Source organism: Streptomyces sp. NPDC058877 (assembly GCF_042742855.1).
GTDB lineage: Bacteria > Actinomycetota > Actinomycetes > Streptomycetales > Streptomycetaceae > Streptomyces.
The window spans coordinates 1-46,430 of the sequence record NZ_JBHYMF010000045.1 but is presented as its reverse complement, the minus strand read 5'-3'; the positions used below and the strand labels follow the sequence as shown (position 1 = coordinate 46,430).

The window sequence follows — 46,430 nt, the reverse complement described above, 5'->3', positions numbered from 1 at the left end:
GTTGCTCTCCCGTGCGGGCGGACCCGGACGGGAGAGCAACCGGAGGGCGCCCTGAACTGCTGCTCGGACCACGGACCGTCCCCTACCGGTCACCGGCCGGCCGTCCCGGGAAGCGGGGGCGTCGCCCAACGGATCGCCGCCGTGACGGCCAGGCCGCCGGGGCGGGCGAAACGGAGGAGCAACCGGACGCGTCGCGGCACCGGAAGGAGTTCCCGGGCCCACCGCGGCAGCAGGTCCACGGCCGCCGTCGCCAGCAGGAGATAGGGGAGGCGCGCCGGCAGCGGCAGGGGAGGGGAGACCAAGAGATACCGGGCCGTCGCCGCCGATTCGACCGTCGTCCCCAGCTCGCGGCGGCGGCTCCTGAGCGAGGCGACCAGGGCGTCGAGGGTCAGGGGCGGGTCCTCGACGCCCAGCCGCACGGCGACCGATGCCATGTCCGCGACGTACGCGTCCGCCTGGCGGCCGGTCAGCGGGGACCGGCCGTAGCGCTGGTGTGCCTCCAGGAAGCAGTAGGTCTCGGCGATGTGGACCCAGGAGAGCAACGAGGGGTCGGAAGCGCGGTAGGGCACCCCGCCGGAGGTCTGCCCGACCACCCGCTCGTGGACCCGCCGCACCCGCTCCACCGCCCGCTCGGCATCGTGGGCCGTCCCGAAGGTGGTCTCCGCCAGGAAGGTGCTCGTCCGCTGGAGACGGCCCCATGGATCGCCGCGGAAGCCCGAGTGCGCCCAGACGGCGGCCATCGCGACGGGGTGCAGCGACTGCAGCAGGAGGGCGGCGAGCCCCCCGACGTACATGGAAGCGTCGGCGTGCACGATCCGCACCGGCCGGTCCGGAGCGAACCAGCGGGGCCCCGGGGTCCCGTGGATCCGGGCCCGCTTCCGATGGGCCGTCGGGCCGGCCACGCGCCGCAGCAGCGCGTCACCTGCCTTCGTCCGCAGCCTCCTGATCAGGGGCACGGGGCGGAACTCCTTTCGTGGGCCGATCGGACGGGACGCGGTCGGGCCCTACCCGGGGAAGCGGCCCGTGCTGCGGAGCAGCCAACGCCGTTCCGCATAGGCGAGGTCGTCCCGCCACAGGCGTCCGGCCGCGGACCGCATCGCGGGCCGGAGCAACGGGGCGAGGAACCGGGCCGCTGCGAACCCGGGACGGTCCGACGCCGCCACCACGGCCTCCACCACGGCGGTGCGCGGGCGGGCGGAGCCGGCGGGAACGAGCGGTGTGGCATGGGTCTCCACGACGGATCCGGTTCCTTCCCCTTCCACGATGCGCATCGTGACCGTCCGCGGTTCCGGTGCGGTGAAGACCGCGGTCACCGGCACCACCGCGCGGCCCGCGACCTTGAACGACACCCGGACGAGCAGGGCGTCCTCCTCGTCCCCGACCGCGCCCGCGGAGTCGTCGAGGACCTTGAGGTCCACGAAGGAATAGGGGTGCAGCCAGGCCCCGTGCCAGGGATCGAGGCGGTTGGCCACGACGTCCTGGGGCTCGCAGGTCCCCACCCCGGTGTAGACGGCGGAGACCGCGCCCGCAGCAGACGGTCGTGGTGGCACCACGGGGCGCTCGGTCGGTTCCTCCCCACCGACCTGGTCCAGCCGGACCCAGACCAGCACACCGTCGTCGAAGGCCGGCCAGGGCTCCCATCCGGCGAAGGCGGAACCGTCCAGGGCCAGGCCGTGCCAATGGCAGATCAGGGTTCCGCACCGCACCGCACCGTCCTTCAGCGGCGCCCCCAGGTGGGGACAGACGCCCGACCCCGCACGGACCCCGCCCCGCCCGTCGCGCCAGAGCACCACCTCCGTGCCCGCCACGGTCCGGCCCGTCGGCAGGTCGGGTCGGACCTCCCGGCTCGCCCCGACGACGAACCAGTTTCCCGAGCGCCGTGCCGTGGCACGCTCCAGCGCGCCCGCGATGGCCGCGGGGCGGGCCTGCCGCCACGTCGACCGTTGGTGTTCCCAGGCCACGGCGTGACGCCGCATCCGCAAGGGCAAGCGGGAACGGTTCGCCCCCGAGCGGTCCCCGCTCACCTGACGTCACCCCTCGTGCGGTCGCCGTTGTTCCTCCTCCGCCCGGGGCCCGCCGGACGGAGCCCGGCCGCAGGAGCGGTGCCGTCCGGGGCGGGCCCCCCGCGCGGACCCCGCCGCTTCGTGCGCGCCGTCCAGGCGTGGGTGAGGCCGAGCAGGGCGAGGGCCGCCCGGCGGCGCTTGCCGACGACGGCCCGCCGGTGCACGACGGCGAAGCCCTGTTCCTCGATGACGTCCAGGATCTCCCGGTACAACAAGAAGGCCGTCCGCACACAGGGCGCCGACACGGGGTCCAGCAGGGCGATCCCGGGCTCGGCCTCCCGGTACACGTCCCGGGTGAGGGCACCCGCGGCCCGCAGGGCCGTCGTGATGCGCCGGTCACGGCATCCGGTCAACCTGCTCCACTGCAGCAGCTCCCGGTCCACGCCCGAGGCCGCGAGCAGCTCGGCCGGCAGATAGATCCTGCCGCGGTCCAGGTCCTCTCCCACGTCGCGGATGAAGTTCGTCAGTTGGAAGGCGATCCCGAGCGCGGCAGCGTACGGTTCGGCCTCCTCCCGTGGCACGACGGTCCCCAGGACCGGCACCATCTGCAGTCCGATGACGGCCGCTGAGCCGTGCATGTACCCGCACAGGTCGCCGTACGTCGCGTAGTCCCGCACGAAGAGGTCACTGCGCATGGAGCCCAGGAAGTCGTCGAAGTGCCGCGGCGCAATGGCGTACCGGGCCCGGGCGTCCGCCGCTGCCGCCACGGAGGGTTCGGTCACCGGCTCCCCGCGCAGCGCGCCGTGCCACTGGGCCTCCAGCGCGTCCAGTGCGCGCGCCCGCTCGGTCGGGGAGGCGTCGCCCAGGTCGTCGACGATGTCGTCCGCGTGCCGGGCGAACCCGTACAGGGCGTGGACCGCACTGCGCCGGTCGAGCGGAAGGAGCCGGGTCGCCAGGAAGTACGTCCTGCCGTGGCGCGCGTTGAGCCTGCGGCACGTTTCGTACGCCCTCCGGAGCGAGGGGTCGGACACGCCCGCCGCGTCGAGCTCGCGCGCCGTCATCGGGCACCCCGCCGGAGGGCGACCGTTCCGGTGAACTGTCCGTCCCCGCCGGAGGCCCGGCGTGCGGATCCGGCCGGTGGACCGGTGATGCGGTGCGCCGCCAGTTTCCCGGAGATCAGCACCGGAGGGACGCCGACCCCCGGAGTGGTTCCACAGCCTGCGAGCACGGCGTTCTCGGTGCCCCGGACGAGGTTGCGCGGTCGGAACGGGCCCGTTTGGGCGAACGTGTGGGACACCGAGAAGGGCGTGCCCACGCTGTGCCCCCGGGCCGTCCAGTCCGCCGGAGTCACCAGGGTCTCCTCGTCGATCGCCCCTCCGAACCCGTGCAGCCCCCTCCGTTCGAGCTCGTCCACCAGGACGTCCCGGTAGGCCGGCCCCAGTTCGCCCCAGTGCGTCGGGCCGGGACCGATCGCGGTGTTCGGGCACGGTGCGAGGACGTAGTGGAGGTGCCGGCCGGCCGGAGCGAGCGAAGGGTCGGTCGCCGTGGGCCGGGTGATGAGGAGCGACGGATCGCTCATCAGCTCACCCGTCCTGGTGATCTCGTCGAACGTCCGTGACCAGGCGGCGCCGAACGAGATGGTGTGGTGTCCGAGCACCGGCCAGGTGCGATCCGTGCCCGCGTGCAGGATCACGGCGCTGGGGGAGTGCCGCATCCTGCCGGGGCGACGGGGGGCGCGCCCCAAGAGCCGATAGGAGAAGGGGAGCTCCGGGGTGAGCACGACGGCGTCGCACGGGATCCGCCCGTGCTCCGTCAGCACCGCGGTGATGCGGGCGCCCGACCGTTCCAGTCCGCTGACCCGCTCCGAACAGCGCAGGCTGGCTCCGGCGCGCTCGGCCGCGGCGGCCATGGCCGCCGGTACCGAGTGCATCCCGCCACGGGGGAAGTACACCCCGGCGACCGTGTCCATGTAGGCGATCACCGCGTATGCCGCCAGCGCCCGCGAGGGCGGCACACCGGCGTACAGGGACTGGAAGGAGAAGACGCGCCGCAGCCGCTCGTCCGTCAGGAACTCCCCGATGGCCCGGTCGAGGCGGCCCAACCCGCCGAGCGCGGCGAGCCGGGCCAGGTCCGGGTGGACCAACTGCGCCGGGGAATCGAAGTTCGCGTCGATGAACCGCCGCTTCTGGACCGCGTACAGCTTGCTCAGCCAGTCCCGCATCCTGAGGTACCCCTGGGCTTCCCGCGCCCCGGCGAACCGCTCCACCTCGTCGGCCATGGCATCGCGGTCCGTGTGGACGTCGACGCGGCTCCCGTCCCAGAACAGCGCGCGGTACGCCGGGTGCAGCGGAACGAGTTCCACCCGGTCGCGCAACGACTCGCCCACGGCGTGGAACGCCTCGTCCAGGATGTCGGGCATCGTCAGGACGGTGGGCCCCGTGTCCAAGCGGTACCCACCGAGGTCCAAGCGCCCGGCCCGGCCGCCGGGGCGGGCGTCCCGCTCGACGAGCGTCACCCTCCGCCCCGCGCCCAACAGGTGCAGGGCCGCCGACAGGCCGGCCAAACCGGCCCCCACGACGACCACGTGGTCCGTCCTGCCCGGAACCCTCCTCATCGGACGCCCCCCGTCACCGCGGGAACGCGTCGGCGGGGCCCCGCCCGGTGCCCGGAGTCCGTACCGGCGACCGGCGCGACCCCTCCGGCATCGAGGAGCAGCCGCGTCATCCGCTCGGTCGGTTCCGGGGCCAGCGCCGCGGCCCGGAGCGTGCTCACCGCACGCCCGCACAAGTCCTCCACCCGGGCCGTGACGTACGCCCGGGCCCCGTGATCGGCGAGCAGGTCGACCACCCGGTGCAGCTCCTCGTCCGTCGCGTCCGGGGAACCGACGACGGACTCCAGCAGGCGGAGCCCCTCGGAGTCGCCCCGCCGGACGCACAGCGCGCGCCCCACGGCCATGAGGTACGTCGCCTTGCCCTCCCTGAGGTCCTCACCGGCCGGTTTGCCGGTCTTCCGCGGATCGCCGAAGACGCCCTGCACGTCGTCGTGGAGCTGGAAGGCGAGGCCCGCGCACAGCCCGGCCCGTCGCAGCGCCCCGACCGTCCGCTCATCCGCCCCGGCGAGCCGCGCCCCGAGGACGAGCGGGTGCACCGCGGAATACTGCGCCGTCTTCAGGACCGCGGTCCGCACCGCACGCCTGCGCGACCTGGCGTCGATGGCCTGGGCGTGCAGGTCCAGGTACTGCCCGGCCACCATCTCGGTCCGCAGGGCGCGCCACTGGTCCCCGAGTTCGGCCGCGTGCGGGGTCCTGAGCAACGCCTCCGTGAACGCATCGTCCGCCCAGGCCAGCGCCAGGTCCCCGGCCAGGATCGCGGCGGACCCGCCGAAGGTCCCGAAGGGACGGGGGCGCCCGCCCGTCCCGTACTGGCGGTCGAGCGCCACGTGGACGGCCGGACCGCCCCTGCGGAACGAGGACCCGTCCATGACGTCGTCCTGGATGAGGGCACAGGTCTGGATCAGTTCGACGGCGGCCCCGGCCCGGAGTGCGGCCCCGGTCTCGTCCGCACCTCCGCCGCAGGCCCGCATGGACCACCACAGCAACTGCGACCTGCGGCGCCGGCCCCCGGTCGCGGTGAAGGCCGCCACGCGCCGGGCGATGTCCGCGGCAAAGGTTCCTTCCACGGCCCGGGCCTCGTCGAGGCGCCGCCCAAGCACGTCGTCGAGGACGAGGTCCAGGGCCGCCGGGACGTCCCGGTCGACGGTCGGCGGATCGAGAGTGTGCATGTGTGTTCCCTTGCTGCCGAGCGCGGGCAGTACGGTCGTCACTTCATTCGGTACCGCTCCGGCCCGTGGATGCAGCCTTCCTTGAGCCGTTCGTGCGACGGCCGCACCGGAGCGGGGCGACCTGCCGTCGGTCCCCCTCGCCACGGCCGGCGGAGTGCGGGAGGCTGAGGAGGGGTTCCCGACGAAGGGGTGCACATGGACCTGTTGCGTGACGCCGACCTCGCCGCCGCGTTCGACCACGCGTCGGGGACGTACGACCACATGACGTCCACCAGCCCGGGGTACTACGCCCACCTGGTCCGGTCGGCCCGGCGCCTGGGCCTTCCCGGACGGGGAGCAGGACTGTCCCTATTGGACCTGGGCTGCGGCACCGGCACCTCCACGGCAGCACTGCTGCAGGCCGCGCCCCTGGCGACCGTCACCGGTGTCGACGCCTCGGCCGGGATGCTCGCACGGGCCCTGAGCAAGACCTGGCCGGAGCGGGTCTCCTTCGTGCACGCACCGGTCGAGCGGATGGACGAGGTCGCGGCGAGGGGCCCTTACGATGCGGTCCTCGCCGCCTACCTCCTGCGCAACGTGGCGGATCCCGACGCCGTGTTGCGGGACGTCCACCGACTGCTCCGCCCCGGGGGGCGCCTCGCCGTCCACGAGTACAGCCTCAGCGGCCGGGCCGCGCACCGCTTCCTCTGGACGGCGGTCATGAACGGGTTCGTACGGCCCTGGGCGCGCCTGCACGGGGACGCGGCCCTCTACGCGCACCTGCACCGCAGCGTCCTGGACTTCGACACCGCGGACGCCTTCACCGACAGGCTGTACCGCGCCGGATTCGTCGCCGTGCGCCGTCTGCCCCTGCCCGGGTGGCAGACCGGCATCACCCACACCTTCGTCGCGGTGCGCCCTTGACGGACGCGGCTCCGATCCCGCGGTCGCGTCCTCTTCGGCGCGCCGCACCCCGCTCCGGGCACCGACCCCCTAGCCTCCGGACCGGAGCGAGCAGCACCTCCTCATGACCGACCGCGGAGCGGAGGGAAGGCCATGCGTCGACGGAGCGGAACGCTCCTCGGGCTGATGGGCCTGCTGGCCCTGCCCCTGACGGCGATGACGACGGCACACGCCGGCAACGGCGCGAGGGGCCCGGCCGTTCCCTTCGGCAGCCGCCTCAAGCCCTATGCCGCCGGCGTGCTGACGCCTTCCGGCAGCCGGGCCGCGCTCGACCGGAAGGTCATCGACCACTACGAGGACTGGAAGGCCGCCTTCGTCCGACAGAACTGCGGCAACGGCTGGTACCAGGTCATCTCCCCCGACGCCGACCACCCGTACGTGGCCGAGGCACAGGGCTACGGCATGGTCATCACCGCCACCATGGCGGGCGCCGACCCCGATGCCAGGAAGGTCTTCGACGGACTCGTCCGATGGGTGACCGCCCACCCCTCCTCGATCAACCCCGACCTCCTCGCGGCCGAGCAGGACGACGACTGCACGAGCGTCAACGGCGGAGACAGCGCCACCGACGGGGACCTGGACGTCGCCTACGGCCTGCTCCTCGCCGATGCGCAGTGGGGCAGCGACGGCATCCACGACTACAAGGGCCTGGCGCTCAAGCACATCGCCGCCGTCAAGAAGGACGAACTCGACCCGAGGACCCTGCTCCTGAAACCGGGCGACTGGGCCGGCCGGGACGGCCCGTACTCCTCCCTCTCCCGGACCTCGGACTGGATGATCGACCACTTCCGCGCCTTCCGGACGGCCACGGGCGACGCCACCTGGGACTCCGTGCGTCGCGCGCACCAGACGCAGCTCTCCCGGCTCCAGTCCACCTACGCCGCCGACACCGGACTCCTTCCCGACTTCGTCGTCGACACCGCCACGGAACCGAAACCGGCCCCCGGCCGGGTGCTGGAGGACGCCCGCGACGGCTCCTTCTGGTGGAACGCCTGCCGCACGCCGTGGCGCATCGGCGCCGACGCGGTGACCAGCGGAGACCCCCGGTCCCTTGCCGCCGCGCGGAAGCTGAGCCGCTGGATCGTCTCCGAGACCGGCGGGAACCCGGACCGGATCGCCACCGGCTACGAGCTCGACGGCACGCCGATCTCCAGCGCGAGCCACGCCGCCTTCTTCGCCCCGTTCGCCGTGGCGGCGATGACCGACCCCGACGGTCAGGCGTGGCTGGACGCCCTCTGGAAGAAGATGCTGGCCACCCCGGTCGACCCGAGCGGCTACTTCTCGGCGAGCATCCAGCTCCAGGCCATGATCACGGTCTCAGGCAACCACTGGGTGCCGTAGCCGCACGGACAGCGCGCCCAGGTAGTCGCCCAGGGCGGTGGCCGTGGCGCCGAGGGGGAACCGGGCCCCGAGTTGCCCGTCGGGCCGGACGACGAATCCGGTCGCGTCGTCGGGGAGGTAGAGCCGGGCGAACTCCCCGGCGGAGTCCCGGTACAGCGGCACGGCCGCCCCCGCGAGCCGTGCGGCCCCGGAGTCAGCCGCACCGGCCGTTGCCGCTCCGGCCCCGTCCGCGGCCAGCAGAGCCACGACCGGCAGGTCGACGACCGACCTGGTCACCGCGGCGGCCGAGACCAGCGCGGCCCCGTCGGAGCCGTACAGCAGCACCACGTGCCCCGCACGACCGCGCAGCACGTCGAGGAGCCGCAGCGGAGGGGAGGGGACCGGGGCGGTCAGACCGGTGCAGTCCGGAGCCCGGTCGCCGGGCTGCGGCGCCGTCCCGGGACCGTACGGGGCGCCGGACAGCGGGCCGCCCCGGTGGCTCACGAGGAGTTGTGCCTCGCGGAGCAGCAGGGTCCGCCGGTCTTCGGGATCGGACTCGACGCCCCGCACGGCGTGCCGCAGGGTCCGTCCGACGACCTCCTCGCCGATCGGGCGGCGCTCCGCGTCGTAGGTGGCGAGCAGCTCCGGTCCTGCTTCCCCCCGCACCACGAGCGCGAGCTTCCAGGCCAGGTTGCAGGCGTCCTGCACCCCCGTGTTCATGCCCTGGGCGCCGGTGGGCGGGTGGATGTGTGCCGCGTCGCCCGCCACGAAGACCCGTCCGCGGCCGTAGCGGTCGACGATGCGGTGACTGATGCGGAAGACCGAGGACCAGCGCAGCCCGGAAAGGTGCACCGGTTGCGGCGCGAGCCGGTCCACGAGGGCCTGGAGTTCGGCCAGCCCGGGAGCTCGACCGGCCTCCGGGCCGTGCGCCACGCCTTCCGGGTCCGCCCCTTGCGGTGCGGGGGAACCCTTCGGGAGGTTCATCGACATGCGATAGCGCCCCGCCCCCGGCAGCGGAACGCAGACCAACACGTCGCCGATGGAGCCGTCGGGGGCCCGGCGGCTCGAACGGATGCCGTAGTCGTGCGGCAGCTCCCAGTCCGCCACGACGTCCCCGAGCACGTACTCCTCCGGGAGCGCGCCGCCCCGGTAGGACAGGCCCAGCGTCTTTCGCACGATGCTGTGCGCCCCGTCGCAGCCGATCAGATAGGGGACCCTGAGCTCCTCGTCGGCCCCGGACGGCGTGCGCAGCCTCGCGGTGACCCCGTCCCGGTCCTGGGCGAACGACACCAGCTCGGTGCCCCGCTCGACCACCGCTCCCATCCGCACGAGGTACTCCTCCAGGAGCCGCTCCGTTTCGTACTGCGGCAGCGCGGCGAAGCCGTACGGCACTTCGGGAGGCGTCTCCAGTTCGAGTCGTCCTTCTGCGCGGCCGTCGACGTAGGTCAGCTGTCCGTGCAGGGGCACGGCGGCCTCCAGGACGTCCCTGACCAGCCCCATGCGGTCCCAGAGCTCAAGGGTGCGCGGCTGGATCCCGACCGCCTTGGCGTAGGGGAGCCGGGCTGCCAGCCGGTCGACGAGCCGACAGTGCACACCGTGTCGACGCAGCTCCGCGGCTGCGCTCAGGCCGACCGGGCCCGCGCCCACGATCAGCACGTCGGTGGTGGTGCGGTGGTGCGCCACGGGATCCTCCCGGTGCAGAGACGTCCCGGAACGGCCCCTTCACCATCCTCGCCCCTGACTGCCGGGGCGGCGAGCGGGATCGGGTCGGGGACGCCCCGCAGGGGTGCCCGACGGCGGCGGTCACATCGGCCGGAGGAACCGCACGGACGTGCGGAACCTGGTGGTGCCGTCCGGCGTCCCTCCCGGGCATGAGCGAAGAACCGTCACGGGGGGCCCGGGACCGGACAGAGAGCGTGGTCGGCTGCCTGTTCACCGCCGTCGGCGCAACGGTCACCGGGGCCTTCGCACTGTCCAGGACCGCTCACACCCTCGAAGGCGGCTTCGAGGGCCAGGCCCGGGACTGGGGAGTGATCCTCGTCGAACTCCCGCTCGTCCTCCTGGGAGGGCTCCTCGTCCCTCCCCTGATCTGGGCGGCTGCGACCCGAGGGCTCCGCCCGTGGGCGGCGGCACTCGTCTGTCTGCTCGTCTCCGGCCTCGCGCTCTGGGGCCTCGCGAGTTGGTGGCACCCGCCCCGGCCCCCCGCTCACGGACCGGCCCTCTGACGCCCGTGCGCCTGGTGCCGGGGCGGCGACGGGCGCACCGCACCACGGGGGCGTGCTCAGGAGGAGGGCCTCCTCCGCTCCGACGGACCGGAATTCCCCGGGTGCGGCCCGGAGGCGGTCGACGGCCCGTCGGTTCTCGGCACCGGGCCGCACCTGACGGAGTCGGGTCCTCAAAGGGGGACGGACAACGTCGGTCAGGGGGAGACGAAGAGGTCTCCGGGAGCGTCGTCGAGGACGAAGCCGTTGTCGAAGCGCACGCGGACCGTCAGGCGGAGTTTCCGCTCCTGGTGGGCCACCCATGCGGGCCGCAGGGCCGCCACCTGATCCGCCACCTGCTCCCTGCTGGCCGGGGGCATCTGGTGGCCGAAGGCGTCGAGGAGGGAACCGAGCCGCTCGTACTCGCGGACCTCGTGGCCCTGTGGCCTGTCCGCGTCGACCCGCTCGACGGTGCCCTCGGCGCCCGCTGCCAGGGCCAGGAAACCAGCCCCCGCCTCCTGGGCGGTCTCCCCGGCCGGGACGACCTGCCCGGTCAGCCTGAGGTCCACCGCCAGCTTCACCCGCTGGCCCTCGTTCAGTCCCATCGATGCTTCGTCTCCCGGTGTCTCCGCGTGGTCGGCTGCCATTATCCGGCCACCGCCGGTCGGCCCGGCCCCGGCCCCTCCGGGAACCGGGGACCTTCCCGGGCCGGCCGGACCCTTCGGCCCCAGGCGTCGGTGCGGCCCTTGCCCACGCCGGTTTTGTGGTCCCGGGCGGCGGCGGTTCCCCACCGCACCGGGGCTGCCGAGGCCAAGGTGCACTGATTGCCCGAAACTGGGGGAGGGACGGAGTGGGAGATCGGCACGAGGAGGTGGGCGGGTGGCCGCGGAGACCGACGGCAGCCCCCGGAACCAGGTCCGCAGACTGGTGCTGCAGGGGACGCGGGGGGCGGTCTCGCGCTGTCGCGACTTCACCGCGGAGGCCCTGGCCGACTGGGGCTGGATCCCCGCGGAGGACGAGGAGGCGAGGGAGCGGGTCGAGGACGTCCTGCTCCTGGTGTCCGAAGTCGTCACCAATGCCTGTCTGCACGCCGGAGGTCCCGAGGAGTTCGTCCTGCGGCACGGGGATGGCTCGCTCCGGGTGGAGGTTTCCGACGCGAGCCCGGAACACCCGCGTGCCAAGGTCCCCCGCTCGGCCGCGCTGCCCGGCGGACACGGCTTGATGGTCCTGAACAGATTGGCCGGTGCTTGGGGCAGTAGGGACAAGGGCCCCGGGGCCGTGGGCAAGGTGGTGTGGCTGGAGGTCGCCCGTCCGCCCGGGAGGGGAGCGGAGCGCTCGGGGTAGGTCCCGCACCGCCGGTGCCACGGCCTCGGGCTCGACGCGGCACGCTCCCTCGTGCCCGGTCGTGGGCAGCGGCGCACGGCCCCGTGCCGCTGCGGTCGGAGCCGCGGACCTTCCCGTTTCCCCACGGATGCGCCGCCCGCAGCCCGGGCCGCGGGCGTCGAGCGCTCCGCGATGCCGGTTCCCGCCGTCAGTCGGGTCGGTGTGCCACGACGCCCCGGACGACCCCCAGGTCCACCAGGTCCTGCGGGCGCAGGCGGAGCCGGTCGGCGGTGTCGGCGGACTCTTCGGGAGCACGCTTGAGGATGGCGGTGGCGAGCTCGGGCGCGATGACGGAGAAGTAACCGTCGGGCGTGACCCAGGTGTTTCCCGGGGCGGCGAGCGCCAGCGCGCCGCCCGAACCGCCTTCGCCGACGAGCAGGGAAGTCAGCGGGGTGCGCGCGGAGGCGACGGCGGCGAACAGCTCGGCGATCGCGGTGCCCGCGCCCGCCCGCTCCGCCGCCGGGTCGTTCGCGGCCCCGGGGGTGTCGACGAGGGTGAGCACCGGAATGCCGAGGCGGTCGGCGAGGCGCACGAGCCGGGCGGCCGTACGGAAGCCGGCCGGTCGGGTCGCGGTGCCGCACTGGGCCGCGTACGCGACGGTGCGACCGTCCGGGAGCCGCCCGAAGCCGCACCGCACGCCCGGGTCGACGCCACCGCAACGGTCGCCGGAGAGCTCCTCGCGGAACGTGAAGTGGGCGTCCAGATAGGCCGCGGCCCGGGGACGCTCGGGATGCCGGGCCCGTGCCACGGCCTCCCGTCCGCTCCCGGCGGGTGCAGCTCCCGGTGCGCCGAGCGCGTACGGCGGGGCGACCGGGTCGTCGGAGGGGCGGACGAGCAGTGCGAGCCAGCGCCCGAGCGTTGCGCGCAGTCGTGCCGCCGGTACGATCGCGTCCAGGTGACCGTGGGCCAGCTGGGCCTCGGCCGTGTACGCGGAGGGGTCCGCATCCGGCGGGCGCACCCGGGAGCCGGCGAAGCCGACCTGGGCACCGGGCAGGGCGAGGACGACGTCGGACCCGGCGCCCAGGGTGGCCCAGCCGCCGCCCGTCGTCGGGTCCCGCAGCACCGCGATCTGCGGCAGTCCCGCGGCTCGGGTGAGCTCCGATTCGCGTGCCAGGAGCTGGAGTTGGACGAGGGCGCGCATGCCTTCGTGCATCCGACTGCCACCGGTCGCCGGCAGGACGACCACGGGCAGCCGGCGCGCCCGGGCCACGGCGTGGGCCGCGGCGGCGCGTGCGCCCGTCCGTTCCCCGAGGGAGCCTCCGAGGAAGCGGAATTCGAAGGAGATCAGGACCGCCGTCACCCCGCCGACCACTCCGGTGCCGCAGACCACCGACTCGGTTTCGCCGGTCCGTTCGGCCGCGCGGGCGTGCGCGGCGGAGTAACCGGGCCAGCCGATCGGCCCGTCATCGGCCAGTGGGCCCTCGGTGAAGGGGAGTTCGCTGAAGTCGTCGGTGATGAGGGCGATCGCCTCGCGCGCCGTCGTCGGATCACTCATGCGGGCCTCACCGCTCGTCGCCGGAGTGTGCGTACGGGATGCTGCTGGTGCGTACGGGTCGTTCGACGCCGCACCTCCACCGTACCGGTCGGCCTCCGTGCCGCCCTGCCCGGCCCTTCTCCGGCCGACCGGGAGCGTGGTGCGCGTGCGGGAGAGCCGGGGCGGAGCCGCCACCGGAGCCCCTGTCCTCCGGCCCCGGCCCCGGGACCGGAGGACAGGGGGCGCGTTCAGGCCGTCGCCGGCCCCGTCGGGTCCACCGCGCTCCCGGCGCTCCCGGTCCGCCGCCGCAGCAGCCGTCGCTCGCGGCGGGGCCGGTCCGGGACCCAGCCGAAGGCGAGGGAGCTGCCGATCAGGCCCAGCAGCATCCCCAGGAAAAACCCGCCCAGGTTGGAGGTGACCCAGCTGCCCAGGGACGCCAGCACTCCGACGACCGAGTAGAAGAGCCGCTGGCGCGGATTGAGGACGAGGAGCAGACCGCAGATCACCATGAGCGTGGGCAGCACGTAACCGACCAGGCTGTCGGCGCCCGCCGTGAGGATCACCGTGATGCTCGCCCGCTGGGTCAGCAGGATCTCGGCCCCGCCCAGGGCGAGTGCCACGCCGGCGCCGAAGGGGCGGCGGTGCCGCCAGCGGCGGAAGGTCCGCCAGGGCTGCCGGGGACGGCCGCGCACCATGCTCAGCAGCCCTTCGAGCTGAAGTTCATGTGCAGGTCGGGCAGGGTGAACCGGACCGCGGTCGTGGCGTAGTTGGTCTGCCTCAGGTCCGTGATGCTGACCGTGTCGGCCTGCTGGCCGAAGGAGCCGAGCGGGCCCTTGACCGGAGGCTTCTCGAAGGTGCTGGAGTCGCCGCCGATCTCGATGTTGTCGAAGTCGGCCGCCTTGCCGGAGATCTCGGTGGAGTCGGTGGTGAGTCCCGAGGCCCTGACGGGCGTGCCCTTGTTGCCGGCGGTGATGTGCAGGTACGTGCCGCCGAGCGCCACGCTCTGGCAGAGGTTGGTGAGTTCGGCCTGGCGGATCGCGGTGACGATGACCAGCACCTGGCCACCGGTGTCACCGGCGTTCGGGCTGTCCTCGGCCATGTTGTCGAGGGCGCCGAACTGTCCGAAGCCCGTGCCCTCCATGGAGTCGGCGGTGACGGTGAACGGCATGCCGGAGATGGCGAACTGGGCTGCGAGGGCTCCTTGTGCGGTGAGGACGACCAGGGTGGCCGCGGCTGCCAGGGCGGGCAGGCCCATCAGGGCCGCGCGCCGGTAGCGAACACCACCACGACGCTCGGGGCCGTTGCTCCGTAACGGGGACCGGGGGGTTTCAGGGGTGCCTTGGGACAGGGCCATGCGGTGCTCCTGACACGAGTGAGGAAACAGACCTGCGCGGCGACGTCCTGGCGCGGACGGCTCCCCAACCTGCCTGGGTCTTCCTCGCCTGGTGCGGAGGCAGACGTGCCGCAGGGAACCGATCGGACCGTAAGGCCTGGTGTTACCCGCGGTCAACCACTCGGTGCGGAAACCCTTTCCGGGGCCCCGGCGATCGATGATCGGGCGCCCGCGAGCGATCACTCGGGGGCGAACGGAGCCACCACGACGTGCACCAGGGTGTCGAGCAGCAGGGGGAGGTCGGCGAACCTGCCCTCGTCGACGGCACGGTGGACCGCCGCGTGCACGGCACCCACCACGGTGTCCACCAGCTCGCCCCGCGCCACCCGGGGTGGCCCCGGTGGGGCATCGACGAAGAACCGTCGAAAACTGGCCAGAAGTTCGGCGCGGGCCCGGCGCCCCGCAGGCCCCAGCGACTCGATCTCGACCACCATCGTCGCGAAGGCGGGCGTCTGGGTCAGCACGTCCAGGAGGGTCCGCAGACCGGCCCGCACCGAGGCCGGCCAGTCGGCGGCGCCGCCGGCCTCGTCGTACGCCTGCTGCATCGCCTTCACGACCTGTTGGGTGCCGCCCCGGTAGGCGGCGATGACGGCGTCCTCCTTCCCGGAGAACAGCTCGTAGAAGACGGGGCGGGTCACTCCGGCGGCCCGGCAGATGTCACTGATGCGGGCGCCCGCGTACCCGTTCTCCGCGACGGTCCGGGCCACTCCGTCGAGCAGGCGCTCCCGCTGCCGCGACGCCACCTGCTCGGGCGTCAGCCGCCGCGGCCCGGGACGCAGCGAGCGCTCCGGTTCGCGGCCCGAGCGGGCGCCCGGCAGGACGAGCCGCTCCTCGGCTCCGCGGGCACTCGTCATCGGCCACATCCTCCCGGAGTCGTTGACGGTGCGTGCTCGACGGGATTACAACCCTCATGGGTTTTCCTCTCGGTGCACGCACCGCACCGAGTATCACGCCCCGCGTCTCACGCGACCACCGCTGCCGGACATCCGTGGCGCCGGACCGTACCGGCGGCGGCCCGCACCCGCGTGTTCACCCAGCACCGTGCTCACTCCGACCGGGCGGCTCACCCCGCAGTGCCGAGCCCGCGCGGTACGGAGCAGCGCGTTTCGCATCGAGCCGCCCGATCCCGCACGGCACCGTCCACGCGCAGTCGCCGCACACCCCTGCGCGCCGCGACCCGACCTCGGGTCCCACCCGTTCCCCCGCGCATCCCCAGGTACTTCCCCCGGTACCCACGCGCACCCGCAATGCACCCCCACCTCCGTACGGAAGGAAGCATCCCCATGCGCAAGCGCGCTCTCCTCGCCTCCCTCGGTCTCGCCGTCTCCGCCACGCTGGCGGCCGGCGTCCAGGCCGGTGCCGCGGCCTCTTCGGGCGAGGTGCTGACCACCGGCGGCGCCGGCGGCACCGCCGTTGCCGCCGGCGACGTCCTCTCCGCCTCGCTCTCCTCCGGGACCAAGGCCAAGATCGCCACCTCTGCCGGCGGCAGCACCGGCATCACCTGCAGCACCTCGGCCTTCACCGCGACCGTCACCGGCAACCCGACCGCGCCCGGTACCGCCACCGAGACGGTCACGGCGCACACCCTGAGCAACTGCACCACCAACATCCTCGGGGCGACGGGCGTCAAGAGCATCACGGTGAACAACCTTCCGTTCGCCGCCGCCGTCGCCTCCGGAGGTTCGCTCACCGTCACCGCGGGCGCCGCGGGGCCGATCCAGACCACCCTGAAGATCAACACCATCCTCGGTTCGACCACCTGCGTCTACCGGGCCGGCAGCCTCACCGCGACGCCCTCCAACACCGACAGCTCGCTCACCTTCAGCAACCAGCTGTTCACCAAGTACAGCGGTCCCGGCACCTGCCCGGGCAGCGGTTACTTCTCCGCGGCGTACGGGCCCGTCCAGGACACCAGCCAGGCCGGCAGCCCCGCGGTCTTCGTCAACTGACGCAGCGCTCGGCGCCCCGCCTCCGCCGCGTGCGGCAGGGGCGGGGTCATGCCATGATGCCGCTCCCGTGCGGGGCGTACAGGTCCAGCAGCCGGACCCGGGTCACCTGGAGGCGGTGGGCGAGTATCGACCCCACCCAGTAGACGACCGCGGCGCCGAACTCCACGTCCGAGCGACACATCGACCGCACGGCCGGTGCGTCGAACTGGTGCGCCCGCACCGGCGTCATCGCCTCCGCCCCGGACTGGCACAGGTACGGCGGAAACAACCAGGAGAGCCCGACCAGCTCGCCGTGGCGCAGGGTTTCGATCACGGGCGACCCACGGCCCGGCACCTTCGCGTCGAGCGTCACCGCACCCGTCTTCACGATCCAGAAGCGGTCGGCGTGCTGTTGCTCCTCGAAGAGGCGATGGCCGGATTCGAAGTACACGTCCTCGGCGAAGGCCATCAGCCGTTCCCGGTGCTCCGGCGGCAACGTGCTGACCTTGGGTGCGGCACTGCTCATGGCGGACCCTCCTCGCACACTCGGCTCCCACCCCCCAGTGTGGGCCCGCCGGCGTCCGTGCGCAGGCTTCCGGCCCGACCGGCGGCCGGAAGCCCGTGCGCCGGTGCACGGAGTGCACCTCCGTTCACCTTCCGCACCCACCCGTCCGGGTGCGCCGTCCGGGTGGAGGGCGGAGCATGAACCTGAGGAGGGGCGGCAAGCGGGAGCGTGACCCAGGAGGGTGCCATGCCCGTCCCGGACGGTGGCGACGCGCTCGTCGTGCTGCGCGGGGTCGACAAGCACTTCGGCGCCCTGCACGTCCTCCAGGCCATTGACCTCACCGTCCACCGCGGCGAGGTCGTCGTCGTCATCGGTCCCTCCGGCTCGGGGAAGTCGACCCTGTGCCGGGCGATCAACCGCCTGGAGACCATCGACGCGGGCGAGATCGTCGTCGACGGTCGACCCCTGCCCGCCGAAGGGCGGGCACTGGCGGCCCTCCGCGCCGATGTGGGCATGGTCTTCCAGTCGTTCAACCTCTTCGCGCACAAGACCGTGCTCGGCAACGTGACCCTCGGGCAGATCAAGGTCCGCAAGAAGGACCGGAAGACGGCCGAACAGCGGGCCCGCACCCTGCTCGACCGGGTCGGGGTCGCCTCCCAGGCCGACAAGTACCCCGCCCAGCTCTCCGGTGGCCAGCAGCAGCGCGTGGCGATCGCCCGCGCCCTCGCGATGGACCCGAAGGTGATGCTCTTCGACGAGCCGACCTCGGCCCTCGACCCGGAGATGATCAACGAGGTCCTGGAGGTCATGCGACAACTGGCCCGGGACGGCATGACCATGGTGGTCGTGACCCACGAGATGGGCTTCGCGCGCTTCGCCGCCAACCGGGTCGTCTTCATGGCCGACGGCCGCATCGTCGAAGAGACGACACCGGACGAGTTCTTCAGTAACCCGCGCAGCGAACGAGCCAAGGACTTCCTCTCCAAGATCCTCCACCACTGAGCCGCGGCCACCGTCCGGTCGGTCGCCCGATCAGCAGCCCCCAGGGGTGAACCTCATGAACCGTCCCAGGACCAGCAGGGCCGCCGTCGCCGCAGCCGCGGCCGTCGTCCTCTCCCTCACCTCGGCAGGGTTCGCGAGCGGAGCGGCGGGAGCCGTACCGCGCGACCACACCGACGGCGACAAGATCACCGTCGGCATCAAGTTCGACCAGCCCGGCCTCGGCCTGAAGACCCCCGACGGCACCTACACCGGGTTCGACGTCGACGTGGCGACCTACGTCGCCAAGGAGCTCGGCCACGACCCCTCCGACATCGTCTGGAAGGAAGCCAAGAGCGCCGACCGGGAGACCCTGCTCCAGAGGGGGGACGTGGACTTCATCGCCGCCTCGTACTCGATCAACGACGAGCGGGCCAAGAAGGTCGACTTCGCCGGTCCCTACCTGCTTGCCCACCAGGACGTCCTGATCCGCGCCGACGACGACTCGATCAAGCAGCCGTCCGACCTGAACGACAAGAAGCTCTGCTCGGTCACCGGCTCGACCTCCGCGCAGAACGTCAAGACCCGACTCGCGCCCGACGCGCAGCTCCAGGAGTACGGGGGCTACTCCGAGTGCCTGACCGGCTTGGAGAACGGCGTCATCGACGCCGTCACCACCGACGACTCGATCCTCGCCGGGTACGCCGCGCAGGACCAGTTCAAGGGCAAGTTCAAGCTCGGTGGCTTCGAGATGAGCAACGAGAACTACGGCATCGGCGTCCAGAAGGGCAGCGAACTCAAGGACAAGATCAACGCGGCCCTGGAGAAGATGGTCGCCGACGGCTCCTGGGACGCCGCGGTCGAGAAGAACTTCGGCCCCGCCGGCTACCAGAACGAACCCGCCCCGAAGATCGGCGTCATCGTCACGTGAGCCGGCCGCCGTGTTCGACTTCCTCCAGGGGTACGACCTGCTCGGAGCCTTCTGGGTGACGGTGCAGCTCACCGTCTACTCCGCGATCGGCTCCCTCGTCTGGGGGACGCTGCTGGCCGCCATGCGGGTCAGCCCCGTCCCCCTCATGCGGGGCTTCGGCACCGTCTACGTCAACATCGTCCGGAACATCCCTCTCACCGTCATCATCGTCTTCACCTCGCTCGGACTCTTCCAGACCCTCGGCGTCAGCCTCGGCGCGGAACGTTTCACCACCATCAACTTCCGGCTCGCCGTCCTCGGCCTCACCGCCTACACCAGCGCCTTCGTCTGCGAGGCTCTCCGCGCCGGCATCAACACCGTCCCTCTCGGACAGGTCGAGGCCGCCCGTGCCATCGGCCTCAACTTCCCCCAGGTGCTCCGCCTGATCGTGCTCCCACAGGCCTTCCGCTCCGTCGTCGGCCCCCTCGCCAACGTCCTCATCGCCCTCACCAAGAACACCACCGTCGCCGCCGCCATCGGCGTCGCCGAAGCGGCCCTGCTGATGCGCGAGATGATCGAGAACGAAGCCCAGCTCATCCTGATCTCCGCGATCTTCGCCGTCGGCTTCCTCTGCCTCACCCTGCCCACCGGCCTCTTCCTCGGTTGGGTGGCCAAGAAGGCGGCGGTGAAGAGGTGAAGAACGAACCCACCGTCCTCTACGACGTCCCCGGTCCCCGCGCCCGGCGGCGCAACCTCCTCTGGACCCTGCTGTTCCTGCTCGCGCTCGCTGCCGTGCTCTGGTGGGTCGTGGCGAGCCTCGCCGACAAGAACCAGCTCGAATGGTCCAAGTGGGCGCCCTTCTTCACCGACGCCCGGGTCTGGCAGACGTACATCCTGCCCGCCCTGAAGAACACCGTGATCGCCGCCGCGCTCGCCATGGTGATCGCCCTGCCCCTCGGCGCGCTCCTCGGCATCCTCCGGCTCTCCGACCACCGGGCCGTACGCGTCGCCGCCGGCACCGTCGTCGAGTTCTTCCGGGCCATCCCCGTCCTCATCCTGATGCTCTTCGCGAACGCCGCCTACTCCGAATTCACCGACGTCAGCCCCGACACCCGCCCCCTGTACGCAGTGGTCACCGGCCTGGTCCTCTACAACGCCTCCGTGCTCGCAGAGGTGGTCCGCGCCGGCATCCTCGCCCTCCCCGCCGGCCAGACCGACGCCGCCAAGGCCATCGGCATGCGCAAGGGCCAGACCATGGCGCACGTCCTCCTGCCGCAGTCCGTCACCGCCATGCTGCCCGCCCTGGTCAGCCAGCTCGTCGTGATCGTCAAGGACACCGCGCTCGGCGGCGCGATGCTCGGCTTCTCCGAACTCCTCGCCTCCGTGCGCCCGATGAGCGCCAACTACGGCGCCAACACGATCGCCTGCTTCACCGTCGTCGCCGTGATCTTCGTCGTGCTCAACTTCGCGCTCACCACCTTCGCCTCCCGCCTCGAACGCCGTCTGCGCCGGGGCAAGAAGAGCACCGGCGCGGTCGTGGGAGCCGAGACCGCAGAGGAACTCGCGGGCCCCGGTGAGCACCCGGACACCCCGCACCACCCCCGCTGAAGGTCCGCCACCCGGGTGAAGACACCCATGAGCAGGGTCCGGCCTGCCGAAACACCCACCATGAACGCCACCAGGACCACGCGCGAGCCACACCCCGAACGCCCCGGACCCACCCCCACCGACCGTCTCCTCGCCGCGCTCGGCGGACTGCTCTCCGCGTACGTCTCCCTGGCCGTCGCCGACCTCGTCGCCACCCGGGTGCGACCCGAGGCGGGCCCCGTTCCGGCCGTGGGCGGCGCGGTCATCGACCTGACCCCGGCAGGCCTGAAGGAGTGGGCGATCCGGGCCTTCGGCGAGAGCGACAAGACCGTCCTCCAGCTCGGGATCCTGTTCCTCCTGGGTCTCCTCGCCCTCGGGGTCGGGCTGCTCGCCCTGCGCCACCGCCTGCTCGGCAGCTGCCTCGTCCTCGCCTTCGGCGTCCTCGGGGCGCTCGCCGCCGTCAACCGTCCCGACTCCGACTCCCTCACCGATGCCGCCCCCTCCCTGGTCGGAGCCGCGGTCGGAGCCGTCCTGCTCTACGTCCTGATCGGCCTGCTCGGGCCCCGGACGAGCGGAACCACCCGCGCCGACCGCCGGACCTTCCTCCTCGTCGCCGCTTCCACCGGCCTCGCCGCCACCGGCGCCGCAGCCCTCGGCCGAGCCGCCGGCAGCCCCGTACAGCAGAACGCCGCAGCCTCCCGCGCGGCCCTGCGGCTGCCCCGCCCCGCGTCCCCCGCCCCGCCCGTGCCCGCCGCCGCCCAGCTCGACGTCCCCGGCATCAGCCCCTTCATCACCCCCAACCGGGACTTCTACCGCGTCGACACCGCCCTCATCGTCCCCAAGATCGACGCCGACCGCTGGCGGCTGCGCCTCCACGGCACCGGCGTCCAGGGCGAGCACAGCCTCGACCTGAGGGAACTCATGGCCCGGACCGCGGTGGAACGGGACGTCACCCTGGCCTGCGTCTCCAACGAGGTCGGCGGCCCCTACGTCGGCAACGCGCGCTGGCTCGGCGTCCCCCTCGCCGACCTGCTCCGCGAGATCGGTGTCCGCCCGCCCTCCGAAGGCGGCCCCGCCGACCAGCTCGTCGCCCGCTCCGTCGACGGCATGACCATCGGAAGCCCCGTCGAGGTCGTCATGGACGGCAGGGACGCCCTCCTCGCCTTCGGAATGAACGGCGAACCCCTGCCCTTCACGCACGGCTTCCCCGTCCGCATGATCGTCCCCGGCCTGTACGGCTACGTCTCCGCGTGCAAGTGGATCGAGTCCATCGAGCTCACCACCTTCGACGCGTACGACGCCTACTGGGTCCCGCGCGGCTGGGCCGCCCGGGCCCCCGTCAAGACGCAGTCCCGCATCGACACCCCCCGCCCCTTCGCCCGCCCCGCTGCCGGCACCGTCATGGTCGCCGGCGTCGCCTGGGCCCAGCACCGGGGCATCCGGCGCGTGGAGGTGCGGATCGACGACGGCCCCTGGCAGGAGGCCCGGCTCGCCGCAGAGGACGGCACCGACACCTGGCGCCAATGGGTCCACCCCTGGCAGGCCGTCCCGGGCCGCCACACCCTCACCGTCCGCGCGACCGACGGCACCGGCAGCACCCAGCCGGAACGCCGCACCAGCCCCATGCCCAACGGCGCGCAAGGCTGGCACTCCGTCGTGGTGACCGTCGAAGACGCGTAACGAACCCGCTCCACCGCTCCGTTCGGGGCCTCCATGGGGGAGACTGCTCCCGTGCGTGGACATCTGCCGGACGAGAACCCCGGTTTCGTGGGGCGCCGCACGGAACTGGAGCGAATATCCGTCGCGTTGGCGGAGCACCGCCTCGTCACCGTGACCGGCGTCGGAGGAGTCGGCAAGACCCGGCTCGCCCTGCGCGCCGCCCACCGGGCCGCGGCCCGCCACCCGGACGGTGCCTGGTGGACCGATCTCGCCCAGCTCGACGCCGACCGGCTCCTCGTCGCGCTCGTCGCCGACTCCGTCGGCCTCGCCGACCACACCCCCGGCATGGCCGCCACCGGCCTCTGCCGCCGCCTCGCCGACGACCGGCTGCTCCTCGTCCTCGACTCCTGCGAACACCTCGCCGATTCCTGCGCCCGGCTCGTCACCGAACTCCTCGACGCCGCTCCGGGCCTCACCGTCCTGGCCACCAGCCGCCGCCCCCTCGGCGTCACGGGGGAGCAGGTCGTCGCCCTCGACCCGTTGCCGCCCGCCGGGGACGACGCCCTGGAACTGCTCCGCAGGGCCACCGGGGAAGACTTCCCCGCCACCGGCCCCGCCGGCGAGATCTGCGTACGGCTCGAAGGCATACCCCTCGCCCTGGAACTGGCCGCCGCGCAGATCCGCCTCCAGGGCGCCGAAACCGTCCGCGACCAACTCGGCACCCGCTTCGAGGCCCCGCCGGAAGCCCGCTTCGACCTGCTCGCCCACCCCGAACGGGTCTGGCCCAGCCGCCACCAGACCCTGCGCTCCGCCATCGGCTGGAGCCACGAGCTGAGCACCCCCCTCGAACGCCTCCTCTGGGCCCGGCTCTCCGTCTTCAGGGGTCCCTTCGACCTCGCCTCCGCGACCGCCGTCTGCATCGGCGGCCCCCTGAACCGGGCCACCCTCCCCGAGGCGCTCGACGGCCTCGTCCGCGCTTCCGTGGTCCGCCCCCCGGACGCCGCCGGCAGACTCCGCATGCTCGACACCATCCGCGAGTACGGGGCGACCTGGCTGGAGCGGACCGGTGAGACCGCAGCGGTCGCCGACCGCCACGCCGCACAGTTCCGGGGACTGGCCCGCCGTGCGGGGGACGAGTGGCACGGCGCCCGTCAGCTGAGCTGGTACCGGACCGTCGACGCCCACCACACCGACCTGCGCACCGCCCTGGACCGGCTGTTGCGCACCGACCCCGACGCCGCCCTCGACCTCGTCGGTTCCGTCGCCTTCGCCTGGTCCTGCCGGGGCCGCCTGCGCGAAGCCCGCGACGGCCTCGAACAGGCCCTGCTGCTCAGCACGGTCCGGGGTCGCCCCCGGGCCCGCGCCCTGTGGGCGCTCGGCGTCACCCTGGTCCTGCAGGGCGACTTCGGAACCGCCCAGGAGGTCAGCGAGCAGTGCGCCCGCGAAGCCCGTCACGCGGAGCACACAGAACACGTCGAACGAGCCGAACACGTCGAACGAGCCGAACACGTCGAACGAGCCGAACACGTCGAACGCGCCGAACACGTGGAGCACGCGGAGGACCGGCGCACCGAGCACGCCCGGCGCTCACCCCGCGGCGACGCACCAGGCCCCGACCGTCCGCATGGGCACGGCCGTCCGCATGGCCTCGACCGGCTCCCGGCGCACGGCGGTGCTCCCGCCGGTCAGGGGGCGGCTCCCGCCCGCCACCGGCCCGGTGACCTCACCCTCGACGCCGCCGCCCTCGCCGGTCTCCTCGCCCTGACCACGGGCCGGCCGATGGCTGCCCACGTCGTCGTGGGCCACGTCCTCGACGACGGGCGGGGCGGCCCGGACGACTCCGCGGCCCGGCTCCGCTGCCACCTCGTCCGCGTCTTCGCGCTCACCGGCCTAGGCCGGCTCACCGAGGCCCGGGCCGAGGCCCTCGACCTGCACGCCCTCTGCACCCGACTCGACGAACACTGGACCCGCACCGCCCTGGAGTACCAGCTCGCCCTCACCGGCCTCCTGGAGGGCGACCCGACGGCCGCCGCCGCCCACGCCCGCGCCATGCTCGAAGGCACCCGACGCCTCGGCGCGAGCCTGGGCACCGCCCTCGGGCTCGACGTCCTCGCCACGGCCCTCGCGGCGGGCGGCGACGGCGAGCGCGCGGCCGACGCATCGGGCACGGGCGAGGCGTACTGGCGCTCCACCGGCCAGCCCCGGCGCGGTCTGCCCGGCCTGCGGGCCCTGCACGAGAAGCACACCGAAACCGCTCGGGCGACGATCGGCGGCCCTGTCTACGAGGAGATCTTCCTCCGGGCCCTCACCGGCCCTCCCCAGGACGGCCTCGACCGCGCCCTGCGCGGCTCCCGACGGGCGTGACGGAGCTCGACGTGCCGGGCCCCCGCCCCGGGCGCACCATGAGGGCATGGACGGAACCCCGAATGGGCTGGGCGACATCAGCGCACCGGGACGGGTGGCCGGCCCCGAAGAGGGCGTGACCGCGCAGGAGCTCGCCCTCGCCACGCGCAACCACGGACTGCCGCTGGAAGCACTGCGCTACGACGTCACCCCACCCGGCCTCCACTACGTCCTCGTGCACTACGACATCCCCGCCACCGACCCCGACGGCTGGCGGCTCACCATCGGCGGCCGGGTGCTCCGGACGCTCGCCCTGGACCCGGCGGAGCTCCGGTCCCGGCCCGCCGTCACCCGCCGGGTCACCCTGGAGTGCGCGGGCAACGGCCGGGCCCGTCTCACCCCCCGCCCCGTCAGCCAGCCCTGGCTGGTCGAAGCCGTCGGCACCGCGGACTGGACCGGCGTCCCACTGGCCGCCCTCCTCGTGGAGGCGGGCATCGCGGAGGACGCCGTCGAGGCCGTGTTCACCGGGGCCGACCACGGTGTGGAGCGCGGCGTCGAGCAGGACTACCGGCGCAGCCTGCCCCTGGAGACGGCCGCCGACCCCGCGCGGGACGTCCTGGTCGCCTACGCGATGAACGGAGCCCCCCTGCCCCCGCAGCACGGCAGCCCGCTCCGCCTCGTCGTCCCCGGCTGGTACGGCATGGCCCACGTGAAGTGGCTCCACGACATCACGCTCACCGATGCCCCGTACACCGGCTTCCAGCAGAGCGTCGCCTACCGGCTGCGCCAGGAGGCGGGCGATCCGGGGGAGCCCGTCACCCTCATCGCGCCCCGGGCCCTGATGGCGCCGCCCGGCTTCCCCGACTTCATGTCCCGCAGCCGCGTCGTGCGTCCCGGGCCCGTGCCGCTCACCGGGCGCGCCTGGTCCGGGTACGGCCCGGTCACCCGCGTCGAGGTCAGCGAGGACGGCGGGGCCGTCTGGACGGACGCCGTCGTGGACCGCGACCCCGCCCACCCGTGGGCCTGGGCCCGCTGGCACACCACCTGGACCGCCACGCCGGGCCTGCGCCACCTCGCCGTGCGGGCCACCGACGCCGAGGGGAACGTCCAACCGCTGAGCGCGCCGTGGAACCGGGGCGGCTTCGCGAACAACCTCGTCCAACGGGTCGAGGTGCTGTGCACCCCGGACGCCTCCACCGCCGGATCGGACGACGCGTAGAGTCGACCCCGGTGCATCCCCGCACACCCCGCACACCGCCGTGCGTCCCCGTGTGCCCCGGTGCGCCGTCCACCACCCCCTGACGAGGAGACTTCCGTGACCGACCCGGCGCCCCACGCCGTCCAGCAGCAGATCGCCCGGGACCTCCAGGTCTCCGAGACCTTCGACCCGCGGGCGGAGATCGAGCGCCGGGTGGCCTTCCTCACCGAACGGCTCACCTTCACCGGGCTGCGCGCCCTGGTCCTCGGCATCAGCGGCGGCGTCGACTCCACGACCACCGGCCGGCTCTGCCAGCTCGCCGTGGAGCGCGCCCGCGCCGCCGGCCACGACGCCACCTTCTACGCGATGCGCCTGCCCTACGGAGTCCAGGCCGACGAGCAGGACGCGCAGACCGCCCTCGGCTTCATCCGCGCCGACCGGGTGCTCACCGTGGACGTGAAGGCGGCCAGCGACGCGGCCCTGGAGGCCGGCCTCGCCGCCGGGGTGACCTTCCGGGACGCCCATCACCAGGACTTCGTGCACGGCAACATCAAGGCACGCCAGCGGATGATCGCCCAGTACGCCGTCGCCGGTGCCCACGACGGCCTCGTCGTCGGCACCGACCACGCCGCCGAGGCAGTCTCCGGCTTCTTCACCAAGTTCGGCGACGGTGCCGCCGACGTCGTTCCGCTGACCGGACTGACCAAGCGGCGCGTCCGCGCGATCGCCGACGAGCTGGGCGCCCCGACCGAGCTGGTGTGGAAGACCCCCACGGCCGACCTGGAGACCCTCGACCCGGGCAAGCCCGATGAGGACGCGCTCGGCGTCACCTACGACGACATCGACGACTTCCTGGAGGGCAAGCCGGTCGGGGAAGCCGCCCACGCCTCGATCACCCGTCGCTACGAGCTCACCGAGCACAAGCGCCGACTGCCGATCGCTCCCTGACCGACCCCGTACCTCACCGGCCCGACCCGTCCGCGGCCCCGGAAGGCCCCGCACCCCGAACCACCGTCGGGGACGCGGGGCCTTCCGCCGCTCCCCACGAGCAGGCGACCGCGCCGTCCGACGACCGTCCTTCCGGGAGCGAACGGACCCGCGGTGCCCACCGCGCCACACGATGCGAAACCACTTCGGGCGGTCCCCCGTCGCCGGCGCTCCCCCGCGGCGTTGTCGCACGATCGAGGTGCGGTCTCCGTGAGGCCGTCTCCGCGCGACCGAAACTCCGCCGTATTTCCGTCGCCCGACGAAAGAACCAGGTCGGACGGTGAAATTCTGCTGGAGCGCTAAAGGCAGACCTCAGAGGGATCGACATCAGAGGCGTCCCACAGAACGCCGTTCCCGTCCAGCACCCAGGCCGTCTGTGGCAGATGCGCAGAAATGTGCTGCACCACTCTCGCGAACATCGCCTCCCATCGGCACTCCACCATGCATGCGACTGCACCGGCCAGATCGGGCATCTGCACTTCCCGGCGAAGGGAGAAGGGTCCCTCACGCCAATCCCAATCCAACGACGGGTCCGCCTCATACACAGTGAAGAGGTGCCCCTGACCGTCATCCAGCTGCACAACGTCTGCGGCAGCTTTGGCCCCGACTTCGAGCAAGATGCTGTGAATCTTGTCGAAGAGGTCAGTGGAGGTCGAGATGAGGTACGCCCCTTTCACCTGGGCTCCCTTTTCATCGCGATGGGCTCCTTCGGAGTGCGCGCAATCAGAATGCCGTCTTGGGCGGCCGCGTTCCATGCCGCCGCTGGCAGGTCCGGAGCGTATCCGATCGCAGTCGAGGCATCGGGAGTGGACCGTTTCATCCCGAACTCGCAGATGTGCCCATGGTTCGATTCCAGGATCGCGGTGAGTGCCGGCTCCGGAATCCCCATCGGGGATTCGGCGTCGGCGCGGAGCCCGACGGGGTGCTGTCGACGGGGCCCGCGCCGGGAGCCGACGGCGGGCATGCCACAGACCAGCGGGGGGCAAGGCCGTCGTGCACGTTCGCGCCGGACACGGCGACGGCGGGGCAAGCGGCTTGTCACGCTTCTTGGTTCGACAGAACTTCCGTCACCAACGGGAGGGTGTGCGACAGGCCCGGCAGCTCATTGGATCAGGTCGGTGTGCGGATGCTCGGGGGAGGCCGGGCAGACGTAGATCTGCATGTTGTCCGCGCTGCCCACTTCCACCCTCGTCGGCTGCGAGGGGCCCTGGCCCGAGTGGTGGGGGCCAGCGAGGGCGGCGGACTGCTCTTCCTGTGGCGCCCAGCCGTGGCCTTCACCGCCGGCCCACTCCCAGGAAGCGATCGTCAGCAGCGGGACCATCTGCACCCGGCACACAGCGCAGTACCGGGGATTCGGGTCGGTGCGGCCCCAAGGCGGCCAGCCGCCGACCTTCCAGCCGGGTGCGTTGCCCAGATGAACGAAATAGAAGTCGCACGGAGACTCCGCGTAGGAGCCGTCCACGACGGCGTCGACTGCCTGCCACCTGTTCCGGTCCTCCAACATCCGTTGCAGCTCCGGGCCCAGATCCAGGCCGTTGGGGTACTCGGTGATCGCTTCCGGAGCCAGCACGCACGGCTCCGGCACATAACCCGGATGGTCCGCCTCGTATGGTTCCGGTGGTGTGGCAAGGACGTCGCCGACCTCCGCAGTCGACCGCCAGAACAGTGCGGTCGCCGGCTTGCAATCCGGTTCATGCTCGTACGGGCACCAGAGGACCTGCAGCAGATCGGCCTGCCCGGGCGGCCGTAGCAGGGGGACGTCACGCAGGAACAACTGAGCCACGGGCAACATCGGGACCGGACATTCAGCGGGCCACGGAGGGCCTGCGGCGAGCCGTTCGGCGAGCTGCGCGGCCTTGCGCTCCTTGAGCGCTTCCTCTTCGGGCGTGAACACGGGAGATCGGCCACCAGGGTGCCACCGGGACTGCAGACGTCTCTGGAGCCGCACTTCGGTCAGTGATCGGCGGAATCCAGTGTCCATGTGCAGGTGCGCGTCTTCGCAGTGCGGCCACGGATCCCCTGCCGGCCACAGCAACGGCCCGCCGACCGAGCTGTCCCTGACCGAAGGCGACCCCGGACGCGGATGCAGCCGCATCGCAGATCGCGCCAGGGGAGCCAGCTCGGGAAAGACCGTGGCCACGTCCACGGGGCGCGGTGGAGTGGTGCGTACGAAACCCATGCCGGTGATCCTGTCACCAGCCACCGACAGTCCTCTGCCGCCCCCACCTGCGTCAGCGCTCGACCCCAGTGGTCAAGTCGGGGACAGGACCCTGTCCTCAGGCCTTGGGCACACGAGACGCTGGATCCAGGAAATCAGAGAGCGGACGATCTCGTGCCCGCGAAGCGTCGTGCGTCGCATTTCAAGCAGGCCGCGGGGTGGGCAGGTGACGAAGCCCTGCCGCAACAGGTGCGGGAAGAAGAGAGGGGCCATACTCAAGCCGAACCCCTCGTGCTTCGGTGATGAGACGGACCTTCCGGGCCGAAACGCCCGGACTGCCGGGAGTCACAGAGGGGCTGAACAACGGCACAGCGAACGAGAACAGGAGCAGGAACAGCGTGACCACCTATCGTCAGCCGGGCCTCGTCCTCACCGACCACCGCTTCCCCGTCCCCCTCGACCACGCCCGCCCCGACGGAGAGCGCATCGAGGTCTTCGGCCGCGAGGTCGTCGCGAGCGACGGGGACCGCGCGGGTCGCGAGACGCTTCCCTGGTTGGTGTACCTGGAGGGCGGGCCGGGCTTCGGCGCCCGCCGCTTCATCGGCCCGCAGGCATGGCTCGGCCGTGCCGTGAAGGAGTTCCGGGTCCTCCTGCTCGACCAGCGCGGCACCGGGCGTTCCACTCCCGCGAACCGCCAGACCCTGCCGCTCCGGGGCACCCCCGCCCAACAGGCCGAATACCTCGCCCACTTCCGTGCCGACTCCATCGTCAAGGACTGCGAGCTGATCCGGCGCCGGCTCACCGGCGGCGCCCCCTGGACCGTCCTCGGCCAGAGCTTCGGCGGCTTCTGCGCCACCCACTACCTCTCCACCGCCCCCGAAGGACTGGACACCGTCCTCGTCACCGGTGGCCTCCCCTCCCTCGAAGCCACCGCCGACGAGGTCTACCGCGCCGCCTACCCCCGCATCCGGCGGAAGAACGAGGCGCACTTCGCCCGTCATCCGCAGGACGCCGAGCGGGCCCGCGCGATCGCCGCCCACCTCGTCGACCGCGAGGTCACCCTCCCCGGCGGCGGCCTGCTGACCGTCGAGGCCTTCCAGTCCCTCGGCATCCTGCTCGGCTCCGGAGACGGCACCCACCAGCTCCACCTGCTCCTGGAGGGCGCATTCGTCCCCACCCCCGGCGGGCCGGAACTCTCGGACGCCTTCCTGGAGCAGGTGCAGGCGCACCTCTCGTACGCGGGACACCCGCTGTACGCAGTGCTCCACGAGGCGATCTACGCCCAGGGACAGGGGGCCACCGACTGGGCCGCCGAGCGGATCCGCGCCGAGCACCCCGAGTTCGACGCCCGCACCGCACTCGCCGAGGGCGGTCCCCTGCTCTTCACCGGAGAGACCGTCCACCCCTGGCACTTCACCACCGATCCGGCCCTGCGTCCGCTCCGCGAGACCGCGGAACTGCTCGCGGCGCGCGTCGACTGGCCCCCGCTCTACGCCCCGGAGCGCCTCGCCGCCAACCGGGTTCCCGTGGCGGCCGCCGTCTACCACGACGACATGTACGTCGACACCGCCCACTCCCTGGAGACCGCACGAGCGGTGCGCGGTCTGCGGACCTGGGTGACCGACGAGTTCGAGCACGACGGGGTGCGGGCCGGCGGGCCGCGCGTCCTCGATCGGCTCCTCGCCCTCGCCCGGGACGAGATCTGACCGCCACGGCGCAGGACGGGCACGGGGAGCCGCGCAAAAGTCCAAGGAGCGAGTGAGGATTGCTCATGGCGTGCTCTGCACGGCCACCGGTACAACTCGGTCCGGACCCGTGCGGGACCCTGGAGGAGAGGATCCGGACCATGAGCACCCACGTCAGCGCGGAGATCGCCGGCCAGCCCGACTGTTGGCGCCGTGCCGCCGAGATCGCCGACCGCGACGCCGGTCTGCTGCCGGCCCGCGGTGAGCGCGTGGCGGTCGTCGGTTGCGGCACCTCGTACTTCATCGCCCGCGCCTACGCGGCCCTGCGGGAGTCCCTCGGGGCGGGGGAGACCGATGCCTTTCCCGCTTCTGACGCGACCCCGCTCGGCCGCGGGTACGACCGGATCGTCGCCCTGACCCGCTCCGGCACCACCACGGAGGTCGTGGACCTGCTCACCGGGGCCGCCGGACGCGTCCCCACGCTCGTCGTCACCGGAGTCCCCGAGAGCCCTGCCGGCCGGCTCGCCCACCGGATCGTCGACCTCGGCTTCGCCGACGAGCGCTCGATCGTCCAGACCCGGTTCGCCACCACCGCCCTCCAACTCCTGCGTGCCGGGCTCGGGGTGGACCTCGGACCCGCGATCGCCGATGCCGAACTGGTCCTGTACGAAAGGCTCCCCGCGGCCTGGGAGCGGCGCGGCCAGTTCACCTTCCTCGGCACCGGCTGGACCGTCGGGCTCGCCGACGAGGCGGCGCTCAAGCTCCGTGAAGTCGCCCGCGCCTGGACGGAGTCGTACGCGGCGATGGAGTACCGGCACGGTCCGATCAGCATCAGCGACCGGGCGAGCCTGGTCTGCTGCTTCGGTCCCGCGCCGTCCGGGCTCCGGGACGAAGTGGAGTCCACGGGGGCGCTGTTCGCCGCCGATGCCATCGATCCGGTCGCGGCCCTCGTCCGCGCCCAGCGACTCGCGGTCGCGCTCGCGGGCCGGCGCGGTCTCAACCCGGACCGTCCGCGGCACGTCTCGCGGTCGGTGATCCTCGCCGGGGGCTTTCGCCGGACCGCGACGGAGACGACCCGTATCCTGCGGTCATGAGCGACAGTGATGCCACGGACCTCCTGGAGATGCCCGACGACTGGGTGCGCGCCCTCGCCGTCGTCGCCCACCCCGACGACCTGGAGTACGGTTGCGCGGCTGCCGTTGCCGCTTGGACGGACCAGGGGAAGGACGTCGTCTACGTCCTGGCCACCCGGGGGGAGGCCGGAATCGACTCCCTCGCCCCGGACGTCTGCGGCCCGCTGCGCGAGCAGGAGCAGCGGGACAGCGCGGCCGTGGTCGGCGTGGACACCGTCGAGTTCCTCGACCACCGGGACGGGGTGGTCGAGTACGGACCAGGGCTGCGGCGCGACATCACGGCAGCGATCCGCCGTCACCGCCCGGAACTCCTCGTCACCCTCAACCACCGTGACACCTGGGGCGACGGACCGGGGGCCACCTGGAACACCCCGGACCACCTGGCCGTCGGACGTGCCGTGCTGGACGCGGCGGCCGACGCGGGGAACCGCTGGATCTTCCCCGAGCTGGAGGACCAGGGCCTGGAGCCCTGGGACGGCGTCCGATGGGTCGCGGTCGCCGCCTCCAGCACCCCCACCCATGCGATCGACGCGACTCCCGGAATGGACCGTGCGATCCGTTCCCTCCTCTGCCACCGCGCCTACATCGAGGCGCTCACGGACGAGCCGCCGGAGGACTACGTCCGTGCCTTCCTGGCCTCGACGGCGAGCCGGGTCTCGACCCGCTTCGGCGGTCGTCCGGCGGTGGCGTTCGAACTCTTCGCGCGCTGACGGCGGTCTTTCCTCACCCCATCGGCACGGGCTTCAGGACCGCGAAGGCCGCGCCGTCGGGGTCGGCGAGCCGGGCGATGCGGCCGACGTCGGGGACGTCGGCCGCCGGCATCAGGACCGAACCGCCGTTGCCCCGGACCGAGTGGGACACGGCGTCGGCGTCCGCGACCTCGAAGTACGGCACCCAGCGTGGTCCTTCGTCTGCGCCCTGGAGCTCCGCGACGCCGCCGAACGAGGCGTCCTCCTGGTCGCCTTCGGCGGTGGAGACGACCCGGTACGTCATGTCGGGCGTCTCCAGCCCGGCCCACCGCCAGCCGAACAGGGTCCGGTAGAAGGCGAGCGCGGACTCCGGTTCGGAGACGTGCAGTTCGGCCCAGACCAGGGTGTTGACGGAGGAGGTCCGCTCCAGGCCCTTGACGGCACCGGGCTGCCACACGGCGAACTCGGCACCTGCCGGGTCGGTGAGGCACGCCATGCGGCCCGCGTCCATGACGTCGAAGGCGGGGACGCGGACCGTGCCGCCCGCTGCCGCGGCGGCCTTCTGGGTGGCGTCCGCGTCCGAGGTCTGGAAGTACACCGTCCAGGCGCTGTGGGCGCCTTCCTCGGTGAGCGGCCCCAGGGCGGCGACCGTGCGGCCGTCCTGGCGGAAGAAGCCGTACCCGCCGGATTCCGGTCCCGCCGACTGGAACTCCCAGCCGAAGACGGCGCCGTAGAACGCGGCGGAGGCCTCCGGGTCCGGGCTGCCGAGGTCGATCCAGCTGGGAGAGCCTTGGGTGAACTGCGTACCGAGCACGGGAAGCCCCGTCCTTCCGTCGTCGGCGGCCTGACCCGGCCACCATGGCCGATCCTCACCCGCGCGCCGGCTCGGCGCAGCCGTGGTCGCCCTCCTTTCATCCTCCCGGCCCACGGGCGGCCACCGCACCGTGCGCTTCCTCCGGGCCGCGGCCCGGAGGAAGCACACTTCCCGTCAGGCGGCAGCTCGACGGACCACGGCCTCCTCCAGGTCCGCGAGCAGCAGTTCATTGCTGATCGCCACCCCGGCCCGGTAGCCCCGGCTCACCGCATTGACCACCTGTTCCTGCGGGCCCGTCACGTTCCCCGCCGCCCAGACCCCGGGAACGCTCGTCCGGCCGGTCTCGTCCACCGCGACGAACTCCCCGAAGGGGGTCGTGCGCAGCTTCGCGCCCAGCTGTCGCAGCACCCCGTCCCGGGGCGCGAGCCGTTCGGCCCCGACGAAGACCACCGAGCGCGGCACGGTCCGGCCGTCGGCGAGCCGCACTCCGGTCAGGGCGTCGTCCTCGACGGCGAGACCGGTGACCGTTCCGGTCACGACCGTGACCCCGGCCGCGTCCAGCAGTTCCGCGTCCCGGGCGGACAGCTCGTCGACCGTGTGGAGGAAGAGCGTCACGTCCCGGGACCACCGCGAGACCATCAGGGCCTGGTGCGCGGGCATCGCGGGGTGCGCGATCACGCCGAGCGGGAGGTCCCGGACCTCCCAGCCGTGGCAGTACGGGCAGTGCACCACGTCCCGCCCCCAACGCCGGGCCACCCCGTCGATCCGCGGGAGCTCGTCGACGAGTCCGGTCGTCACCACGAGCCGGCGCGCGTCCACCCGGGTTCCGTCGTCCAGGGACACGGCGAAGCCGTCCTCCCCGTCCGGAGTCGCTCCGGTCACCCGCCCCTTCCGCACTTCCACGCCGTACGCGGCGAGTTCGCTCCTGCCGGTCTCCAGGTAGGCGGCCGGGCTCGCCCCGTCCCGGGACAGGACCCCGTGCATGTGGGCCGCCGGAGCGTTGCGCGGTTCGCCCGCGTCCACCACCAGGGTGCGCAGCCGGGAGCGGCCCATGATCAGCGCTGCGCTGAGGCCGGCGGCGCCGCCCCCCACGACCACCGCGTCGTACCCGTCGTTCGTTTCGTCCGTCTTGCTCGTCGTCCGTGCGTTCATGGGGCGAGGCTCTGCCACGGATTCAAGGTGCTGCAAGGAAACTTGCCGTTTCTGCAACACTTGATCCATGTCAGAAGACGACCGCATCGAAGCCGTGCTCACCGAGGTCGGCCCCCGTCTCCGCCGCGTCCGTCGCGACCGGGGGGTGACCCTGGCGGAGCTCTCCGCTGCCACCGGGATCTCCGTGAGCACCCTTTCCCGGCTGGAGTCGGGGCAGCGCAAACCCAGTCTCGAACTGCTCCTTCCGCTGGCCCGTGCCCATCAGGTCCCGCTCGACGAGCTCGTCGGTGCCCCGCCCGTGGGTGATCCCCGGGTCAAGGCGAAGCCGATCGTGCGCCACGGCCGGACGATGTACCCGCTGACCCGCCAGCCCGGCGGGCTCCAGGCGTACAAGGTGGTGCAGGAGAAGGCGCACGAGGCTCCGGAGCCCCGTGTGCACGAGGGGTACGAGTGGCTGTACGTGCTCTCGGGAAGGCTCCGGCTCGTGCTCGGGGAGCACGACGTCGTCCTGGGGGCCGGCGAGGCGGCCGAGTTCGACACGCGCGTCCCGCACTGGTTCGGGCCGACCGACGACGGACCGGTGGAATTCCTCAGCCTCTTCGGTCCCCAGGGGGAGCGCATGCACGTGAGGGCGCGCCCCAAGAAGTCCGGCTGAGCCGTTCCATCGAGAGCAAGCGACCGCTTAGTATGCCGCCGACCGCTCGGTACGGAGGAGGCATTCCGGATGCAGGCATGGCGTGTGTACGAGAACGGTGAACCGGGCGCGGTGATGCGCCGGGAGGAAGGGGAGCCACCCGTCCCCGGTGACGGCCAGGTCCTCCTCCGGGTCCGTGCGGCGAACGTCAACTTCCCGGACGCCCTGCTCTGTCGCGGCCACTACCAAGTGCGCCCCCCGCTGCCCTTCACCCCGGGCGTGGAGGTGTGCGCCGAGACCGAGGACGGGCGCCGGGTCGTCACCACCGCCGCCCTCCCGCACGGCGGCTTCGCCGAGTACGTCCTCGCCGACTCCGCCAGGCTCCTGCCCGCCCCGGAAGCGCTCGACGACGCCGAGGCCGCCGCGCTGCACATCGGCTACCAGACCGGTTGGTTCGGTCTGCACCGCCGTGCCGCCCTCCAAGAGGGGGAGACCCTGCTGGTGCACGCCGCGGCGGGCGGCGTCGGCAGCGCCGCCGTCCAGCTCGGCAAGGCGGCCGGCGCCACCGTCATCGGTGTCGTCGGGGGCCCGGAGAAGGCCGCGGTCGCCCGCGCCCTCGGCTGCGACGTGGTGATCGACCGCCGTTCCGAGGACGTGGTCGCCACCGTCAAGGCGGTGACCGGAGGGCGAGGAGCCGACGTCGTCTACGACCCCGTCGGCGGCGAGGCGTACCAGCAGTCCGCCAAGTGCGTCGCCTTCGAGGGGCGGATCGTGATCGTCGGCTTCGCGAGCGGAACCGTTCCCGCCCCCGCCCTCAACCACGCCCTGGTGAAGAACTACTCGATCCTCGGACTCCACTGGGGCCTGTACGCGGCCAAGGACCCGGTCTCGATCGCTCGCTGCCACGAGGTCCTCACGACCCACGCGGCCAAGGGGCTGATCAAGCCGCTGATCGGCGAACGCGTCCCCTTCGCCGGAGCGGCGGACGCCGTGCAGCGCGTGGCCGACGGCACCACCGTCGGCCGTCTCGTCGTCCTGCCGGAAGGGGGCCGGTCGTGATCGACGCAGAAGGGCTCCTCTCCCGCACGCGCGAGTTGCTCGCCGAGCACCCGCCCGCCACCACCGGCCGCACCGACTTCCTGAAGGCCCGCTTCGACGCGGGACTCGCCTGGGTGCACTACCCCGTGGGCCTCGGCGGCCTCGCCGCGCCGCGTGCGCTCCAGGCCGTCGTCGACGCCGAACTCGCCGCCGCCGGCGCTCCCGACAACGATCCCCGCCGGATCGGCATCGGTCTCGGCATGGCCGCGCCCACCCTCCTCGCATACGCCCCGGAGGAGGTCGCCGCCCGCTTCCTGCGCCCCCTCTGGGTCGGCGAAGAGGTCTGGTGTCAACTCTTCAGCGAGCCCGGTGCGGGTTCGGACCTCGCCGCCCTCGGCACCCGCGCCGTGCGCGACGACGGGGGAGACTGGGTGGTCGACGGCCAGAAGGTGTGGACCTCCAGTGCCCACCTCGCCCGCTGGGCCATCCTCATCGCCCGCACCGACCCGGACGCGCCCAAGCACCGGGGCATCACCTACTTCATCTGCGACATGACCGACCCCGGGGTGGAGGTCAGGCCGCTGCGCCAGATCACCGGAGAGGCCGAGTTCAACGAGGTCTTCCTCAGCGGCGTCCGCATCCCCGACGCCCATCGGCTCGGCGAGGTCGGGGACGGCTGGCGGGTCGCCCAGACCACCCTCATGAACGAACGGGTGTCCATCGGCGGCGCCCGCGTCCCCCGCGAGGGCGGCATGATCGGGAAGCTCGCCACGACCTGGCGCGAACGTCCCGAACTGCGCACCCACGACCTGCACCGCCGCCTCCTCGACCTCTGGGTCGATGCGGAGGTCGCCAGGCTCACCGGCGAGCGCCTCCGACAGCAGCTCGTCGCCGGACAGCCCGGCCCCGAGGGCAGCGCGATGAAGCTCGCCTTCGCCCGGCTCAACCAGGCCATCAGCGGCCTTGAGGTCGAACTACTCGGCGAAGAAGGTCTGTTGTACGGGGAGTGGGAGATGCGGCGCCCCGAACTGGTCGACTTCACCGGTCGCGACGCGGGGTACCGCTACCTGCGTTCCAAGGGCAACTCGATCGAGGGCGGGACGAGCGAGGTGCTCCTCAACATCGTCGCGGAGCGCGTGCTCGGCCTGCCCCCGGAGCCCCGCAACGACAAGGACGTCGCCTGGAAGGACCTCGCCCGATGAGCGAACAGCCGGACCTGCTCTACTCCGAGACCGAGGAAGACCTGCGGGCGGCCGTTCGGGCCCTGCTCGCCGACCGGGCCGGCCACCGGGTGCTGCTCGACCGGATCGAGACGGAGGATCCGTACGTTCCCGGTCTCTGGGGGACCCTCGCCGCGGACATGGGCGCCGCCGGACTCCTCGTCCCCGAGAAGCTCGGCGGCCAGGGCGCGAGCCACCGCGAGGCCGCCGTGGTCCTGGAGGAGCTGGGGCGCGCGGTGGTGCCGGTGCCGTACCTCACCAGCGCGGTGGTCGCCACCGAAGTGCTGCTCGGCCTCGCGGGGGAGGACGGCCCGGCGACCGAACTGCTCGCCGGACTCGCGGCCGGCCGTACGGTCGCGGTCCTCGCGGTGCCGCTGTCGACCGCGCCCGACGCACGGCCGCCGCTCACGCCCACGGTCACCGGCGTCGCCGATGCCGCCGTCGCAGACGTCCTCCTCGTCCTGCGCGCCGACGGGTTGTACGCCGTGCCGGCCGCAGCGGCGGACGTCGAACCGCTGACCCCGCTCGACCTCACCCGTCCGCTCGCCCGCGTCACCACGGCGCCCGGTAGCGGCAGCCTCCTCGCCGCTCCGGACGAGGCGCGTGCTGCGGTCCGTCGGGGACTGCTCGCGGGCGCCGGTCTCCTCGCCTCCGAGCAGCTCGGGCTCGCCGAGTGGTGTCTGCAGGAGACCGTGCGGTACACCCGTGAGCGCCACCAGTTCAATCGGCCCGTCGGTTCCTTCCAGGCGCTGAAGCACCGCATGGCCCAGCTCTGGCTGGACCTCGTGGGGGCCCGGGCGTCGGCCCGTGCCGCCGCGGCTGCGCTCGCCACCGACGGCCCGGACGCCCCGCTCCTCGTGGCGGTCGCCCAGGCCTACTGCTCCCGGGTGGCGGTCCGTGCCGCCGAAGAGTGCGTGCAGCTGCACGGCGGGATCGGCATGACCTGGGAACACGGTGCACACCTGGCACTGAAGCGGGCCAAGTCCGACCAGCTCGCGCTGGGTTCGGCAGGTCGGCACCAGGACGTGGTCGCCGCCCTCATGGACCTTCCGGCTCCCGCGTAACGGAGTGGAAGGCTCCGAGTAAGGGGCCGCCGTGCCCGTACCCCTCTCCATGCTGTTTAATTGCAAGCTGTTCGCAATAGCATTCGATCTTCAAGAGGGGTGTGGGCACGATGGTCGCCCGATCCGTTCGTCGCGCGTCCGTCGCGATGCTCACCGGGGTGCTCGCCCTCGCCGCGGCGGCCTGCACGACCCCGGGAGCCAACGCCGGCGCGTCCCGGGACACCGCGGTCGTCGGCATCGCCCACGAGCCCGAGAGCCTCAGCCCCCTCCTCGGCTACGGCAAGGACGGCAACTCCAAGATCTTCGACGGGCTCCTCGCCTTCGACGAGCACATGGAGCTGGAACCGGCCCTCGCCGTCGCGCTGCCCCGCATCAGTGACGGCGGCCTCACCTACACCTACACCCTCCGTGACGGAGTCGCCTTCAGCGACGGCGTCCCCTTCACCGCCGACGACGTCGTCTTCACGTACCGGACGATCCTCGATCCGAAGACGAACAACCCCTCCCGCTCCGAACTCGACGCCCTCCGGAGCGTCGAGGCGGTCGGCGACGACACCGTCGTCTTCCGGCTCAAGTACCCCTACGCGCCCTTCGCCGAGCGCACCGTCCACGCCATCGCCCCCGAGCACGTCGCCGCGCAACAGGACGTCAACACCGGTTCCTTCACCAGCAGGCCGATCGGCACCGGCCCCTACGTCCTCACCGGCTGGTCCCGCGGCGAGAAGCTCACCTTCACCGCCAACCCCGCGTACTGGGGCGGCGCTCCGCGGGTCAAGAAGTTCACCATGGCGATCGTCAAGGACGACGACGTCCGGGCCACCCGCCTGCGTGCCGGCGACCTCGACGGCGCCGTCCTGCCCCCCGACCTCGCCGCCGGCTTCGCGCACGACGAGACCAAGAAGACCTGGACGGCGAAGACCTTCGACTACCGCACGGTCACGCTCCCCACGCACCACCGGGTCACCGGCGACACCGCGGTCCGCCGCGCCCTCGACCTCGCCGCCGACCGGCAGGCCATGGTCGACAAGATCCTCGACGGCGCGGGGAAGCCCGCCTACGGACCCGTTCCCACCGACAGCCCCTGGTTCGCGAAGGGCACCGAACGGCGCCACGACCCCGCCGGTGCACGAAGGATCCTCGACGAGGCCGGCTGGAAGCGGGGGCCCGACGGCATCCGGGTCAGGAACGGCGTCCGTGCGGCCTTCCCCCTCTGGTACCCCTCCGGCGACAAGCTCCGCCAGGACCACGCCCTCGCCTACGCGTCCGACGCCAAGGAGATCGGCATCGACGTCACCACCCGGGCGGGCACCTGGGAGGTCATCGAGCCCCGGATGAAGACGGACGCCGTCCTCGCGGGCGGCGGCTCGCCCGGCGACCCCGACTTCGACCAGTACCTGCTCCTGAAGTCCGCCCTCGGTGGCGACGGCTTCAACAACATGGCCTGGTACGACAACGAGACCGTCGACCGGGCCCTGGAGGACGGCCGCCGCAGCAACGACCCCGGCGAGCGCCGCGCCGCCTACGACACCGTCCAGCGCGAGCTGGCGAAGGACCCCGGTTACACCTTCCTCACCCACATCGACCACCTGTACGTCCTGAACGACCGCTGGGAAGGCCTCACCACCCAGATCGAACCGCACGACCACGGCCTCGCATCCGGACCCTGGTGGAACGTCGAGACCTGGACCCCCAAGGAGGCCACCGGGTGAGCCGCCGCTTTCCCCGGAGGGCCGTGGCACGCATGGCGGGACGGCGCGCCCTGGCCGCCGTCCCCGTCCTCCTCGCCGTCACCCTCGCGGTGTTCGCCCTCGCCGCGGCCTCCCCCTTCGACCCCGTCAAGGCCTACGCCGGCACTGCCGGACTCACCGCCTCGCAGGAGAACCTCGACCAGCTCCGCGCCAACCTCGGCGTCGACCGGCCCTTCCCCGCCCGCTGGTGGGACTGGCTGACCTCGGCCCTCACCGGTGACCTCGGAGACTCCGCCGTACTGCGCCGGCCCGTCGCCGAGGTCATCGGCGAGCGTCTCGGATGGTCCGTCCTCCTCGCCGCCACCGCCTTCGCCTTCGCCCTCGTCCTCGGCACCTTCCTCGGGATCCTCGCGGGTCGGCGCCGCGGCGGCCTCCTCGACCGGGCCGTCACCCCCCTCGCGTACGCCCTGGAGGCCGCCCCCGCCTTCTGGATCGGCCTCCTCGCCATCTGGTTCTTCGCCCTGGAGCTCGGCGTCCTGCCCGCCGGCGGCCTCACCGACGCCGCGAGCGAAACCGTCACCCCCGACCAGGTCGCCCGCCACCTCGTCCTGCCCGCATCGGTCCTCGGGGCCTCCCAACTGCCCTGGTTCTTCCTGTACGTCCGCCAGGGCGTCGGCGAGGCCCTCGACGAGGACCCCGTGCGGGGCGCCCGAGCCCGCGGCCTGAGCGAGTCCACCGTGCTCACCGGCCACGCCCTCCGCTCCGGCATGCTCCCCGTGCTCACCCTCATCGGGTCCCGCGTCCCCGAGCTCATCACCGGCGCGCTCCTCGTGGAGACCGTCTTCAGCTGGCCCGGCATCGCCGCCGCGACCGTCACGGCCGCCACCTCCGTCGACTTCCCGCTGCTCGCCGCGCTCACCGCGCTCGCCACGGTCGCCGTGCTGCTCGGCAACCTCCTCTCCGACCTGCTGTACGGGCTCGCCGATCCGAGGGTGGGCTTCGATGGCTGACCCCCGCTCCCACCGCCTCCGGTTGTGGAGCTCCGCCCTCACAATCGGTGTCGTCCTCCTCGCCGTCCTCCTGGTGCCACCGCTCGCCCACCTCGACGAACAGGCCGTGGACCTCTCCCGCACACTCCTGCCCCCCTCGTGGGAGCACCCCTTCGGCACCGACGACCTCGGCCGCGACCTGTTCCTGCACTGCGTCTACGGCCTGCGGATCTCGCTCCTGGTCGGACTCGTCGCCGCCCTGGTGGCCACGGTCGTCGGCACCGCCGTCGGCGCCGCGGCAGGGGCGCTCGGCGGCTGGTGCGACCGCATCCTCATGCGCCTCGTCGACGTCTTCTCCTCCGTGCCGCACCTGCTGCTCGGCATCTTCGTCGTCGCGCTCTTCCGCCCCGGGGTCTGGCCCGTCATCGCCTCCGTCGCCGTCACCCACTGGCTCTCCACCGCCAGGATCGTCCGGTCCGAGGTCCTCTCGCTCCGCGGCCGGCCCTTCGTGGACGCCGCGGTCTCCGGCGGCGCCGGCCGGTGGCGGGTGGCGGTCCGGCACCTGTTGCCCGCCGTCCTGCCGCAGGCCGTCCTCTCCGCGGTCCTGATGGTCCCGCACGCCATGTGGCACGAGTCCGCGCTCTCCTTCCTCGGCCTCGGCCTCCCCAGCCACCGCGCCGGCCTCGGCAACCTCGTGCAGAACGCCCGTTCCTCGCTCCTTGCCGGAGCCTGGTGGCCCACCCTCTTCCCCGGCCTGCTGCTCATCGCGGCGACCCTCGCCGTCGCCGGGCTCGCAGGCGTCTGGCGCGACCGGCTGGGCCCGCGCCGTCGATCGGAGCTGATGTGGTGAAGGACGAGCACCTCCTCCGTGCGCTGGAGGCGGTGACCGCCGAGCGGGCCGAGGACGCCGTCCTCAGCGTGCGGGGCCTCACCGTCCGCTTCCGACTGCGCGGCGGCCGGACCGTCACCGCCGTCAGCGACGCCGACTTCGACCTGGCGCCGGGGGAGTGCCTCGCCCTCGTCGGCGAGTCCGGCTGCGGCAAGTCCGTCCTCGCCTCCGCCCTCCTCGGCCTGCTCCCCGGGAACGCCGAGACCTCCGGCACGGCGCACCTCGACGGCGAAGACCTGCTCGCCGCGGACGAGAGGACCCTTGCCCGCACGGTACGGGGCCGGCTCGTCGGCCTCGTACCCCAGAGCCCCGCCGCCCACCTCACGCCCGTGCGCACCGTGCGCGCACACCTGGAGGAGACCGTCCGGGCGCTCACCGCCGTCCCCCGTCGGGCACGGCGGGAGGCCGTCGAGGCAGCCGCGGAGCGGGCGGCCTTCCCGGGGGATCACCTCGACCGGTATCCGCACGAGCTCTCCGGCGGTCTCGCCCAGCGGGCCGCCACCGCCCTTGCGCTCATCGGCCGTGCCCGTCTGCTGCTCGCCGACGAACCGACCACGGGGCTCGACCGCGACCTCGTCGACCGCACCGTCGACGAACTGCGCCGGCACGCAGACGAGGGGCGCGCCCTGCTCCTCATCACCCATGACCTGGCCGCCGCCGAGCGCATCGCCGACCGCGTCGCCGTCATGTACGCGGGTCGACTCGTCGAAGTCGCCCCCGCCCACCGCTTCTTCGGCCCGACCGGACCGCGCCACCCCTACGCCCGCGGGCTCCTCGACGCCCTGCCCGAACGGGCCTTCACCCCGCTCCCCGGCCTGCCGCCGGAACTCTCCGACCTGCCCGCGGGATGTCCCTTCGCACCACGCTGTCCCTGGGTCACACCCCTCTGTGCCACCCGCCCCGAGCCCCGGGCCGGTGTGGCCTGCCACCACCCGGAGCAGCCCCGTGCTTGAACTCCAGTCCGTCACCGCCGGGTACGAGCGCAAGGTCCCCGTCTTCCGGGAGGCCTCCCTCACCATCGCCCCCGGCGAAGCCGTCGGGCTCCTCGGCCCCAGCGGTTGCGGCAAGTCCACCCTCGCCCGGGTCGCCGCCCTCCTGCACCGACCCGACGCCGGTCGGCTCCTCCTCGACGGCGTCGAGGTGCGGGCCTGGCGCCACCGCGCCCCGCGCGAGCAGCGCACGGCGGTCGGCGTCGTCTTCCAGCAGCCGCGCACGGCCGCCGATCCCCGTCTCACCCTCGCCGACCTGATCGCCGAACCGCTGCGCGCCACCGGTCGCCGTGCCGAGGCGCCGGCCCGGGTGGGGACCCTCGCGCCAGCCGTCGGCCTCACCCTCGACCTGCTCGACCGCCGACCGCACGAGGTCAGCGACGGACAACTCCAACGGGCCTGTCTGGCCCGCGCGTTGAGTCTGAGGCCGCGCTGGCTGATCTGTGACGAGATGACGGCGATGCTCGATGCCTCCACGACGGCGTCCTTGGTGGCCGCCGTCGAGGGCTACCGGGCCGACACGGGGGCCGGTCTCCTCGCCGTCGGCCACGACCGCGTCCTCCTGGAGCGCTGGTGCGACCGCACGGTGCAGTGGCGGGACTGTCTGTCCGTCGGATCCTGACCGAATCTCACCCGTATGGCCGTCGTGCCGTACGCCCGGACGGACCGCACATTCCGCCACACTATCGGCCGAACGCCGCAATTCCGGTGCGGCGACGGAGGGACGTGAGAGCAATGGCCGTTTCGATTTCTGTTGTGGTGCTCCTCTTGGTGCTGGCCGTGGTCTTCCTGCGGAGCGGCGGTCTGAAGTTCACCCACGCCCTCGTCTGCGCCCTGCTCGGCTTCTTCCTCGCCGGCACCAGCATGGCGCCCACCATCCACAACGGCGTGGCCGCCACCGCGAACGTGGTCTCCAGCCTCAATCCGTGATCGCCGCGGTCCGCCCGTGAAGGGCGGGTGGTTCCGGGGGCACTCCACGTGTGCTCGGGTCCGGCCCCGACCACCGGCACGGCGCACGCACGGGCCCGAGGAGGGGCTCCGCGTCGCACCGTTCACTCGAACTCGGGCATCTCCCCGACGGTCGTCCTGACGTCGATCACGGCGAAGGCGGCGCCCTGCGGGTCCACGATCGCCGCGAACCGGCCGAAGGGGCTGTCCATCGGGCCGAAGGCCTTCCGCCCGCCCAGGCGTCCGGCCGCCTCGACCGCCTTGTCGCAGTTGTCGACGGCGAAGTACACCTGGATGTACGGGGGGACCTCCGGCGGGAAGTCCGCCGCCGTCATGGCCATCCGTCCGAGCACCGGCTGCGGACCACCGAGGTCGAAGGCCTTGTAGTCCATCTGCTCGTCCTGCATCTTCTTGGAGCCGTAGCCGAAGACCTCGGTGAAGAACGCGTCGGTCCGGTCGGGCTCCCGGGTGAAGACGTCGGCCCAGACGAAGGAGCCGGTCTCGCCTTCCAGTTCGAAGCCCTCGTGGGTCCCCGCCTGCCAGAGGCCGAAGGAGACACCCGAGGGGTCCCGTGCGATGCACATCGAGCCGAAGTCCCCGACCTGCATCGGCTCCATCAGGACGGTGCCGCCCGCGCCGCGGACCTTCTCCGCCGTCGCCGCGACGTCGGCCGAGGCGAAGTAGAGGCACCAGGCGGACCGCGGCTCCCCGTCCTGGCCCGGCATCGGCGGAACGACGGCCGCGACCGCCTTGCCGTTCTTGTACGCCTGGGTGTAGTTGCCGAATTCCGAGGAGGACTCGCCGAAGGTCCAGCCGAGCACGTCGTCGTAGAACGTCTTGGCGCCCTCGACGTCGGTGAACATCGCGTCGGTCCAGACCGGTGTGCCTTCGGGTCGTACGGCCATGACGATGACTCCCGCTTCCGATTCGATGACGTGTTCCACTGATCACGCTAGTCACGCTCACCGGGACCCGCGCGGTGGCGCACCGGCGCCGACCCGGTCAGCCCGGAAGCCGGCCCAGCGCGTAGCGGTGGAACGGCCCGTCGGGGAGCGGGAGGTCGGGGCGCCACATCCGCAGCACCTGCGCGGACGGCAGGAACAGGGCCTCCGGCAGACGGTCCGGGGCCGTCCACTCCCAGCGCTCGATCTTGTCCGGTTCGGCCACGGCGGGGGTGCCCCGGAAGCCGTGCACGGCCGTTGCCGCGGTCATCCGGGTCAACTCCGAGGAGGTGATCGTATCCATGATCAAACCGAGCACCTCCACCTCGGCCGCGTCCGCGACGAGCGTCGTCTCCTCGGCCAGCTCGCGCACCGCTGCGGCCTCGATGGACTCGCCCGGTTCGACGCCCCCGCCGGGAAGCTCCCACACCCCCGAACGGTCCAGGCCGAGGAGGACCCGGTCGTGGGGGTCGACGACCACGACCCCCGCGCCGCGGGCGGCCCCCGGGGACGGGGGGCGGACGTTGCGGCGGGCGGTGGCGGCGTGCTCTGCGGTCGTCATGCCCCCTGTGTAGCAGGCCGCTCCGACACCCGCCCCTGACGTCCTGCGGAAAAACCGAACAAACCCTTGAAATGTGTGGAAAAGGGAGGAGACTCGTCCTTACACCGGACAACCGGAGAGAGCCGCACCCGCCGACGGAGACGTCCGAAGGCCCGCGTGACCCTGTTCTCGGCTCTGGCCAGGCCCCCGGCGGGGCCGGTCGGGCACGGAGCCGTCGGCGACGGCCGACGACCGCGCGAACCGACCCGGACCGTCGGGGACTGTCATGATCGGGACTCCCCGGGCGGTACCACCGCCACCGGACAGTGCGCGTGGTGCAGCACCGCGTGCGCCACGGAACCGATGAGCAGCGACCCCAGGTGGTGCCGGTGGTGTCGCCCCACCACCAGCAGCCCCGCATCCTGCGAGCCCGCGACGAGCCGCCCGGCCGCGTCCCCCGGCACCACCACCGGAACCAGTTCCACCCCCGGCCACCGCGCGACGAACGGCCGCAACCGTTCCTCCTGCTCCCGCTCGGCCTCCGACACCAGCGCCTTCGCGTCGTCCGCGAGGGGGAGCGGCGGGGGCACCTGGAGCGCGGGCGAGGGCGCGGCGAGCAGCGCGCCCTGCGGCGGCGGCAACCGGAACGAGGTCACGGCCTCCAGGGGCACGCCCCGGTGGTGCGCCGCCTCGAAGGCGAAGTCCACCACCCCGTCCGCGGTCTCCTCCGGATGGAGCCCGAGCAACACCCGTCCCGCCTCCGTCCCGCCCCCCAGCGAGGCGGCGCGTGCCTCGTGCGGGACGACGACCAGCGGACAAGGGGCCGTCATGGCCAAGGTGCGGCTGGTCGAGCCGAGGAGCAGGCTGCTGAAGCCCCCGTGTCCCCGGGACCCGGTCACCAGGAGCCGTGCGCCCCGCGCCGCCGCCGGAAGAGCGTCGGTCACGGCTCCGTCCAAGGAGTCGTACCGCACCGGGACCCGGTGGCCGCGTTCCTCGACGACCGTCCGCGCGGCCCGCGCGACCGTGTCGGGAAGCTCCGGCGTCGCGCCGAGGGAGGCGATCCGGGCGGCGCCGAGCTGGAGCGCCTCCGACCGGACGTGCGCCACGACCAGGGGCGCGCCCACGTCCTCCGCGGTTCCCAGAGCCCACTCCAGGGCCCGCAGGCTGTGCTCGGATCCGTCCACGCCGACGACGACCGGCGGCTCGTGCGCGGTGCTGGTCTCACTCATGGGGGAATGACTCCCGCACCCGGAAGAACGCCACGCAG

At 72.9% G+C, this 46,430-nt stretch carries 45 protein-coding genes; 26 read left to right on the top strand and 19 right to left on the bottom strand.

Going from position 1 to position 46,430, the window contains the following annotated elements:
- Positions 1-89 precede the first annotated feature (89 nt).
- The 5 genes from ACFW2Y_RS13790 to ACFW2Y_RS13770 are packed head-to-tail and all read right to left on the bottom strand — an operon-like array spanning position 90 to position 5,783.
- Entirely contained in the window at positions 90-956 is an 867-nt protein-coding gene (locus ACFW2Y_RS13790) for an oxygenase MpaB family protein (protein WP_384877492.1), read from the bottom strand.
- Between the two features lie 48 nt (positions 957-1,004).
- A complete protein-coding gene (locus ACFW2Y_RS13785) occupies positions 1,005-1,976 on the bottom strand; it encodes a DUF5914 domain-containing protein (protein ID WP_384877491.1) in 972 nt (323 codons plus the stop codon).
- A gap of 44 nt (positions 1,977-2,020) precedes the next feature.
- The gene (locus ACFW2Y_RS13780) at positions 2,021-3,064 is read right to left on the bottom strand and encodes a phytoene/squalene synthase family protein (protein ID WP_384877489.1); all 1,044 of its coding nucleotides are present in this window, start codon (positions 3,062-3,064) and stop codon (positions 2,021-2,023) included.
- Entirely contained in the window at positions 3,061-4,617 is a 1,557-nt protein-coding gene (crtI, locus tag ACFW2Y_RS13775) for a phytoene desaturase family protein (protein WP_384877487.1), read from the bottom strand. Before crtI ends, ACFW2Y_RS13780 begins: the two co-directional genes overlap by 4 nt.
- Positions 4,614-5,783, bottom strand: coding sequence for a polyprenyl synthetase family protein (locus tag ACFW2Y_RS13770; protein ID WP_384877485.1), 1,170 nt, complete (start codon positions 5,781-5,783; stop codon positions 4,614-4,616). The genes crtI and ACFW2Y_RS13770 overlap by 4 nt, the downstream gene beginning before the upstream one ends.
- A 195-nt stretch (positions 5,784-5,978) precedes the next feature.
- On the opposite strand from ACFW2Y_RS13770, the gene ACFW2Y_RS13765 reads away from it, so the two are divergent.
- Together ACFW2Y_RS13765 and ACFW2Y_RS13760 are read left to right on the top strand one after the other, a co-directional pair.
- On the top strand, positions 5,979-6,686 hold the full coding sequence (locus ACFW2Y_RS13765) for a class I SAM-dependent methyltransferase (protein WP_384877483.1): 708 nt from the start codon (positions 5,979-5,981) through the stop codon (positions 6,684-6,686).
- Between the two features lie 132 nt (positions 6,687-6,818).
- Complete coding sequence (locus tag ACFW2Y_RS13760) at positions 6,819-8,066, top strand: glycosyl hydrolase family 8 (protein ID WP_384877481.1); 1,248 nt, start codon at positions 6,819-6,821, stop codon at positions 8,064-8,066.
- Here the strand turns inward: ACFW2Y_RS13760 and ACFW2Y_RS13755 are convergent.
- A complete protein-coding gene (locus ACFW2Y_RS13755; RefSeq protein WP_384877479.1) occupies positions 8,043-9,728 on the bottom strand; it encodes an FAD-dependent monooxygenase in 1,686 nt (561 codons plus the stop codon). The two genes, ACFW2Y_RS13760 and ACFW2Y_RS13755, sit on opposite strands and share 24 nt — an antisense overlap.
- Positions 9,729-9,916: 188 nt before the next feature.
- Here ACFW2Y_RS13755 and ACFW2Y_RS13750 point away from each other — a divergent pair, with 188 nt between their 5' ends.
- Positions 9,917-10,270: a hypothetical protein gene (locus ACFW2Y_RS13750; protein ID WP_384877477.1), complete on the top strand. Its 354-nt coding sequence runs from the start codon at positions 9,917-9,919 to the stop codon at positions 10,268-10,270.
- 194 nt (positions 10,271-10,464) lie between these two features.
- Here the strand turns inward: ACFW2Y_RS13750 and ACFW2Y_RS13745 are convergent, their stop codons facing one another.
- Positions 10,465-10,851, bottom strand: a complete 387-nt coding sequence (locus tag ACFW2Y_RS13745; RefSeq protein ID WP_384877475.1) for a hypothetical protein — start codon at positions 10,849-10,851, stop codon at positions 10,465-10,467.
- A 274-nt stretch (positions 10,852-11,125) separates the two neighbouring features.
- Between ACFW2Y_RS13745 and ACFW2Y_RS13740 the strand changes: the two genes are divergently transcribed.
- On the top strand, positions 11,126-11,590 hold the full coding sequence (locus ACFW2Y_RS13740; protein WP_384877473.1) for an ATP-binding protein: 465 nt from the start codon (positions 11,126-11,128) through the stop codon (positions 11,588-11,590).
- Between the two features lie 187 nt (positions 11,591-11,777).
- On the opposite strand, the gene ACFW2Y_RS13735 is transcribed toward ACFW2Y_RS13740, so the two are convergent.
- The 4 genes from ACFW2Y_RS13735 to ACFW2Y_RS13720 all read right to left on the bottom strand — a co-directional run bounded on the left by ACFW2Y_RS13735 (position 11,778) and on the right by ACFW2Y_RS13720 (position 15,350).
- A complete protein-coding gene (locus ACFW2Y_RS13735) occupies positions 11,778-13,124 on the bottom strand; it encodes a carboxyl transferase domain-containing protein (protein WP_384877472.1) in 1,347 nt (448 codons plus the stop codon).
- Positions 13,125-13,351: 227 nt separating this feature from the next.
- Complete coding sequence (locus ACFW2Y_RS13730; RefSeq protein WP_384877470.1) at positions 13,352-13,798, bottom strand: DUF6114 domain-containing protein; 447 nt, start codon at positions 13,796-13,798, stop codon at positions 13,352-13,354.
- A 2-nt stretch (positions 13,799-13,800) separates the two neighbouring features.
- On the bottom strand, positions 13,801-14,457 hold the full coding sequence (locus ACFW2Y_RS13725) for a DUF6230 family protein (RefSeq protein WP_384877468.1): 657 nt from the start codon (positions 14,455-14,457) through the stop codon (positions 13,801-13,803).
- Positions 14,458-14,675: 218 nt separating this feature from the next.
- Positions 14,676-15,350 carry a TetR/AcrR family transcriptional regulator gene (locus tag ACFW2Y_RS13720; protein WP_384877466.1) on the bottom strand — a complete coding sequence of 225 codons (675 nt, stop codon included), beginning with the start codon at positions 15,348-15,350 and terminating at the stop codon, positions 14,676-14,678.
- 429 nt (positions 15,351-15,779) lie between these two features.
- Between ACFW2Y_RS13720 and ACFW2Y_RS13715 the strand changes: the two genes are divergently transcribed.
- Positions 15,780-16,445 carry a Tat pathway signal sequence domain protein gene (locus ACFW2Y_RS13715; protein WP_384877464.1) on the top strand — a complete coding sequence of 222 codons (666 nt, stop codon included), beginning with the start codon at positions 15,780-15,782 and terminating at the stop codon, positions 16,443-16,445.
- A gap of 46 nt (positions 16,446-16,491) precedes the next feature.
- Here ACFW2Y_RS13715 and ACFW2Y_RS13710 read toward each other — a convergent pair whose 3' ends face one another.
- Positions 16,492-16,950 (bottom strand): cyclic nucleotide-binding domain-containing protein, encoded by a 459-nt coding sequence (locus ACFW2Y_RS13710; protein WP_384877462.1) that lies wholly within the window; start codon positions 16,948-16,950, stop codon positions 16,492-16,494.
- Positions 16,951-17,175: 225 nt separating this feature from the next.
- Between ACFW2Y_RS13710 and ACFW2Y_RS13705 the strand changes: the two genes are divergently transcribed.
- The 8 genes from ACFW2Y_RS13705 to nadE all read left to right on the top strand — a co-directional run bounded on the left by ACFW2Y_RS13705 (position 17,176) and on the right by nadE (position 26,552).
- Positions 17,176-17,931 (top strand): amino acid ABC transporter ATP-binding protein, encoded by a 756-nt coding sequence (locus ACFW2Y_RS13705; RefSeq protein ID WP_384877460.1) that lies wholly within the window; start codon positions 17,176-17,178, stop codon positions 17,929-17,931.
- Between the two features lie 55 nt (positions 17,932-17,986).
- Positions 17,987-18,838, top strand: coding sequence for a glutamate ABC transporter substrate-binding protein (locus tag ACFW2Y_RS13700; protein ID WP_384877458.1), 852 nt, complete (start codon positions 17,987-17,989; stop codon positions 18,836-18,838).
- Positions 18,839-18,848: 10 nt separating this feature from the next.
- On the top strand, positions 18,849-19,514 hold the full coding sequence (locus ACFW2Y_RS13695; RefSeq protein WP_384877456.1) for an amino acid ABC transporter permease: 666 nt from the start codon (positions 18,849-18,851) through the stop codon (positions 19,512-19,514).
- Positions 19,511-20,425, top strand: coding sequence for an amino acid ABC transporter permease (locus ACFW2Y_RS13690; RefSeq protein ID WP_384877454.1), 915 nt, complete (start codon positions 19,511-19,513; stop codon positions 20,423-20,425). The genes ACFW2Y_RS13695 and ACFW2Y_RS13690 overlap by 4 nt, the downstream gene beginning before the upstream one ends.
- A gap of 60 nt (positions 20,426-20,485) precedes the next feature.
- The gene (locus ACFW2Y_RS13685; protein WP_384877452.1) at positions 20,486-22,084 is read left to right on the top strand and encodes a molybdopterin-dependent oxidoreductase; all 1,599 of its coding nucleotides are present in this window, start codon (positions 20,486-20,488) and stop codon (positions 22,082-22,084) included.
- Between the two features lie 51 nt (positions 22,085-22,135).
- Positions 22,136-24,427, top strand: a complete 2,292-nt coding sequence (locus tag ACFW2Y_RS13680) for an ATP-binding protein (protein ID WP_384877450.1) — start codon at positions 22,136-22,138, stop codon at positions 24,425-24,427.
- 46 nt (positions 24,428-24,473) lie between these two features.
- Positions 24,474-25,625, top strand: coding sequence for a sulfite oxidase (locus ACFW2Y_RS13675; RefSeq protein WP_384877448.1), 1,152 nt, complete (start codon positions 24,474-24,476; stop codon positions 25,623-25,625).
- Between the two features lie 96 nt (positions 25,626-25,721).
- Positions 25,722-26,552, top strand: a complete 831-nt coding sequence (gene nadE, locus ACFW2Y_RS13670) for an ammonia-dependent NAD(+) synthetase (protein WP_384877446.1) — start codon at positions 25,722-25,724, stop codon at positions 26,550-26,552.
- A gap of 338 nt (positions 26,553-26,890) precedes the next feature.
- Here nadE and ACFW2Y_RS13665 read toward each other — a convergent pair whose 3' ends face one another.
- Both ACFW2Y_RS13665 and ACFW2Y_RS13660 read right to left on the bottom strand, forming a co-directional pair.
- Positions 26,891-27,268: a hypothetical protein gene (locus tag ACFW2Y_RS13665; protein ID WP_384877444.1), complete on the bottom strand. Its 378-nt coding sequence runs from the start codon at positions 27,266-27,268 to the stop codon at positions 26,891-26,893.
- 425 nt (positions 27,269-27,693) lie between these two features.
- Positions 27,694-28,770: a hypothetical protein gene (locus ACFW2Y_RS13660; RefSeq protein ID WP_384877442.1), complete on the bottom strand. Its 1,077-nt coding sequence runs from the start codon at positions 28,768-28,770 to the stop codon at positions 27,694-27,696.
- A 377-nt stretch (positions 28,771-29,147) separates the two neighbouring features.
- On the opposite strand from ACFW2Y_RS13660, the gene ACFW2Y_RS13655 reads away from it, so the two are divergent.
- The 3 genes from ACFW2Y_RS13655 (at position 29,148) to ACFW2Y_RS13645 (ending at position 32,277) form a co-directional block, all read left to right on the top strand.
- Positions 29,148-30,455, top strand: a complete 1,308-nt coding sequence (locus ACFW2Y_RS13655) for an alpha/beta fold hydrolase (RefSeq protein WP_384877440.1) — start codon at positions 29,148-29,150, stop codon at positions 30,453-30,455.
- Between the two features lie 140 nt (positions 30,456-30,595).
- Positions 30,596-31,528 carry an SIS domain-containing protein gene (locus ACFW2Y_RS13650; RefSeq protein WP_384877438.1) on the top strand — a complete coding sequence of 311 codons (933 nt, stop codon included), beginning with the start codon at positions 30,596-30,598 and terminating at the stop codon, positions 31,526-31,528.
- Positions 31,525-32,277, top strand: a complete 753-nt coding sequence (locus tag ACFW2Y_RS13645) for a PIG-L deacetylase family protein (protein ID WP_384877436.1) — start codon at positions 31,525-31,527, stop codon at positions 32,275-32,277. Before ACFW2Y_RS13650 ends, ACFW2Y_RS13645 begins: the two co-directional genes overlap by 4 nt.
- Positions 32,278-32,290: 13 nt before the next feature.
- On the opposite strand, the gene ACFW2Y_RS13640 is transcribed toward ACFW2Y_RS13645, so the two are convergent.
- Positions 32,291-33,070, bottom strand: a complete 780-nt coding sequence (locus tag ACFW2Y_RS13640) for a VOC family protein (RefSeq protein ID WP_384877434.1) — start codon at positions 33,068-33,070, stop codon at positions 32,291-32,293.
- Between the two features lie 174 nt (positions 33,071-33,244).
- The gene (locus ACFW2Y_RS13635; protein ID WP_384877432.1) at positions 33,245-34,222 is read right to left on the bottom strand and encodes an NAD(P)/FAD-dependent oxidoreductase; all 978 of its coding nucleotides are present in this window, start codon (positions 34,220-34,222) and stop codon (positions 33,245-33,247) included.
- Between the two features lie 67 nt (positions 34,223-34,289).
- Here ACFW2Y_RS13635 and ACFW2Y_RS13630 point away from each other — a divergent pair, with 67 nt between their 5' ends.
- From ACFW2Y_RS13630 to ACFW2Y_RS13585, 10 genes are all read left to right on the top strand, one after another.
- The gene (locus tag ACFW2Y_RS13630; protein WP_384877430.1) at positions 34,290-34,877 is read left to right on the top strand and encodes a helix-turn-helix domain-containing protein; all 588 of its coding nucleotides are present in this window, start codon (positions 34,290-34,292) and stop codon (positions 34,875-34,877) included.
- A gap of 69 nt (positions 34,878-34,946) precedes the next feature.
- Positions 34,947-35,915, top strand: coding sequence for an NADPH:quinone oxidoreductase family protein (locus ACFW2Y_RS13625; protein ID WP_384877428.1), 969 nt, complete (start codon positions 34,947-34,949; stop codon positions 35,913-35,915).
- Complete coding sequence (locus ACFW2Y_RS13620) at positions 35,912-37,096, top strand: acyl-CoA dehydrogenase family protein (protein ID WP_384877426.1); 1,185 nt, start codon at positions 35,912-35,914, stop codon at positions 37,094-37,096. The genes ACFW2Y_RS13625 and ACFW2Y_RS13620 overlap by 4 nt, the downstream gene beginning before the upstream one ends.
- On the top strand, positions 37,093-38,178 hold the full coding sequence (locus ACFW2Y_RS13615) for an acyl-CoA dehydrogenase family protein (protein ID WP_384877425.1): 1,086 nt from the start codon (positions 37,093-37,095) through the stop codon (positions 38,176-38,178). Before ACFW2Y_RS13620 ends, ACFW2Y_RS13615 begins: the two co-directional genes overlap by 4 nt.
- A 110-nt stretch (positions 38,179-38,288) precedes the next feature.
- Positions 38,289-39,887, top strand: coding sequence for an ABC transporter substrate-binding protein (locus ACFW2Y_RS13610; RefSeq protein WP_384877423.1), 1,599 nt, complete (start codon positions 38,289-38,291; stop codon positions 39,885-39,887).
- Positions 39,884-40,876 carry an ABC transporter permease gene (locus ACFW2Y_RS13605; RefSeq protein ID WP_384877421.1) on the top strand — a complete coding sequence of 331 codons (993 nt, stop codon included), beginning with the start codon at positions 39,884-39,886 and terminating at the stop codon, positions 40,874-40,876. Before ACFW2Y_RS13610 ends, ACFW2Y_RS13605 begins: the two co-directional genes overlap by 4 nt.
- Positions 40,869-41,705, top strand: coding sequence for an ABC transporter permease (locus ACFW2Y_RS13600; protein ID WP_384877419.1), 837 nt, complete (start codon positions 40,869-40,871; stop codon positions 41,703-41,705). Before ACFW2Y_RS13605 ends, ACFW2Y_RS13600 begins: the two co-directional genes overlap by 8 nt.
- Positions 41,702-42,697 (top strand): ABC transporter ATP-binding protein, encoded by a 996-nt coding sequence (locus tag ACFW2Y_RS13595; RefSeq protein ID WP_384877417.1) that lies wholly within the window; start codon positions 41,702-41,704, stop codon positions 42,695-42,697. Before ACFW2Y_RS13600 ends, ACFW2Y_RS13595 begins: the two co-directional genes overlap by 4 nt.
- Positions 42,690-43,355, top strand: coding sequence for an ABC transporter ATP-binding protein (locus ACFW2Y_RS13590; protein WP_384877415.1), 666 nt, complete (start codon positions 42,690-42,692; stop codon positions 43,353-43,355). The genes ACFW2Y_RS13595 and ACFW2Y_RS13590 overlap by 8 nt, the downstream gene beginning before the upstream one ends.
- 113 nt (positions 43,356-43,468) lie before the next feature.
- On the top strand, positions 43,469-43,663 hold the full coding sequence (locus tag ACFW2Y_RS13585) for a hypothetical protein (RefSeq protein ID WP_384877413.1): 195 nt from the start codon (positions 43,469-43,471) through the stop codon (positions 43,661-43,663).
- A gap of 122 nt (positions 43,664-43,785) precedes the next feature.
- Here ACFW2Y_RS13585 and ACFW2Y_RS13580 read toward each other — a convergent pair whose 3' ends face one another.
- The 3 genes from ACFW2Y_RS13580 to ACFW2Y_RS13570 all read right to left on the bottom strand — a co-directional run bounded on the left by ACFW2Y_RS13580 (position 43,786) and on the right by ACFW2Y_RS13570 (position 46,392).
- Positions 43,786-44,586 (bottom strand): VOC family protein, encoded by an 801-nt coding sequence (locus tag ACFW2Y_RS13580; protein ID WP_384877411.1) that lies wholly within the window; start codon positions 44,584-44,586, stop codon positions 43,786-43,788.
- 97 nt (positions 44,587-44,683) lie between these two features.
- Positions 44,684-45,184, bottom strand: coding sequence for an NUDIX hydrolase (locus ACFW2Y_RS13575; protein ID WP_384877409.1), 501 nt, complete (start codon positions 45,182-45,184; stop codon positions 44,684-44,686).
- Between the two features lie 263 nt (positions 45,185-45,447).
- On the bottom strand, positions 45,448-46,392 hold the full coding sequence (locus ACFW2Y_RS13570) for a universal stress protein (RefSeq protein WP_384877407.1): 945 nt from the start codon (positions 46,390-46,392) through the stop codon (positions 45,448-45,450).
- Positions 46,393-46,430: the final 38 nt, after the last annotated feature.

What these genes read in the sequence shown, in the direction of transcription:
- ACFW2Y_RS13785 (WP_384877491.1), bottom strand. Translation starts at nt 1,976, where the DNA reads ATGCGGCGTCACGCCGTGGCCTGGGAACACCAACGGTCGACGTGGCGG.
- ACFW2Y_RS13780 (WP_384877489.1), bottom strand. Translation starts at nt 3,064, where the DNA reads ATGACGGCGCGCGAGCTCGACGCGGCGGGCGTGTCCGACCCCTCGCTC.
- crtI (WP_384877487.1), bottom strand. Translation starts at nt 4,617, where the DNA reads ATGAGGAGGGTTCCGGGCAGGACGGACCACGTGGTCGTCGTGGGGGCC.
- ACFW2Y_RS13770 (WP_384877485.1), bottom strand. Translation starts at nt 5,783, where the DNA reads ATGCACACTCTCGATCCGCCGACCGTCGACCGGGACGTCCCGGCGGCC.
- ACFW2Y_RS13765 (WP_384877483.1), top strand. Translation starts at nt 5,979, where the DNA reads ATGGACCTGTTGCGTGACGCCGACCTCGCCGCCGCGTTCGACCACGCG.
- ACFW2Y_RS13760 (WP_384877481.1), top strand. Translation starts at nt 6,819, where the DNA reads ATGCGTCGACGGAGCGGAACGCTCCTCGGGCTGATGGGCCTGCTGGCC.
- ACFW2Y_RS13750 (WP_384877477.1), top strand. Translation starts at nt 9,917, where the DNA reads ATGAGCGAAGAACCGTCACGGGGGGCCCGGGACCGGACAGAGAGCGTG.
- ACFW2Y_RS13745 (WP_384877475.1), bottom strand. Translation starts at nt 10,851, where the DNA reads ATGGGACTGAACGAGGGCCAGCGGGTGAAGCTGGCGGTGGACCTCAGG.
- ACFW2Y_RS13735 (WP_384877472.1), bottom strand. Translation starts at nt 13,124, where the DNA reads ATGAGTGATCCGACGACGGCGCGCGAGGCGATCGCCCTCATCACCGAC.
- ACFW2Y_RS13730 (WP_384877470.1), bottom strand. Translation starts at nt 13,798, where the DNA reads ATGGTGCGCGGCCGTCCCCGGCAGCCCTGGCGGACCTTCCGCCGCTGG.
- ACFW2Y_RS13725 (WP_384877468.1), bottom strand. Translation starts at nt 14,457, where the DNA reads ATGGCCCTGTCCCAAGGCACCCCTGAAACCCCCCGGTCCCCGTTACGG.
- ACFW2Y_RS13720 (WP_384877466.1), bottom strand. Translation starts at nt 15,350, where the DNA reads ATGACGAGTGCCCGCGGAGCCGAGGAGCGGCTCGTCCTGCCGGGCGCC.
- ACFW2Y_RS13715 (WP_384877464.1), top strand. Translation starts at nt 15,780, where the DNA reads ATGCGCAAGCGCGCTCTCCTCGCCTCCCTCGGTCTCGCCGTCTCCGCC.
- ACFW2Y_RS13710 (WP_384877462.1), bottom strand. Translation starts at nt 16,950, where the DNA reads ATGAGCAGTGCCGCACCCAAGGTCAGCACGTTGCCGCCGGAGCACCGG.
- ACFW2Y_RS13705 (WP_384877460.1), top strand. Translation starts at nt 17,176, where the DNA reads ATGCCCGTCCCGGACGGTGGCGACGCGCTCGTCGTGCTGCGCGGGGTC.
- ACFW2Y_RS13700 (WP_384877458.1), top strand. Translation starts at nt 17,987, where the DNA reads ATGAACCGTCCCAGGACCAGCAGGGCCGCCGTCGCCGCAGCCGCGGCC.
- ACFW2Y_RS13685 (WP_384877452.1), top strand. Translation starts at nt 20,486, where the DNA reads ATGAACGCCACCAGGACCACGCGCGAGCCACACCCCGAACGCCCCGGA.
- ACFW2Y_RS13675 (WP_384877448.1), top strand. Translation starts at nt 24,474, where the DNA reads ATGGACGGAACCCCGAATGGGCTGGGCGACATCAGCGCACCGGGACGG.
- ACFW2Y_RS13660 (WP_384877442.1), bottom strand. Translation starts at nt 28,770, where the DNA reads ATGGGTTTCGTACGCACCACTCCACCGCGCCCCGTGGACGTGGCCACG.
- ACFW2Y_RS13650 (WP_384877438.1), top strand. Translation starts at nt 30,596, where the DNA reads ATGAGCACCCACGTCAGCGCGGAGATCGCCGGCCAGCCCGACTGTTGG.
- ACFW2Y_RS13645 (WP_384877436.1), top strand. Translation starts at nt 31,525, where the DNA reads ATGAGCGACAGTGATGCCACGGACCTCCTGGAGATGCCCGACGACTGG.
- ACFW2Y_RS13635 (WP_384877432.1), bottom strand. Translation starts at nt 34,222, where the DNA reads ATGAACGCACGGACGACGAGCAAGACGGACGAAACGAACGACGGGTAC.
- ACFW2Y_RS13630 (WP_384877430.1), top strand. Translation starts at nt 34,290, where the DNA reads ATGTCAGAAGACGACCGCATCGAAGCCGTGCTCACCGAGGTCGGCCCC.
- ACFW2Y_RS13625 (WP_384877428.1), top strand. Translation starts at nt 34,947, where the DNA reads ATGCAGGCATGGCGTGTGTACGAGAACGGTGAACCGGGCGCGGTGATG.
- ACFW2Y_RS13615 (WP_384877425.1), top strand. Translation starts at nt 37,093, where the DNA reads ATGAGCGAACAGCCGGACCTGCTCTACTCCGAGACCGAGGAAGACCTG.
- ACFW2Y_RS13610 (WP_384877423.1), top strand. Translation starts at nt 38,289, where the DNA reads ATGGTCGCCCGATCCGTTCGTCGCGCGTCCGTCGCGATGCTCACCGGG.
- ACFW2Y_RS13600 (WP_384877419.1), top strand. Translation starts at nt 40,869, where the DNA reads ATGGCTGACCCCCGCTCCCACCGCCTCCGGTTGTGGAGCTCCGCCCTC.
- ACFW2Y_RS13585 (WP_384877413.1), top strand. Translation starts at nt 43,469, where the DNA reads ATGGCCGTTTCGATTTCTGTTGTGGTGCTCCTCTTGGTGCTGGCCGTG.
- ACFW2Y_RS13580 (WP_384877411.1), bottom strand. Translation starts at nt 44,586, where the DNA reads ATGGCCGTACGACCCGAAGGCACACCGGTCTGGACCGACGCGATGTTC.
- ACFW2Y_RS13575 (WP_384877409.1), bottom strand. Translation starts at nt 45,184, where the DNA reads ATGACGACCGCAGAGCACGCCGCCACCGCCCGCCGCAACGTCCGCCCC.
- ACFW2Y_RS13570 (WP_384877407.1), bottom strand. Translation starts at nt 46,392, where the DNA reads ATGAGTGAGACCAGCACCGCGCACGAGCCGCCGGTCGTCGTCGGCGTG.